56 protein-coding genes and 1 pseudogene (2 of these 57 cut by a window edge) are annotated in these 55,354 nt (G+C 62.4%); 35 read left to right on the top strand and 22 right to left on the bottom strand.

Annotated features, from left to right (window positions below):
• From AC1DZU_RS23340 to tsf, 5 genes are all read left to right on the top strand, one after another.
• Nucleotides 1-769: the 3' portion of a lysophospholipid acyltransferase family protein gene (locus AC1DZU_RS23340; RefSeq protein WP_477288740.1), read on the top strand. It extends 530 nt beyond the left edge of the window; the window shows 769 of its 1,299 coding nt (coding positions 531-1,299); its start codon lies off the left edge, out of view; its stop codon occupies nt 767-769.
• An 82-nt stretch (nt 770-851) separates the two neighbouring features.
• Nucleotides 852-1,130, top strand: a complete 279-nt coding sequence (locus tag AC1DZU_RS23335) for a DUF4031 domain-containing protein (protein WP_477288738.1) — start codon at nt 852-854, stop codon at nt 1,128-1,130.
• Nucleotides 1,127-1,738: a LysE family translocator gene (locus tag AC1DZU_RS23330; RefSeq protein WP_477288736.1), complete on the top strand. Its 612-nt coding sequence runs from the start codon at nt 1,127-1,129 to the stop codon at nt 1,736-1,738. Before AC1DZU_RS23335 ends, AC1DZU_RS23330 begins: the two co-directional genes overlap by 4 nt.
• Before the next feature lie 176 nt (nt 1,739-1,914).
• A complete protein-coding gene (gene rpsB, locus AC1DZU_RS23325) occupies nt 1,915-2,697 on the top strand; it encodes a 30S ribosomal protein S2 (RefSeq protein WP_023777441.1) in 783 nt (260 codons plus the stop codon).
• Between the two features lie 109 nt (nt 2,698-2,806).
• Nucleotides 2,807-3,730, top strand: coding sequence for a translation elongation factor Ts (tsf, locus tag AC1DZU_RS23320; RefSeq protein WP_477288734.1), 924 nt, complete (start codon nt 2,807-2,809; stop codon nt 3,728-3,730).
• A 31-nt stretch (nt 3,731-3,761) separates the two neighbouring features.
• Here tsf and AC1DZU_RS23315 read toward each other — a convergent pair whose 3' ends face one another.
• Nucleotides 3,762-4,682: a LysR family transcriptional regulator gene (locus tag AC1DZU_RS23315; protein ID WP_477288732.1), complete on the bottom strand. Its 921-nt coding sequence runs from the start codon at nt 4,680-4,682 to the stop codon at nt 3,762-3,764.
• A 115-nt stretch (nt 4,683-4,797) separates the two neighbouring features.
• On the opposite strand from AC1DZU_RS23315, the gene AC1DZU_RS23310 reads away from it, so the two are divergent.
• The 13 genes from AC1DZU_RS23310 to lpxB all read left to right on the top strand — a co-directional run bounded on the left by AC1DZU_RS23310 (nt 4,798) and on the right by lpxB (nt 17,755).
• A complete protein-coding gene (locus tag AC1DZU_RS23310; RefSeq protein WP_477288730.1) occupies nt 4,798-5,250 on the top strand; it encodes a nuclear transport factor 2 family protein in 453 nt (150 codons plus the stop codon).
• A 99-nt stretch (nt 5,251-5,349) separates the two neighbouring features.
• Nucleotides 5,350-6,444, top strand: a complete 1,095-nt coding sequence (locus AC1DZU_RS23305; RefSeq protein WP_477288728.1) for an aldo/keto reductase — start codon at nt 5,350-5,352, stop codon at nt 6,442-6,444.
• A gap of 10 nt (nt 6,445-6,454) precedes the next feature.
• Nucleotides 6,455-7,177 (top strand): UMP kinase, encoded by a 723-nt coding sequence (pyrH, locus tag AC1DZU_RS23300; RefSeq protein ID WP_352540565.1) that lies wholly within the window; start codon nt 6,455-6,457, stop codon nt 7,175-7,177.
• A 110-nt stretch (nt 7,178-7,287) separates the two neighbouring features.
• A complete protein-coding gene (gene frr / locus AC1DZU_RS23295; protein ID WP_477288726.1) occupies nt 7,288-7,842 on the top strand; it encodes a ribosome recycling factor in 555 nt (184 codons plus the stop codon).
• A gap of 34 nt (nt 7,843-7,876) precedes the next feature.
• A complete protein-coding gene (locus AC1DZU_RS23290) occupies nt 7,877-8,611 on the top strand; it encodes an isoprenyl transferase (RefSeq protein WP_477288724.1) in 735 nt (244 codons plus the stop codon).
• Nucleotides 8,608-9,423 carry a phosphatidate cytidylyltransferase gene (locus AC1DZU_RS23285; protein ID WP_477288722.1) on the top strand — a complete coding sequence of 272 codons (816 nt, stop codon included), beginning with the start codon at nt 8,608-8,610 and terminating at the stop codon, nt 9,421-9,423. Before AC1DZU_RS23290 ends, AC1DZU_RS23285 begins: the two co-directional genes overlap by 4 nt.
• Before the next feature lie 104 nt (nt 9,424-9,527).
• On the top strand, nt 9,528-10,670 hold the full coding sequence (rseP, locus tag AC1DZU_RS23280) for an RIP metalloprotease RseP (protein WP_184874160.1): 1,143 nt from the start codon (nt 9,528-9,530) through the stop codon (nt 10,668-10,670).
• A gap of 217 nt (nt 10,671-10,887) precedes the next feature.
• The gene (gene bamA / locus AC1DZU_RS23275) at nt 10,888-13,257 is read left to right on the top strand and encodes an outer membrane protein assembly factor BamA (RefSeq protein ID WP_477288720.1); all 2,370 of its coding nucleotides are present in this window, start codon (nt 10,888-10,890) and stop codon (nt 13,255-13,257) included.
• A 75-nt stretch (nt 13,258-13,332) separates the two neighbouring features.
• Nucleotides 13,333-14,391 (top strand): UDP-3-O-(3-hydroxymyristoyl)glucosamine N-acyltransferase, encoded by a 1,059-nt coding sequence (lpxD, locus tag AC1DZU_RS23270; protein ID WP_477288718.1) that lies wholly within the window; start codon nt 13,333-13,335, stop codon nt 14,389-14,391.
• Nucleotides 14,384-14,851 carry a 3-hydroxyacyl-ACP dehydratase FabZ gene (fabZ, locus tag AC1DZU_RS23265; protein WP_095081436.1) on the top strand — a complete coding sequence of 156 codons (468 nt, stop codon included), beginning with the start codon at nt 14,384-14,386 and terminating at the stop codon, nt 14,849-14,851. The genes lpxD and fabZ overlap by 8 nt, the downstream gene beginning before the upstream one ends.
• A gap of 13 nt (nt 14,852-14,864) precedes the next feature.
• Nucleotides 14,865-15,698: an acyl-ACP--UDP-N-acetylglucosamine O-acyltransferase gene (lpxA, locus tag AC1DZU_RS23260; protein WP_477288715.1), complete on the top strand. Its 834-nt coding sequence runs from the start codon at nt 14,865-14,867 to the stop codon at nt 15,696-15,698.
• Nucleotides 15,685-16,587 carry an LpxI family protein gene (locus tag AC1DZU_RS23255; RefSeq protein WP_477288713.1) on the top strand — a complete coding sequence of 301 codons (903 nt, stop codon included), beginning with the start codon at nt 15,685-15,687 and terminating at the stop codon, nt 16,585-16,587. The genes lpxA and AC1DZU_RS23255 overlap by 14 nt, the downstream gene beginning before the upstream one ends.
• Nucleotides 16,580-17,755 (top strand): lipid-A-disaccharide synthase, encoded by a 1,176-nt coding sequence (lpxB, locus tag AC1DZU_RS23250; protein WP_477288711.1) that lies wholly within the window; start codon nt 16,580-16,582, stop codon nt 17,753-17,755. The genes AC1DZU_RS23255 and lpxB overlap by 8 nt, the downstream gene beginning before the upstream one ends.
• A gap of 31 nt (nt 17,756-17,786) precedes the next feature.
• On the opposite strand, the gene gltA is transcribed toward lpxB, so the two are convergent.
• Complete coding sequence (gene gltA / locus AC1DZU_RS23245; protein WP_095081430.1) at nt 17,787-19,115, bottom strand: citrate synthase; 1,329 nt, start codon at nt 19,113-19,115, stop codon at nt 17,787-17,789.
• A gap of 184 nt (nt 19,116-19,299) precedes the next feature.
• Nucleotides 19,300-20,724 carry a glutamate--tRNA ligase gene (gene gltX, locus AC1DZU_RS23240; protein WP_477288709.1) on the bottom strand — a complete coding sequence of 475 codons (1,425 nt, stop codon included), beginning with the start codon at nt 20,722-20,724 and terminating at the stop codon, nt 19,300-19,302.
• Between the two features lie 102 nt (nt 20,725-20,826).
• On the opposite strand from gltX, the gene AC1DZU_RS23235 reads away from it, so the two are divergent.
• The gene (locus AC1DZU_RS23235) at nt 20,827-23,289 is read left to right on the top strand and encodes a ComEC/Rec2 family competence protein (RefSeq protein WP_477288707.1); all 2,463 of its coding nucleotides are present in this window, start codon (nt 20,827-20,829) and stop codon (nt 23,287-23,289) included.
• Here the strand turns inward: AC1DZU_RS23235 and lexA are convergent.
• Together lexA and AC1DZU_RS23225 are read right to left on the bottom strand one after the other, a co-directional pair.
• Nucleotides 23,283-24,020: a transcriptional repressor LexA gene (lexA, locus tag AC1DZU_RS23230; protein ID WP_477288705.1), complete on the bottom strand. Its 738-nt coding sequence runs from the start codon at nt 24,018-24,020 to the stop codon at nt 23,283-23,285. The two genes, AC1DZU_RS23235 and lexA, sit on opposite strands and share 7 nt — an antisense overlap.
• Nucleotides 24,021-24,392: 372 nt before the next feature.
• Nucleotides 24,393-25,130: a GntR family transcriptional regulator gene (locus AC1DZU_RS23225; protein WP_477288703.1), complete on the bottom strand. Its 738-nt coding sequence runs from the start codon at nt 25,128-25,130 to the stop codon at nt 24,393-24,395.
• A gap of 162 nt (nt 25,131-25,292) precedes the next feature.
• Here AC1DZU_RS23225 and kynU point away from each other — a divergent pair, with 162 nt between their 5' ends.
• On the top strand, nt 25,293-26,540 hold the full coding sequence (kynU, locus tag AC1DZU_RS23220; RefSeq protein WP_477288701.1) for a kynureninase: 1,248 nt from the start codon (nt 25,293-25,295) through the stop codon (nt 26,538-26,540).
• Nucleotides 26,541-26,568: 28 nt separating this feature from the next.
• On the opposite strand, the gene kynA is transcribed toward kynU, so the two are convergent.
• Together kynA and AC1DZU_RS23210 are read right to left on the bottom strand one after the other, a co-directional pair.
• Nucleotides 26,569-27,405, bottom strand: a complete 837-nt coding sequence (kynA, locus tag AC1DZU_RS23215) for a tryptophan 2,3-dioxygenase (RefSeq protein ID WP_477288699.1) — start codon at nt 27,403-27,405, stop codon at nt 26,569-26,571.
• A complete protein-coding gene (locus AC1DZU_RS23210; protein ID WP_477288697.1) occupies nt 27,402-29,027 on the bottom strand; it encodes an AMP-binding protein in 1,626 nt (541 codons plus the stop codon). Before AC1DZU_RS23210 ends, kynA begins: the two co-directional genes overlap by 4 nt.
• A gap of 310 nt (nt 29,028-29,337) precedes the next feature.
• On the opposite strand from AC1DZU_RS23210, the gene AC1DZU_RS23205 reads away from it, so the two are divergent.
• Entirely contained in the window at nt 29,338-30,168 is an 831-nt protein-coding gene (locus AC1DZU_RS23205; protein WP_477288695.1) for an alpha/beta hydrolase, read from the top strand.
• Nucleotides 30,169-30,216: 48 nt separating this feature from the next.
• Here the strand turns inward: AC1DZU_RS23205 and AC1DZU_RS23200 are convergent, their stop codons facing one another.
• The 5 genes from AC1DZU_RS23200 to AC1DZU_RS23180 are packed head-to-tail and all read right to left on the bottom strand — an operon-like array spanning nt 30,217 to nt 35,622.
• Complete coding sequence (locus tag AC1DZU_RS23200) at nt 30,217-31,422, bottom strand: molybdopterin molybdotransferase MoeA (RefSeq protein ID WP_477288693.1); 1,206 nt, start codon at nt 31,420-31,422, stop codon at nt 30,217-30,219.
• Entirely contained in the window at nt 31,422-31,904 is a 483-nt protein-coding gene (moaC, locus tag AC1DZU_RS23195; protein ID WP_477288691.1) for a cyclic pyranopterin monophosphate synthase MoaC, read from the bottom strand. Before moaC ends, AC1DZU_RS23200 begins: the two co-directional genes overlap by 1 nt.
• A gap of 2 nt (nt 31,905-31,906) precedes the next feature.
• A complete protein-coding gene (gene trpC / locus AC1DZU_RS23190; protein ID WP_477288689.1) occupies nt 31,907-32,719 on the bottom strand; it encodes an indole-3-glycerol phosphate synthase TrpC in 813 nt (270 codons plus the stop codon).
• A gap of 3 nt (nt 32,720-32,722) precedes the next feature.
• A complete protein-coding gene (gene trpD, locus AC1DZU_RS23185) occupies nt 32,723-33,733 on the bottom strand; it encodes an anthranilate phosphoribosyltransferase (protein WP_477288687.1) in 1,011 nt (336 codons plus the stop codon).
• Nucleotides 33,730-35,622, bottom strand: coding sequence for a SurA N-terminal domain-containing protein (locus AC1DZU_RS23180; protein ID WP_477288685.1), 1,893 nt, complete (start codon nt 35,620-35,622; stop codon nt 33,730-33,732). The genes trpD and AC1DZU_RS23180 overlap by 4 nt, the downstream gene beginning before the upstream one ends.
• A 143-nt stretch (nt 35,623-35,765) precedes the next feature.
• Between AC1DZU_RS23180 and tpiA the strand changes: the two genes are divergently transcribed.
• The 5 genes from tpiA to AC1DZU_RS23155 all read left to right on the top strand — a co-directional run bounded on the left by tpiA (nt 35,766) and on the right by AC1DZU_RS23155 (nt 41,042).
• A complete protein-coding gene (tpiA, locus tag AC1DZU_RS23175; RefSeq protein ID WP_477288683.1) occupies nt 35,766-36,533 on the top strand; it encodes a triose-phosphate isomerase in 768 nt (255 codons plus the stop codon).
• A gap of 148 nt (nt 36,534-36,681) precedes the next feature.
• Nucleotides 36,682-37,158 carry a preprotein translocase subunit SecG gene (gene secG / locus AC1DZU_RS23170; RefSeq protein ID WP_457152008.1) on the top strand — a complete coding sequence of 159 codons (477 nt, stop codon included), beginning with the start codon at nt 36,682-36,684 and terminating at the stop codon, nt 37,156-37,158.
• A gap of 211 nt (nt 37,159-37,369) precedes the next feature.
• Nucleotides 37,370-38,488 carry a L,D-transpeptidase gene (locus AC1DZU_RS23165; RefSeq protein ID WP_477288680.1) on the top strand — a complete coding sequence of 373 codons (1,119 nt, stop codon included), beginning with the start codon at nt 37,370-37,372 and terminating at the stop codon, nt 38,486-38,488.
• 241 nt (nt 38,489-38,729) lie between these two features.
• Nucleotides 38,730-40,367 carry a CTP synthase gene (locus AC1DZU_RS23160; protein ID WP_111546553.1) on the top strand — a complete coding sequence of 546 codons (1,638 nt, stop codon included), beginning with the start codon at nt 38,730-38,732 and terminating at the stop codon, nt 40,365-40,367.
• Between the two features lie 135 nt (nt 40,368-40,502).
• Nucleotides 40,503-41,042 carry a DUF1697 domain-containing protein gene (locus tag AC1DZU_RS23155; RefSeq protein ID WP_477288678.1) on the top strand — a complete coding sequence of 180 codons (540 nt, stop codon included), beginning with the start codon at nt 40,503-40,505 and terminating at the stop codon, nt 41,040-41,042.
• A gap of 38 nt (nt 41,043-41,080) precedes the next feature.
• Here the strand turns inward: AC1DZU_RS23155 and AC1DZU_RS23150 are convergent, their stop codons facing one another.
• The gene (locus tag AC1DZU_RS23150) at nt 41,081-42,538 is read right to left on the bottom strand and encodes an NCS1 family nucleobase:cation symporter-1 (protein WP_477288676.1); all 1,458 of its coding nucleotides are present in this window, start codon (nt 42,536-42,538) and stop codon (nt 41,081-41,083) included.
• Nucleotides 42,539-42,835: 297 nt separating this feature from the next.
• Here AC1DZU_RS23150 and AC1DZU_RS23145 point away from each other — a divergent pair, with 297 nt between their 5' ends.
• A complete protein-coding gene (locus AC1DZU_RS23145; protein WP_477288674.1) occupies nt 42,836-43,138 on the top strand; it encodes a DUF982 domain-containing protein in 303 nt (100 codons plus the stop codon).
• Between the two features lie 124 nt (nt 43,139-43,262).
• On the opposite strand, the gene AC1DZU_RS23140 is transcribed toward AC1DZU_RS23145, so the two are convergent.
• From AC1DZU_RS23140 to AC1DZU_RS23130, 3 genes are all read right to left on the bottom strand, one after another.
• Nucleotides 43,263-43,622, bottom strand: a complete 360-nt coding sequence (locus AC1DZU_RS23140; RefSeq protein WP_477288672.1) for a YybH family protein — start codon at nt 43,620-43,622, stop codon at nt 43,263-43,265.
• Between the two features lie 247 nt (nt 43,623-43,869).
• Entirely contained in the window at nt 43,870-44,679 is an 810-nt protein-coding gene (locus AC1DZU_RS23135; RefSeq protein WP_477288670.1) for an MBL fold metallo-hydrolase, read from the bottom strand.
• A gap of 52 nt (nt 44,680-44,731) precedes the next feature.
• Entirely contained in the window at nt 44,732-45,100 is a 369-nt protein-coding gene (locus AC1DZU_RS23130) for a nuclear transport factor 2 family protein (protein WP_477288668.1), read from the bottom strand.
• A gap of 169 nt (nt 45,101-45,269) precedes the next feature.
• Between AC1DZU_RS23130 and AC1DZU_RS23125 the strand changes: the two genes are divergently transcribed.
• From AC1DZU_RS23125 to dusA, 3 genes and pseudogenes are all read left to right on the top strand, one after another.
• Nucleotides 45,270-46,154, top strand: coding sequence for a LysR substrate-binding domain-containing protein (locus AC1DZU_RS23125; RefSeq protein ID WP_477288666.1), 885 nt, complete (start codon nt 45,270-45,272; stop codon nt 46,152-46,154).
• Between the two features lie 9 nt (nt 46,155-46,163).
• Nucleotides 46,164-46,253: pseudogene (locus AC1DZU_RS23120) on the top strand (aldehyde dehydrogenase family protein); the annotation flags it as partial.
• Nucleotides 46,254-46,355: 102 nt separating this feature from the next.
• Entirely contained in the window at nt 46,356-47,354 is a 999-nt protein-coding gene (gene dusA / locus AC1DZU_RS23115) for a tRNA dihydrouridine(20/20a) synthase DusA (RefSeq protein ID WP_477288664.1), read from the top strand.
• A gap of 16 nt (nt 47,355-47,370) precedes the next feature.
• Here dusA and AC1DZU_RS23110 read toward each other — a convergent pair whose 3' ends face one another.
• A complete protein-coding gene (locus tag AC1DZU_RS23110) occupies nt 47,371-48,075 on the bottom strand; it encodes a TIGR02281 family clan AA aspartic protease (protein WP_477288662.1) in 705 nt (234 codons plus the stop codon).
• Between the two features lie 13 nt (nt 48,076-48,088).
• Nucleotides 48,089-48,322: a DUF1289 domain-containing protein gene (locus tag AC1DZU_RS23105; RefSeq protein WP_477288660.1), complete on the bottom strand. Its 234-nt coding sequence runs from the start codon at nt 48,320-48,322 to the stop codon at nt 48,089-48,091.
• A gap of 199 nt (nt 48,323-48,521) precedes the next feature.
• On the opposite strand from AC1DZU_RS23105, the gene AC1DZU_RS23100 reads away from it, so the two are divergent.
• Nucleotides 48,522-49,520, top strand: coding sequence for a nicotinate-nucleotide--dimethylbenzimidazole phosphoribosyltransferase (locus tag AC1DZU_RS23100; protein ID WP_477289234.1), 999 nt, complete (start codon nt 48,522-48,524; stop codon nt 49,518-49,520).
• 25 nt (nt 49,521-49,545) lie between these two features.
• Here the strand turns inward: AC1DZU_RS23100 and AC1DZU_RS23095 are convergent, their stop codons facing one another.
• The gene (locus AC1DZU_RS23095) at nt 49,546-51,066 is read right to left on the bottom strand and encodes a sensor histidine kinase (RefSeq protein ID WP_477288658.1); all 1,521 of its coding nucleotides are present in this window, start codon (nt 51,064-51,066) and stop codon (nt 49,546-49,548) included.
• Nucleotides 51,067-51,140: 74 nt separating this feature from the next.
• Here AC1DZU_RS23095 and AC1DZU_RS23090 point away from each other — a divergent pair, with 74 nt between their 5' ends.
• From AC1DZU_RS23090 to AC1DZU_RS23075, 4 genes are all read left to right on the top strand, one after another.
• On the top strand, nt 51,141-51,761 hold the full coding sequence (locus tag AC1DZU_RS23090) for a thermonuclease family protein (protein WP_477288656.1): 621 nt from the start codon (nt 51,141-51,143) through the stop codon (nt 51,759-51,761).
• A gap of 51 nt (nt 51,762-51,812) precedes the next feature.
• On the top strand, nt 51,813-52,424 hold the full coding sequence (locus tag AC1DZU_RS23085) for a glutathione S-transferase (RefSeq protein WP_477288654.1): 612 nt from the start codon (nt 51,813-51,815) through the stop codon (nt 52,422-52,424).
• A gap of 41 nt (nt 52,425-52,465) precedes the next feature.
• Nucleotides 52,466-53,089: a uracil-DNA glycosylase family protein gene (locus tag AC1DZU_RS23080; protein ID WP_477288652.1), complete on the top strand. Its 624-nt coding sequence runs from the start codon at nt 52,466-52,468 to the stop codon at nt 53,087-53,089.
• Between the two features lie 109 nt (nt 53,090-53,198).
• Nucleotides 53,199-53,690 (top strand): Lrp/AsnC family transcriptional regulator, encoded by a 492-nt coding sequence (locus AC1DZU_RS23075; protein WP_006205209.1) that lies wholly within the window; start codon nt 53,199-53,201, stop codon nt 53,688-53,690.
• A gap of 14 nt (nt 53,691-53,704) precedes the next feature.
• Here AC1DZU_RS23075 and AC1DZU_RS23070 read toward each other — a convergent pair whose 3' ends face one another.
• The 3 genes in view from AC1DZU_RS23070 to AC1DZU_RS23060 are tightly spaced (at most 46 nt apart) and all read right to left on the bottom strand, a layout consistent with a single transcriptional unit that may run on beyond the window.
• A complete protein-coding gene (locus AC1DZU_RS23070) occupies nt 53,705-54,274 on the bottom strand; it encodes a DUF3299 domain-containing protein (RefSeq protein WP_477288650.1) in 570 nt (189 codons plus the stop codon).
• Nucleotides 54,275-54,320: 46 nt separating this feature from the next.
• The gene (locus tag AC1DZU_RS23065) at nt 54,321-54,902 is read right to left on the bottom strand and encodes an N-acetyltransferase family protein (protein WP_477288648.1); all 582 of its coding nucleotides are present in this window, start codon (nt 54,900-54,902) and stop codon (nt 54,321-54,323) included.
• Nucleotides 54,862-55,354: the 3' portion of a DNA alkylation repair protein gene (locus AC1DZU_RS23060; protein ID WP_477288646.1), read on the bottom strand. The gene runs 212 nt beyond the window's last position; 493 of the gene's 705 nt are visible here — the last part of the coding sequence; its start codon lies beyond the right edge, outside the window — the gene reads right to left on this strand; it ends in the stop codon at nt 54,862-54,864. The genes AC1DZU_RS23065 and AC1DZU_RS23060 overlap by 41 nt, the downstream gene beginning before the upstream one ends.

Raw genomic sequence — 55,354 nt, 5'->3', positions numbered from 1 at the left:
GATGGGGCTTGAGGCACTCAAACGGGGGAGAGCCACGGATCCAGATTCCAAGGTCTGGATCGCGCCGGTCGTCTGGAAACTGGTCTTCACCAGGAATGTCGAAGCGGCGCTGGCGAAGGAATGCACCTATGTCGAGAAAAACCTGAAAATAGAACGCCAAGCGACCGACACGCTGCCGCAGCGCATCCACCATATCTATTCGACGCTGCTGGCCCGCGACGAAGCCGCGTGGAGCCTGTCAACCGAAGAAGGCGCGAGCTATGCCGAGCGCCAGGAGGCGTTGGTTGCCGAACTCAGCCGTCGGCTTGGCCAAGACATTTCTCCCGACACCGCCGTCCCCGACACCACCGAGCTTCTGAGGCTGGCGCGTCGTTGGCAGCGCGAAAATACTGGCGATGCGGACGAGCAAAAGAAGGTCCGCGCGCTCGCCGACACGATTCAGAGGCTGCAACGCGTCGGGTCCTGGGCCTCGGCCAATCCGCGTATCACGCAGGAGGAGATCGCCGAGCACCTGAAGCGGATCCGCAACGACTATTGCCGGAGCGGACTGCGCGACACGATGAACCGGCTCATTCCGCAGCCGGCCGGGCCGCGTTGCGCCTATATCCGGGTACCCGATCCACTTGGCCTGCATCAGCATGCCGGCTCGGTCGACGATGCGGTTGCCGAGTTGCACCGTCGCATGCAGGCCACAGTCGCCAGCACGGTGGCTGAGCTTACGGCCGGTGGCAGCTTCATTTTCTATCCGAATCCATTCTATCGTCACTGACATCCAGGCGGGCCATGTGGCCGATCGTCATTCGGTTGCGAAGAATGGCGGTGCGAAGAATGGAAGGCAGACAGCAAGCTTCATGGCAGTCTATGTCGACGCGGCGATCTGGAACTGGGCCGGCCATCGCTGGTGCCATCTGATGGCCGACAACACCGACGAGTTGCATCGCTTTGCAGCACTACTCGGCGTCAAGCACTCATCCTACCAGGGGCCGCCCAAGACATCGGCGCCGCACTATGACATAACCGGCTTCGAGCGCGACCGCGCGGTGCGGCTCGGCGCTATCGAATGCAGCCGCGAGGAGATCGTCGCGATCTTCCGGCGGGTGCGGGTGCCCAATGGAAAGGCTCGGCGATGACACCAACGGCATTTCTGGCTTATTGCGCCGCGATCACGCTTGCAGCCGCAACACCCGGACCGGCGATGTTCGCGGTCATCACCAACGGCGTGTCGCGCGGGTTTCTTCGTGCGTTCGTGGCCGGGGTTGGCGTCGCCGCGGGCGATGCCGTGCTGGTCACCCTGGCGTTGCTCGGACTGGTGGCGTTGGCCCAGACATTCGAATGGGTTTTCCTCCTGCTGAAATACGCGGGCGCTACCTACCTGGTTTTTCTCGGCATCAGGATGTGGCGAGCCGCGGGCACGCAATCGGATGAACCGCAGGCGTCGCAGGCGAGATTGTCACGGTCGTTTTTCCTCGGTGCATCCATTGCGCTGGGCAATCCGAAGGCGATCCTGTTCCATGCCTCGATCATGCCGCTGATCCTGAACCTCAACACCATGACCCTTGCGGACGGACTGCTGGTGGTCGCGGTCGTCATCAGCGTCAACATCCTCACCATGGGTATTTATGCTGCACTTGCCGGGCGGGCTTCGGGCTGGTTCAGGACGCCGAGACGCATGCGGCTCATGAACAGGTTTGCCGGCAGCGCGATGATCGGCACAGGAGCGCTGATTGCCGCACGCTGAGTGGTGAAACGCCACACGGCTTGCGTTTGTCGCGCATCCCCTCTATATGCGCGCTCATTCCACACACGGACTTTGGTGTCTGCCCGGGAGAAATCCGGCTGAAACCTCCGGTGGCGTTCGAGGACAAAGTCCAAAAATGCCTGTGTCCGTGGAGGCTAACCGGAAAGGAACTAAGAATGGCTCTGCCTGATTTCAGCATGCGCCAGCTTTTGGAAGCTGGCATTCACTTCGGCCACCAGACCCACCGCTGGAACCCGAAAATGGCGCCTTACATCTACGGCGCCCGTAACAACATCCACATCATCGACCTCAGCCAAACGGTGCCTTTGCTGCACCAGGCGCTGAAGCAGGTTTCCGACACCGTCGCCAAGGGCGGCCGCGTGCTGTTCGTCGGCACCAAGCGCCAGGCGTCCGACATTGTCGCCGATGCGGCACAGCGTTCGGCCCAGTACTACGTCAATTCGCGTTGGCTCGGCGGCATGCTGACCAACTGGAAGACGATCTCGAACTCGATCCAGCGCCTGCGCAAGCTCGACGAGATGCTGGCCGGCGAGGCTCAGGGCCTGACCAAGAAGGAGCGCCTCAACCTCGACCGCGAGCGCGAGAAGCTCGACAAGGCGCTGGGCGGCATCAAGGACATGGGCTCGACACCCGACCTGATGTTCGTCATCGACACCAACAAGGAAGCGATCGCTATCCTCGAGGCCAAACGCCTCGGCATCCCGGTCGTCGCCATCATCGACTCGAACTGCGACCCGGACAAGATCGACTTCCCGATCCCCGGCAATGATGACGCGGCCCGCGCCATCCAGCTCTATTGCGACCTGATCGCCAAGGCTGCGATCGACGGCATCGCCCGCCAGCAGGGCGCGCTCGGCGTCGACATCGGTGCTTCGGTCGAAGCTCCGGTCGAACCGGCTCTCGACCCGGCTCCGGCATCGGAAGCCCCCGAAGCTTGACAATCGAAGGCCGGTTGCGGCCTTCATCTTTCTCATATTTTGGCACGCTAAACAGACGCATCATCGAGGTTCGATGGTGCGTCGGTGCATTTAAAACAAAGAGGCGATAATGAGCATTTCGGCTGCACAGGTCAAAGAACTCCGCGACTTGACCGGCGCGGGCATGATGGATTGCAAGGCGGCGTTGAACGAGACCAACGGCAACATGGAAGAAGCCGTTGACTGGCTGCGCAAGAAGGGCATCTCCAAGGCTGACAAGAAGGCCGGCCGCACCGCTGCCGAGGGCCTGATCGGCGTCGATTCCGGCCCACGCGAAGCGGCTGTCGTCGAAGTCAATTCCGAAACCGACTTCGTTGCTCGCAACGCCGCGTTCCAAGAGATCGTTGCCAATGTGGCCAAGGTCGCGCTCGCTTATGGCGGCAAGACCGAGGCGGTTGCCGCGGCCAAGTATCCGGGTTCGGACAAGTCTGTCACCGACGCCATCAAGGACGCCGTCGGCACCATCGGCGAGAACCTGGGCTTCCGCCGTTCGGCCAAGCTGACCGTTCCGCACGGCGCAGTCGCCACCTACGTCCACAACGCGGTTGCCGATGGTCTTGGCAAGCTCGGCGTGCTGGTCGCCATCGAGACCACGGGCAACGAGCATGCCGCCAATGCCTTTGCGCGTCAGGTCGCCATGCATGTTGCCGCCACCAGCCCGATGGCGCTGACCACCGAAGAACTCGATCCGGCGGCAATCGAGCGCGAGAAGGCGATCTTCTCCGACCAGGCGCGCCAGTCGGGCAAGCCGGAAGCGATCATCGAGAAGATGGTCGAGGGCCGTCTGCGCAAGTTCTACGAGGAAGTCGTGCTTCTGAAGCAGGCCTTCGTGCTCAATCCCGACATCACTGTCGAGAAAGCGCTGAAGGATGCCGAGAAGGACATCGGCGCGCCGGCCAAGATCACCGCTTATCTGCGCTTTGCGCTGGGCGAAGGCATCGAGAAGGAAGAGACCGATTTCGCGGCGGAAGTCGCTGCGGCGGTCAAGAAGTAAGCTGCCGCGGCAGCTATCCTTCCGACGAGATTTATCGGCCGGGTGTCCGCAGGGATGCCCGGCCGATTTCTTGTGCGGTGTCGATGAAGGTCCTGAGCTTCGGCGCCATCGACGCCCGACGCGGAAAATAAAGAAACAGTCCCGGCTCATCGATCGCGGCTTCGGGCAGGATTTCGACCAACCGGCCGGCCTGGATGTCGGCTCGGACCAGTGGCTCGAACAGATAGGCCAGCCCGATGCCGGCCAGCGCCATGTCGCGTGCCGACAGCGGATCGGTGACGACGACGCTGCCACGCGTTTCGACGCTGATATCCTTGCCCTGGTCGGAGAGATCCCAGCGGTAGAGCGCGCGCGATCGCAACAGCCGATAGCCGATGCAGTTGTGGTTGGAGAGGGCAGCCAGCGTTCGCGGTTTTCCGTGGCGGCCGACATAGGCGGGTGAGGCGACGATGACCGTTCGGAACGGCTCGGTCAGCCGCACCGTCACCATATCCTCGGCAATCATCTCGCCCAGCCTTATGCCTGCGTCGAAGCCTTCGCCGACAATATCGCTCAGGCGCTCATCGGTGAACACTTCCACAGTCACCTCGGGATAGCGCTCGGCCATTGCCGACAGGATGGGCATCAGGGCGAGCGGCAGCGCCAGGCGCGGCACGTTGATCTTGAGCAGCCCGCTCGCCCTGCCTTTCACCGAGCGAATGCGCTCGATCCTGTCGGCGATGTCTTCCAATGCCGGTTCCGCCGCCGCGACAAGCGCCTCGCCAGCTTCGGTCAAAGCAACGCTGCGCGTGGTGCGGGCAAACAGCGGCTGGCCGATCCGCTCTTCGACAAGGCGTACCGCGTGGCTGACCGCCGAGGGGCTCATGCCGAGCTCCGCGGCGGCCGAGGCAAAGCCGCCGCGCCGCGCCACGGCGACGATGACAGGAAGATGGCTGAGCAGGTCGCGATCCATTCATGCATGATATCGCATAGTCTTTGCAGATAATGCAATCTTATCGACGCCGGCGCGCTGGCTCACATTGTCGCCAACAGATCGGCGGCGGGCCGATGCGCAAAGGAGAAGAGATATGAATGCATTGAAGTACGCTACCTTCGCGGCGGGTACTGCGCTGGCGCCTGTCGATGCCGGCGGCGCCGAACCATCCCGCGAAATGGCGCTCGCCGATGAGCGCGCCGTTATCCGCATCGCCGATGCCATCGATCGCGCCGTCGATGCCCAGGATTGGCGGCTGGCCCGCAGCTACTTCGCCGACCGCGTCACCGTCGACTTCAGCAGCCTGAGCGGACAGCCGTCGGCCACCATCGCCTCGGACGACCTGATCGGAACCTGGGCAGCGAACCTCAGGGGCAGCAAGACCAGCCTGCATCTGCGCACCAACCACCAGGTCGCCATCGACGCCAACGCCGCGACCGTCTCCTCCAACGGCTATGCCTGGAATCGGATGGAGGGCAATGGCGATCCGCTCTGGGAAGTCTGGGGCACCTACGAACACCAACTCGTTCGGGCGCCGGCTGGATAGTGGACGGCTTCACATTCCGCATGACGCATGAACGCGGCAATCCGTGGGTCAAGACGACCCCCGGACAGGATCGGCATTGAACAGGATCGGAACGACATCATGACCATGTCCTACTACACCCTTGGCAACAGCGGACTGCGAGTCACCCGGCTGGCACTTGGGACCATGACCTTCGGCACCGAATGGGGCTGGGGTGCCGACAAGGAGACGGCTCGCGCCCTGGTCGATGCCTATGTCGAGGCAGGTGGGAATTTCTTCGACACCGCCGACGCCTATACCGGCGGCACCTCCGAAACTTGGCTAGGCGAATTCATCGCCGAGCGCGGTCTGCGCGACAAGGCGGTGATCAGCACCAAATTCAGCATGAATCTGGAGCAGGGCAATCCGAATGCCGGCGGTAATGGCCGCAAGAACATCATCCGCGCCGTCGAAAGCTCGCTGAAGCGGCTCGGTACCGACTATATCGATCTCTATATCCTGCATGCCTGGGACAGGCTGACGTCGCCGGAAGAGGTGATGCGGACGCTTGACGATCTGGTGCGCGCCGGAAAGATCCGCCACGTCGGCCTCTCCGACGTCCCCGCCTGGTACGCAAGCAGGGCGCAATCCGTCGCCGAGCAACGCGGCTATGAACCGGTTTCGGCACTGCAGCTCGAATATTCGCTGGCCGAGCGCAACATCGAGCATGAATTCGTGCCGTTCGGCACGCGCTACGGCGCCGGCATCATGGTCTGGAGCCCCCTGGCAAGCGGCCTGCTGAGTGGCAAATATCGTTCGGATACAGCCAGCAAGGCTGGCGGCAGGCTGGAGATCATGCGCGGTTCGAGCAATCCGGGCTTCCAGAAATTCACCGACCGCAACTGGGCAATCGTTTCCGAACTGGAAAAGGTTGCCGGCGAACTTGGCCGCGGAATGGCCCAAATCGCCTTGAACTGGGCGGCGACAAGGGCCGGTGTCGCCTCGGTGATCATCGGTGCGACCAAGCTGGATCAGCTCAAGGACAATCTCGCCGCGCTCGATTTCGAGATTCCGCGGGAACTTCTGGCACGGCTCGACGCGGTCAGTCGGCCAGTCACGCCATTCCCCCGCGTGACATCGCGGCGCCCTTCGTGTATCGGAACACGGCATCGCGCCATGTTTTGGGGCGGCGCCTGCGCGAGGGTGGCCACCCAAAACGCGTCACATGCAAATTGACGAGGACCAGATGACGGTGAAGCCTCTCTACCGACGTGTCTTGTTGAAAGCGTCGGGCGAAGCGTTGATGGGCGAACAGCATTTCGGCATCGACGTTTCGGTGGTGGACCGCATCGCCGCCGACATCGCCGAAGCCCGCGCGCTGGGTATCGAGGTTGGCGTGGTCATCGGCGGCGGCAACATCTTTCGCGGCGTGGCCGTTGCCTCCAAGGGCGGTGACCGCGTCACCGGCGACCACATGGGCATGCTTGCCACGGTCATCAATTCGCTGGCGCTGCGCACGTCATTGAACAAGATCGGTGTCGACGCCGTGGTGCTCTCCGCGATCGCCATGCCCGAACTCTGCGAGAGTTTTTCACAGCGCCAGGCAACCGCCTACATGAATCAGGGCAAGGTGGTGATCTTTGCCGGCGGCACCGGCAATCCGTTCTTCACCACTGATTCGGCGGCTGCACTTCGCGCGGCTGAAATCGGTGCCGACGCGCTGTTCAAGGGCACTCAGGTCGACGGTGTCTACTCGGCCGACCCGAAGAAGGACCCGGATGCGACGCGTTTCGAGCGCATCAGCCATGACGAAGTCATAAAACGCGGCCTCTCCATCATGGATACGGCTGCGATTGCACTTGCGCGCGAAAACAACATTCCGATAATCGTCTATTCGATCCACGAAAAAGGTGGGTTTGGCGATATTCTAAGGGGCGGCGGCCGCTGCACGGTCGTCGCGGACGATTGATCCGGGGGCCTGGTCCCGAAAAGGGGATGCCGGTTTTCGAAAATCAGGCTCGAACACAGGGCCTTGCCCCGAAGCAGTGAACCCGCGCTAGACGGGTCGAGGAGATTAAGATGAGTGGTGAGTACGACGATCTCAAGCGGCGCATGGACGGGGCTATCGCCGCGTTCAAACATGACCTGGCTTCGCTGCGGACGGGTCGCGCCTCCAGCAATCTGCTCGACGCGATCCAGGTGCATGCCTATGGCACGACCATGCCGATCAACCAGGTCGCCAACGTCTCGGTGCCGGAGCCGCGCATGATTTCGGTGTCGGTCTGGGACAAGTCGATGGTCGGCGCAGTCGACCGCGCCATTCGCGAATCCAATCTGGGCTTCAACCCGATCGTCGACGGCACCAATCTCAGGATTCCGCTGCCCGAGCTCAACGAACAGCGCCGCAGGGAACTGGTCAAGATCTCTCATGGCTACGCCGAAAACGCCCGCGTCGCCGCCCGCCACGTGCGCCGCGATGGCATGGACTTCCTGAAGAAGGCGGAAAAGGACGGCGACATCAGCGAGGACGACCAGCGCAAGCGTTCCGACCAGGTCCAGAAACTTACCGACGAAACGATCAGCACCATCGACCACCTGCTTTCCGATAAGGAAGCTGAAATCATGCAGGTTTAGGGTTTTGGCCATCGGCTGACCCGAAAGCGAGAACATGGCAACGCCCGCGCATGTCGCGATCATCATGGACGGAAACGGACGCTGGGCCAAGGCGCGCGGGCTGCCTCGTCTTGCTGGCCATCGTGCCGGCGTCGAGGCGCTGCGCAAGACGGTGCGCGCCGCACCTGGGCTCGGCATCTCGTTCCTGACTGTCTATGCCTTCTCGTCGGAGAACTGGTCGCGGCCGAAGTCCGAGGTCAGCGACCTGATGGGCCTGCTGAAACTGTTCATCCGCCGTGATCTCGCCGATTTGCACCAGAGCGGTGTGCGGGTCAGAATCATCGGCGACAGGGCAGGGCTGCAATCCGACATCAGGGGGCTGCTCGACGAGGCCGAATCGCTGACCGCCGCAAATGAAGCGCTGACGCTGGTGATCGCCTTCAACTATGGCGGACGCGACGAGATCGTGCGCACGGCGCGCAAGCTTGCCGCGGCCGTGGCCCGTGGCGAACTCGACAGCGAGGCGATATCAGCCGAAAGCTTTGCCGGCGCTCTCGACACGCAAGGCATTCCAGACCCGGAACTGGTGATCCGCACCAGTGGTGAACTGCGGCTGTCGAACTTCCTTCTGTGGCAGGCTGCCTATAGCGAGCTCGTCTTCCTGCCTTGCTACTGGCCCGACTTCAGCCGCGAGCATCTTGCCGAGGCCTTGCGCGAATTTGCCAGCCGCGAACGCCGTTTCGGCGGACTTGGCGCGCAGGACGTTGCCTCGCGACCGGCCGCAGGATGAGCAATCTCCAGCTTCGCGTCATTTCGGCAGTCGTGCTTGCCATCATCACCCTTAGCTTGACCTGGTTTGGGGGGCTGCCGTTCCGGTTGTTGTGTGCGGTGATGGCGGCGGTGATCTTCTATGAATGGACACGCATGTCGCGCCCAGCGGAGGCCACGGGCCTGGGTTTCCTGCCTGAAGCGCTGCTGGTTGTTTTGATTGGCGCCCTGATTGCCGGCCTTGCTGCATCGTGGCTGCTGGCGCTTGTCGTGGTCGTGGTTGCCGCAGCGGCGATTGCCGTCTCGGTTCGCAAGACCGGGCAATGGGACGCGGCCGGTCTTGCCTATGCCAGCGTTTCCGGCCTGTCGCTTGCGCTGTTGCGCGATGGTGACCGTTCAGGCCTCGTCGCCATCCTGTTCCTGTTCGCGGTCGTCTGGGCCACCGATATCTTTGCCTATTTCGTTGGCCGCACGGTCGGCGGCCCAAAACTGGCGCCGTCGATCTCTCCCGGCAAGACACGCAGCGGCGCGCTCGGCGGCGCTGTCGGCGGTGTTGTGGCCGGGCTCATCCTGGCCGCGGTTGCCGGCGTCGGCAATCTGGCGTTGCTCGGCCTGGTGGCGCTCGTGCTGTCTATTGTCGCCCAGGCTGGCGACCTGTTTGAATCTTGGATCAAGCGCCGCCACGGTTGCAAGGATTCGGGTGCGCTCATCCCCGGCCACGGCGGCGTCATGGACCGTGTCGACGGGCTTGTCGCGGCGGCTTTCGCCCTATACGTCATCGGCTGGATTTCGGCGACCGCCGATCATCCGGCGCAAGGGCTGTTTCCGGTTTGAGTGGGGTCATTTCAGGGTCCGATGCGCGCCGCGCCTTGGATTCGCCTGGATTGATGCCACAGTCACGGCGCTATCCGCGCCGCGGAAGAATTTGAGGGTTTATCTTGAACGAGATTCTTCACGCGCTTTTCAGCACACAAGGCTTCGTCCTTGGCACGCTCGTGCCGTTCCTCTTTGTGCTGACCGTGGTCGTGTTCGTCCATGAAATGGGCCACTACCTCATCGGGCGCTGGTGTGGCATCGGGGTCAAGGCCTTCTCGATCGGCTTCGGCCCGGAACTTTTCGGCTTCAACGACAGCCACGGCACGCGCTGGAAACTGTGCGCGATACCGCTTGGCGGGTATGTCAAATTCGTCGGCGATATGAACGCGACATCGAGTCAGCCGACTTCGGAAGAGATCGAGACGCTGACCGAGGAGGAGCGCAAGGTCGCTTTTCACACGCAGCCGATCTGGAAGCGCGCGGCGACGGTAGTCGCCGGGCCGCTGTTCAATTTCCTGCTGACGATCGTCGTCTTTACCGTGTTGTTTTCCGCCTATGGCCGTTATGTCGCGGAGCCGATGGTCGCAGAGGTGACGGCTGACAGCCCGGCTGCGAAAGCCGGCATCCTGCCCGGTGACCGATTCGTCAGTGTCGACGGCAGCAAGGTCGAAACCTTTGGTGACGTCCAGCGCCTGGTTTCCGGCCGTGCCGGCGACGCCATCACCTTCGTCATGCTGCGCGACGGCAAGGAGGTCACGGTGACCGCGGCGCCGCGGCTGATGGAACAGGAAGACGCGCTCGGTAACAAGGTCAAGGTCGCCGTGATCGGCGTCGTCAACAACAAGGAACTCGGCCAGCCTCGCCTCGTCACCTACACGCCCGTCGGGGCAGTTGCAGCGGCGGTCGAGGAGACTGGGCATGTCATTCAGCGCACCGGTCAGTTCCTGCAGCGTTTCGTTGTCGGGCGCGAGGATAAGTGTCAGCTGGGCGGCCCGGTGAAGATCGCCGACATGGCCGGCAAGGCAGCGAAACTGGGGTTCGAATGGCTCGTGCAACTGATTGCACTGCTGTCTGTCGGCATCGGGTTTCTGAACCTTTTGCCGATTCCCCCCCTCGACGGCGGCCATCTCTTGTTCTACGGGGTGGAGGCCGTCATTCGCCGTCCGGTGTCGGATCGGATGATGGAAATGGCCTATCGGGCCGGGTTGCTTCTGGTGCTGTGCTTCATGGGTTTCGTTTTCTGGAACGATCTGTTTGGATGCTGAAATCATGAAGAAATTTGGCTTTGGCATGGGCGATGTTGAGACGCCGTTTACCATGCCTGGGGATATGAGTGACGCGAAAGCCACGCCGCGAGGTTAAGTAAATTCAAATTAACCAGAAGCCTTGCGTGTAGGGGAAATCCGGTTAATACGGTAAGAGAAATTACCGCACGTCCGGTTTTCTCGCCGTGGGGACTACGAGAAAAGGTTATTAAGCCCGATGAAGGCAGCATCCAAGTTTCTAAGCGCCGCGTCCGCGGTGACCCTGTCTGCGGCTCTTGTCGTGCCAGGCGCGCTCGCAGTGCAGTTCGTTGCCACATCGGCGGCCGAAGCCGCTGTCGTCAGCAGAGTCGAAGTGAGCGGCAACCAGCGTATCGACGCTGAAACCATCCGCAATTACATCACTATCAAGCCGGGCAAAGCCTTCTCCAGCTCCGATATCGACAGTGCGGTCAAGGCGCTGTTCGGCACCGGCCTGTTCTCGGATGTGCAGATCAACCAGGTCGGCTCGACGCTGGTGGTCAAGGTCTCCGAATACCAAGTCGTGAACCAGGTGCTGTTCCAGAACAACAAGAAGCTCAAGGATAATGCGCTGGCGATGGCGGTGCAGCTGAAGCCGCGCGGAACGTTTTCGCAGGCGACGCTCGATTCCGACGTCGAGGCGGTCAAGGCTGCCTACAGGCGCATCGGTCGCGACGACGTGACCGTGACGACGCAGGTCATGCAGCTTGGCGACAATCGCGTGAACGTCGTCTTCAACATCAGTGAAGGCGATCGCACTCAGATCGCGGCGATCAATTTTGTCGGCAACAGCGCCTATTCCAGCCGCCGCCTGTCGGATGTGATCAATACCAAGCGTTCGTCCTGGGTTTCCTTCATCCTGCGCGACGACGTCTATGACGACGACAAGTTGCGCGCCGACCAGGAGCTGCTGCGCCGCTTCTACTACAATCACGGCTATGCCGATTTCCAGGTCGTGTCCGCTGTCGGCGAACTCGACAGCGCGACGAACAAGTACACGGTCACCATCACCGTCCAGGAGGGCGACCGCTACACGTTCGGTGATGTCAGCGTCGAAAGCACGATCCCGGAAGTCGATTCGAAGTCGCTGGAATCGGTGGTCGAGACACGCAAGGGCGACGTCTACAACGCCAAGGACGTCGAAGACACCATCATCGCTCTGACCGAGAAGGTGGCCGGTTCCGGCTATGCCTTTGCGCAGGTGACGCCGCGCGGCGACCGCAATTTCGAGAACCACACCATTTCGGTGGTCTACACCATCGACCAGGGCACCAAAGCCTATATCGAACGCATCGAGATCCGCGGCAACGACCGCACGCGTGATTATGTCATTCGGCGCGAGTTCGATGTCAGCGAAGGTGACGCCTTCAATCAAGTTCTCATCCAGCGCGCGAAGAAGCGCCTGGAAAACCTTAATTACTTTGAAAAAGTCGATATCTCGACCGTTCCAGGTTCGCAGCCCGACCAAGTCGTGCTGGTGGTTGACGTTGTCGAAAAATCGACCGGCGAATTCTCGGTCGGCGCCGGCTACTCGACCGGTGGCGACACGGCGGGTCCGTCCGTCGAAGGATCGATCACCGAGCGCAACTTCCTCGGACGCGGCCAGTTCATCAAGCTGTCGGCAGGCGGCGGCAAGAATTCGCGCGACTACAGCCTGTCCTTCACCGAACCCTATTTCCTCGGACGGCGCATCGCCGCCGGCTTCGATATCTTCCAACAGACCCGGAATTACGATCACTACGATAGCGAGACCACGGGTGCGACGGTGCGCTTCGGCCTGCCGATCACCAACAGCATCTCGACGCAGTTGGCGTACAACATCGCCCGGGAAAAGTACGAGTACGACTCTGGTTGCGATGACAATGGAGACGGCGTGCTGGGCGACTGCGATGTTTCGCAGGCGATCGTTCAAGGTATCAACGAAAGCCCCTGGATCAAGTCGTCGGTCAGCCTGGGGCTGGTCTACAACACCATCGATGACATGAAGAACCCGCACGAAGGCATCTATGCGACCACGACGGCCGAATTTGCCGGCCTCGGCGGCGATGCCAAGTACGTGAAGCTGACTGGGCGCGGCAGCATCTATCAGACGCTTTCAGAGCAGTTCGATCTGGTTGGCCTCCTTTCGGCTGGCGCAGGTCATGTCGAGGGTTACGGCGGCGACGGCGGTTTGCGTATCTTCGATCAGTTCCAGAGCACCGACCGCATGATCCGTGGTTTCGAATATGGCGGCATTGGCCCGGTGGACAGTGCTACGGGTGACCATCTCGGTGGCACGACGTATTTCAACGCCTCGGCCGAAGCCCAGTTCCCGCTGCCGGTCATTCCGGAGAGCTTCGGGCTGCGCGGCGCCGTGTTCGCGGACGCAGCAACGCTCTATGGCACCAAGATCGAGAATGCGGCTGTCACCCAGACCTCGACTGACCTGAAGCTGCGCGCCTCGGTCGGCCTCGGCTTGATGTGGGCGTCGCCGTTCGGTCCGATCCGTATCGACTATGCGATTCCGGTCAAGAAGGAAGCTACCGACAACGTGCAGGAATTTAACTTCGGCATATCGACCCGCTTCTGATCGGCGGCCAACGATGCTCCCGGATTTTTCAGGTCCGGGAGAAATGTTCCGACCTAGCTGGATATAGCTTCTGGAATGACCGATCCGGTGTTCTTCGCGCCATCACGCCGGTATACGGCGGGCGAAGTCGCGAATCTGACCGGCTCGGTGCTTGTCGATTCCGGCCAATCCCATATCTCGATCGAAGCGCTCGCGCCGGCAAATGAGGGCGGCGAGAACGCGCTTGTTTTCGTCGACGGCAAACGCAATTCCGCGCTGATGCTGTCGCTGCGAGCGGCTGCGGTCCTGTGTCCGGCGGAATTCGCGAGCAAGGCGCCGGCCGGCATTGCGGTTCTCGTTCATCCGCGTCCGCAACAGGCCTTCGCGCTGGTCGGCCGTCTGCTCTTCCCGACGGCCGCGACACCGGGACCAATGACCAGTGAAACTGGTGTCTCGCCGCATGCTCATATCGATCCGACCGCGCATGTCGAGGCAGGTGCTGTCATCGAGGCAGGTGCCGTCATCGGGCCGGGTGCTTCGATCGGCGGCGGCACCGTCATCGCGCCCAACGCGGTCATCGGACAATCCTGCCAGATCGGCCGCGACGGCTACGTCGGTCCAGGCGCCAGTATCCAGTATGCCTTGATCGGAAACCGCGTCATCATCCATGGCGGCGCTAGGATCGGCCAGGATGGTTTTGGCTTCGTCGGCGGCGCTAAGGGACCCGAACGCGTGCCGCAGGTCGGCCGTGTCGTTATCCAGGACGATGTCGAGATCGGCTCCAACACCACCGTCGATCGCGGCGCCATGTCCGATACGATCATCGGCCAGGGCACCAAGATCGACAATCTCGTGCAGATCGCCCATAACGTCCGCATCGGCCGCAATTGCATAATAGCCGGGCTTTCGGGTATTTCGGGTTCCGTGGTCGTCGGTGACAATGTCACCATGGGCGGCGGCGTCGGACTTGCGGATCACCTGACCATCGGGTCTGGGGCCAAGCTCGCCGCCAGAAGTGGGTTTATGAGCAATGTCCCTGCAGGCGAGATCTGGGGTGGTTATCCGGCACAGCCGATGGCGGAAGCCATGCGGGAGATAGCCATGCTGCGCAAGCTCGCCAGGACCCGCAAACAGGGCGAGGGAGGCAATGGCTGATATGATCGCTTCGACGACGCTGGAAGCGGTCGACATTATGGGGCTCATGAAGCTCCTGCCGCACCGCTATCCGTTCCTGATGATCGATCGCATCGTCGACATCGATGGCGACGAGTCCGCCGTCGGCATCAAGAACGTGACCATAAACGAGCCGCATTTTCAGGGCCATTTCCCCGAGCAGCCGGTGATGCCGGGAGTGCTCATCGTAGAGGCGATGGCGCAGACGGCCGGCGCCATCTGCATCCGCAGCCTGCGCACTGAAAAGCCGTCATTGGTCTATTTCCTGACCATCGACAATGCCAAATTCCGCAAACCGGTCGTTCCCGGCGACCAGTTGAGGATCCATGTCAAGAAAATCAAGAAACGCGGCAACCTGCTGAAATTCGCTTGTGAAGCCATGGTCGACGGCGCCAAGGCGGCCGAGGCCGAGATTTCAGCCATGATGGTCACCAGCGACTGACGATCGAATGCTTATGAAAATCAAGACATCCATTCATGCTTCCGCTGTCGTGGAGGAGGGCGCCCAAATCGGTCAAGGCGTGCGCATTGGGCCGTTTTGTCATGTCGGCGCCGATGCGGTGATCGGCGACGGCGTCGAACTGGTCAGCCATGTCTCGGTGATGGGCGCGACCACCATCGGTGCCTCGACCAAGGTCTACCCGATGGCGATACTGGGCGGGCCGCCGCAGAACACCAAGCACAAGGGCGGCCGCACCACTTTGGTCATCGGCACGAACTGCACGATCCGCGAAGGCGTGACCATGCATCTCGGCACCGATTCCAGCCGCGGCGAGACGACGATCGGCGACAATGGCAATTTCCTTGCCTACGCCCACATCGCCCATGATTGCATCGTCGGCGACAATGCGACGTTCGCCAACGGAGCGACGCTGGGCGGGCACTGCGAGGTCGGCAACAACGTCTATATTGGCGGCCTGACGGCGGTTCATCAGTTTGTCCGTGTCGGCGACAATGCCTTTCTGGGCGGCTGCTCCGCGATCGTGGGCGATGTCATTCCCTATGCTATCGCAGTTGGTAACCGCGCCAGTCTGCGCGGCCTCAACATCATTGGCCTGAAGCGTTCCGGCCTGCCGAGGTCCGAAATCCATGTGCTGCGCAAGGCTTACAAGATGATCTTCGATCGCTCTCGCACCGTTGGCGAGAACATCGAATTCGCCAAGGCCGAATTCGCGTCGTCGCCGACCGCCATGAAGATCGTCGATTTCATCACCAGTCGCGGCAAGCGGCATTATGCGGTGCCGTCGCTCAAGGGCGGCGATGGCGACGATGTCGATGACGAAGGCTGAGACCGCGGCAGCGGGTCTCGATCTCCCGTCGGGCGCTAGGGTCGGAATCATCGCCGGCGGCGGCAGCCTGCCGGTCGAAGTCGCGGCCGGTTCGGCGCAACGAGGCTATCCTCCCTTTGTCATCCTGATGGAAGGCGAGGTGGATCGCATGGCCGACCTTTCCCGGTATGAGCATGAAAGCCTAGCTCTGGAAGGTATCGGCTCGCTGATACCCTTGTTGAGGCGGCACCGGATTACCCATCTGGTGCTTGCGGGCGAGATCAAGCGCAGGCCACGATTGCTTGCGCTGCGCCCCAGTCTCAGCCTGCTCGCGGTGATCCCGCTGGTGGTCATGGCGCTGGCGCGCGGTGACGATGGCTTGCTGAAGGTCGTGGCACGAGGCCTCGAAGCACGAGGCATAAAGATCGTCGGCGCCCACGAGATCGTGCCAGACCTCGTCGCCGCCGAGGGTGTCCTGACCAAGGCCTCGCCACGCAAATCGGACTGGCTCGACATCGAGGCAGGCCTTGCAGCGGCAAAGGCGATAGGGGCGCTGGATATTGGCCAGGCGGCGATCGCGGTCGGTGGCCGCACCATTGCGCTCGAAGGCATCGAGGGAACAGCCGGACTGCTCGATCGCGCCAAGCTGTTGCGTGGCCACGGCCGTATCGCGGGCAAAACCCGCGGCGTGCTGGTCAAATGCGCGAAGCCTGGCCAGGAACTGCGCGCGGATCTTCCTTCCATCGGACCGCAGACGATCGAGGCGGTGCATGCGGCGGGGCTTGTCGGCATTGCTGTCGAGGCGGGACGTTCGCTGGTTCTCGAAGGCCCTGAAACCGTCGCGCGCGCCAACGCCCTCGGCCTGTTCGTCATCGGTCTGCCTGCTGCTACGGAGCCGCATCATGCCTGACAGGGCATTGAAGATTGCGATTGTTGCCGGCGAAGAGTCGGGCGATCTGCTTGGCGCCGACATCGTACGTTCGCTCAAGCAGGCTACCGGGCGCGAGGTGCAGATCGTCGGTCTCGGCGGCCGCCATTTGCAGGCGCTGGGACTGGTGTCGCCATTCGATGCCGGCGAGATCGCCCTGATGGGTTTCAGCGCCATCCTGCGCGACCTGCCACGCCTGATGCGGCGGATCAACCTGCTGGCCAAAACCGTTGTGGACGACAAGCCCGATTGCCTCGTCACCATCGACAGTCCTGACTTTTCGTTGCGCGTCGCCAGGAAGGTGCGTGCGGCCAATCCGTCGATCCCGATCATCCACTATGTCTGCCCAAGCGTGTGGGCATGGCGGCCGGGCAGGGCGGTGGCCATGAAGCCCTATGTCGACCATATACTCTGCATCCTGCCGTTCGAGGTGAAGGAGCTCGAACGGCTGGGCGGCCCGCCCGGAACCTATGTCGGCCATCGCCTCACACATGATGCGGGCGTGCTCAGCGCCGCGAAGGCGCAGGAGCTGCCGCGAGACCTTGCTTCTTCCGACCGCGTCAAGACGCTGCTCGTCCTGCCCGGTTCGCGGCGCGGGGAGGTGCGACGGCTGCTGGAGCCGTTCGGCGAGACGGTGTCGATGCTGCATGCGCGCGGGCATCGCCTGCGGCTGCTGCTGCCGACCGTCCCGCATGTCGCCGACCTCGTCAGGGCCTCGGTCACACGGTGGGATGAGAAACCCGAGATCATCCTTGATCCCCAACGCAAATGGCAGGCCTTCGGCAAGGCCGATGCGGCGCTGATCGCGTCGGGGACGGTATCGCTGGAGCTGGCGCTGGCCGGTGTACCGATGGTCTCCTGCTACAGGCTCGATCCCGTCGCGCGCGTCGTGGCGCCTTACCTGTTGTCCGTCTGGTCGGCGCTGTTGCCCAACCTGATCGCAGATCGGGCGCTGGTCCCGGAATTCTATAATGAGTACGTCAAGCCGAACAGTCTGACCCGGCAACTGGAAGCGCTGCTCGCCGACAGCGGGATGCGCGCCTGGCAGAAGCAAGGTTTTGCCGAGATTACCCGGCGCATGGCGACCGACAAGCCGTCCGGCGAGATCGCGGCCGGCATCGTGCTTCGTCACATAAAAAAAGCGCCCTGACGGGCGCCTTTCTCAATCCGGAAAGCCTCGATCAGCGCTTGGCGATCGGCACGTAGTCACGCTCCGGCGCACCGGTATAGAGCTGGCGCGGACGACCGATCTTCTGGCGCGGGTCCTCGATCATCTCCTTCCACTGCGCGATCCAGCCGACGGTGCGGGCGACCGCGAACAGTACGGTGAACATCGTGGTGGGGAAGCCCAGCGCCTTCAGCGTGATGCCGGAATAGAAGTCGACATTCGGGTAGAGTTTCTTCTCAATGAAATAGGGATCGGTCAGCGCGATCTTTTCCAGCTCCATGGCGATATCGAGCAGCGGATCGTCCTTGATGCCGAGCTCGCCCAGCACCTCATGCGCCGTCTTCTGCATGATCTTGGCGCGCGGATCGTAGTTCTTGTAGACGCGGTGGCCAAAGCCCATCAGCCGGAACGGGTCGTTCTTGTCCTTGGCGCGAGCGATGAATTCCGGGATGTGGTCGACATGGCCGATCTCGCCCAGCATGTTGAGCGCCGCTTCATTGGCGCCGCCATGGGCCGGGCCCCACAGGCAAGCGATGCCGGCGGCGATGCAGGCGAACGGGTTGGCACCCGATGAGCCGGCAAGACGCACGGTCGAGGTCGAGGCGTTCTGCTCGTGATCGGCATGCAGGATGAAGATGCGCTCCATGGCGCGCGCCAGCACCGGATTGATCTTGTACTCCTCGCACGGCACGGCGAAGCACATGTGCAGGAAGTTGGCGGCGAAGTTCAGCTCGTTCTTCGGGTAAATGAAGGGCTGGCCGATATGGTATTTGTAGGCCATCGCCGCGATCGTCGGCATCTTGGCGATCAGCCGCATGGAGGCAACCATGCGCTGGTAAGGGTCGGAGATGTCGGTGGAGTCGTGGTAGAAGGCCGACAGCGCGCCAACGACGCCGCACATCACCGCCATCGGGTGCGCGTCGCGACGGAAGCCGGTGAAGAAGCGCGACATCTGCTCGTGCACCATGGTGTGGCGCGTCACGCGGTAATCGAAATCGTCCTTCTGCGCCTTGGTCGGCAATTCGCCATAGAGCAGGAGATAGCAGACCTCGAGGAAGTCGCCGTGTTCGGCCAACTGGTCGATCGGATAGCCGCGGTGCAAGAGGATGCCGGCGTCGCCGTCGATGAAGGTGATCTCCGACTCGCAGCTTGCGGTCGAAGTGAAGCCGGGATCGTAGGTGAAGGCGCCGGTCGTGCTGTAGAGCGAGGCGATGTCGATGACATCAGGCCCGACCGAGCCGCTTCGCACCTTGAACTCGTGCGTCTTGCCGGCGAATTCAAGCGTTGCCGTGGCCTCGTGGGTGTTGCCGCCCAAATCCAGTTTTTTCGCAGCTTCGGTCATTGCAAACTCCTTCTTGTTTCCTCATGCCGGCAAAGGCAAAATTCCGCAGAGCGACACGTCGAAATCACCGCAATGCGCGTATTCGCCACCGCATTCTAGGAGGTGCGTGCCAGATTGGGCCAGGGCCTAATGTTGCACTGCGAAACGCGCCTTTCAATGCCAATCTTCTTGGGCCAGTTCGCTCCTAATCGATTTGATCCGCTATGCGCGCCAGGCTTTCCTCGCGGCCGAGCACGGCAAGCACGTCGAACACACCCGGCGAGGTGCTTTTGCCAGTCAGGGCGGCGCGCAAAGGCTGGGCCACGGCGCCAAGCTTATGGCCGCCGGCCTGCGCATAGTCGCGCACCGCCGCCTCCGCCGCAGTGGCCGTCCAGTCACCTGAAAGCGCGTTCAAAGCTTCGTGAGCGCCGCGCAGGATCTTGCGCGCGTCTTCGTTGAGCAGAAGTGCCGCCTTGTCGTCGATCGGCAGCGGCCGGGTGGCAAAAAGGAAGGCGGCGCCGTCGACAAGCTCGACCAGTGTCTTGGCGCGCTCCTTCAGGCCCGGCAGCGCGGCCAGCAGTTGCGCCTTGTTCCTGTCGTCGAGGCGCGCGGCCATCGCTGGACCACCCTCGAGATAAGGCAGGGTGGCGATGAAGATGTCGAACAGCTCGGCATCGCTCATGCGGCGCATATGGACGCCGTTCAGCGCCTCCAGTTTGGCGAAGTCGAAGCGGGCGGCGCCCTTGTTGACATCGCCGATGTCGAACCAGGAGATCATGTCCTTGATCGACATGATCTCGTCGTCGCCATGGCTCCAGCCAAGGCGCGCCAGGTAGTTCAGCAACGCCTCCGGCAGGTAGCCCATGGCGCGATAGGCCTCGACGCCGAGCGCGCCGTGCCGCTTCGACAGTTTGGCGCCATCGGCGCCGTGGATCAGCGGGATATGCGACATAGACGGCACGTCCCAGCCCATGGCGTCGTAGATCACCGTCTGGCGGGCCGCGTTGGTCAAATGGTCGTCGCCACGAATGATGTGGGTGACGCCCATGTCGTGGTCGTCGACGACGACGGCATGCATGTAGGTCGGGTTGCCGTCCGAACGCAGGATGATGAAGTCGTCGAGATCCTTGTTGGGGAAGCGCACCTCGCCCTGGACATGGTCGTGCACCACCGTCTCGCCCGCGGTCGGCGCCTTGATGCGGATGGCGCCCTTGGCGCCTGCGGGCGCCTCGGAGGGGTCCCGGTCACGCCAGCGGCCATCATAGCGGGGCGGCAGCCCCTTGGCGCGTGCTGCCTCGCGCATCGCCTCCAGCTCGGCCGGCGTCTCGTAGCTGTAGTAGGCCTTGCCCATGCGCACGAGCTCCTCGGCCACCTCGCGATGACGCGGCGCGCGCTCGAACTGCGAGACGGCCTCGCCATCCCAGGAGAGGCCGAGCCAGGAAAGCCCGTCGAGAATGGCTGCGGTCGCGGCATCGTTGGAGCGCTCGCGATCGGTGTCCTCGATGCGCAGCAGCATCTTGCCGTCCGTGTGCTTTGCGTACAGCCAGTTGAACAGCGCCGTGCGCGCGCCGCCTATGTGCAGGTAACCGGTGGGCGAGGGGGCAAAACGGGTGACGACCTTGTCGGACATGAAACTCTCGGAAACCATCTGAAGCGGGGTGTGGTTGCGCGGACTTTCGCGCATTGCGCGTTCATGTAGCATAGGGTGTCGAGGGCGCAAGGGGCAGACCCGATGGCTGGACGGGGCTGGGGCTCGGATCAGGGCGAGGACGCCGCTATTGGCGTCAGCGAACGGTCCCTGTTTGCGATGCCACTGCCGACTACGTTGCCACCGCCATCACCCATCTTGCCGGACCCCGGCAACCCGCCGTTGCAAGCGGATGTCTCCGCCCCCGTCCCTGTTGCCGAAGCCGGCAGGATCGTGCGCGTGCGCCGGCAAATCGGCCGGATATCACTGCCTCGGCTGCGCCACAGCGTGGCCACGGCAGGAAGCCTGGAGCTTGACCGAGGCGTAGCCTTCCTGCTGGTGCCGGTCTGTCTGGCGATCGGAGCGATCGGCTATTTTTCGCTGACGGTGGAACCAGATTTTGCAAAGCCTGTTGCGGTCGTCGTTCTGACGGGGCTCTGCGCGTTCGTCTCGCGTTCCTGGCCGAAAACCCATCTGTGTTTCATGGCTGTGCTGCTGTGCACGCTCGGCCTGCTCGCCGGCAAGGTCGAGACATGGCGGGCTGGAACGCAGATGCTGGGTTCGGAAATCTCGACCCAAGTGACCGGCCGCGTCGTCTCGCTTGACCGAATGGAGACCGGCCGCATCCGGCTGACCATCGACGTGACGTCGACAGCCAGGCCGAAATTGCGCTATGCCCCGGAGCGGGTTCGGCTTTCGGCACGAAAGACCCCGGCAGAGATAACCGCAGGCTCCCTGGTCACCGGCTACGCCAAGCTGTTACCGCCCACCGGCCCGGTGCGGCCGGACAGCTACGACTTCTCCTTCGACAGCTATTTCGCCGGCATCGGCGGCAGCGGGTTTTTCCTCGGCAATCCGAAGCTTGTCGCCGGCAATGACGACGACATGCCGCCTTCGGCCCGCCTTGCCTCGGAGATAGAAAATGCCCGTGAAGCCATCGCCGACCATATCAGGGGCAGTGTCGGTGGCGCCGAAGGCGAGATCGCCGCGGCGCTGATCGTCGGCGTGCGCGCCGGCATTCCCGACGAGATCAACGAAGCGATGCGGCGCACCGGCATCTACCACGTCATCTCCATTTCAGGACTGCACATGGCGCTGGTCGCAGGCACCATCATGATGCTGATGCGCAGCGCCTTTGCCCTGTTTCCGGACTTTTCCGCGCGCCGGCCCGTCAAGAAATACGCCGCGGCCGCGGCCCTTTTCTCGATCGCCGCCTATCTCGTCATCTCAGGCGTCGTCGTTGCCGCAGAGCGCAGCTTCATCATGCTGGCGGTGATGCTAATTGCGGTGCTGTTCGATCGGGCGGCGCTGACCATGCGCAACCTGGCGATCTCGGCGATCGCGGTCATTTTGGTGTCGCCGCATGAAGTGGTCGGCCCAAGTTTCCAGATGTCATTCGCGGCGACCGCGGCGCTGGTCGGTGCCTATGCCGGCTGGTCGGATCATCGTGCGGCGAAAACGAAACCGCCGCCGCCACGGCGATCTCTGCCTGGCTTTCTCACCAGAAAATTCCTGTTGGCGATGGGCGGCCTTGCCATGACCTCCATCATTGCCGGCAGCGCCACGGCGCTTTTTGCCATCTGGCATTTTCAGCGGGTGTCGCCGCTCAGCCTGTTCGCCAATCTCGCCATTATGCCAATCGTCTCGCTGGTTGTGATGCCTTTCGCCGTCCTCAGTGCGCTGGCGATGCCCTTTGGCGCCGATGGTCCCTTTCTTTACGTGATGGGCAAAGGCCTGACGGTGATGATCGCCATGTCCGGATGGATTTCCGAGCGCTCGCCGGTGGACGCGGTCGGGTTGATTTCGCAGCAGTCTGTCCTGCTGGTGGCGATTGCCTTGGTCATCGCGACGATGGCGACGACATGGCTGCGGCTCGCAGCCCTTCCGTTCGCGCTTGCCGGCCTGTTGACCGTCTCGGACACGCGCGCCCCGGACGTGCTGATCTCGGAGGACGCCAGGCTGGTTGCGCTGCCGATCGGGGGTGGCGAACTCGCCGTCAGCCGGGCACGCCCGAACGAATTCACGGTCGACAACTGGAAACGCGCGCTGACATCCGAAACCATCGTCATGCCGGAGGTGTTCAGCAAAGGAGACGGGCAATTCGAGATAGCCGATGCCGCCGAGTTGCCGTCGGGCGCGCCTTTCTATTGCACATCAGGCATTTGTCTCGCCAAGCATCCGTCTGGTGCGATCATCGCGCATGTCGAAGACCGAAAGGACGCCTGGATGGCCTGCGGCTTCGCCGACCTGATCGTCATCAATGACGCCACGGCCTATGACCCCTGTCACAATCCGCTGGTGCTCGTCATCACCAAACGACAACTGGCCCGCAAGGGTAGCGCGGCCGTCTTCTTCGATCGCCAATCGGCGACCACGCCTGCGACGATCAGCTTCGCGGTGGACGGGTCATACCGGCCCTGGCACACGCAGCGCAAGTTTTCGCGCGAGGCGAGGGGCCTGCCACCCTACCGCAAACCCGAAAAGCCGGTCGCAAGCTCGGCTCAGTAGCGTCTGATCAGCCCGACGAGCTTGCCTTGCACCTTGACCCTGTCCGGTCCGAAAATGCGGGTTTCATAGGCCGGGTTGGCGGCTTCGAGAGCAATCGAGGCACCCTTGCGGCGGAACCGCTTCAGCGTCGCTTCCTCTTCATCCACCAGCGCCACGATGATCTCACCCGGGCTGGCTGTATCGGCGTTGCGGATGATGACGGTATCGCCGTCGAAGATGCCGGCATCGATCATCGAGTCGCCCTTGACCTCAAGGGCATAGTGTTCGCCGCCCATGATCATGTCCGGCGGCACCGAGATCGAATGCGTCTGGTGCTGGATGGCGTCGATCGGCACACCGGCCGCGATGCGTCCCATGACCGGGATCGACACGGCGGAGACCACGTCGTCGTCATTGCCGGCCGAAGGCATCCGTGAAGACGCAGGCTTGAGTTGCCGGCCAAGGCCGCCTTGACCGAGGCTGCCCTGGATGACGCTTGGCGAGAACTTCTTTGCCGCATTGAGGCCTGGCGCGATCGAATCCGGCAGCCGCAGCACTTCCAACGCGCGCGCCCGATTGGGCAGGCGGCGAATGAAGCCGCGCTCCTCCAGCGCCGTGATCAGCCGGTGTATGCCGGATTTGGAGGCAAGGTCGAGTGCTTCCTTCATCTCGTCGAAGGATGGCGGAATGCCGCTTTCCTTGAGCCGTTCATGAATGAACATCAGGAGTTCGTGTTGTTTGCGCGTCAGCATGGCAGCCCCCAGGTTACCCAAAACCAGAATCGGAAAAACAAACCCAGAACAAACACTATCTGTTCCAGTTGTGTTCCGCAACCGTTTAAAGTTTAATGAACTTGTTAAGGTGGCTGAAATTATTTGGCGCCCCGGCAGTGGGTCGCGATCGACGCTTGCCTGCCAACGCCGAGCGCTTGGTTGGATTGAAATTGCTATGGTTAATGACCTGTGGCCCACCCTGTGTCGGGCTTGGCCTCGGCCAACGCTGGAGCTCGACAAGAGGGCTTGGTTCACTTCACCGGTCGTGGCTCCCCGTGAACGAAAGGGAGCCAAAATGCCAACTTTGGCGGAGGAATTGGCCATATCGGCCTTGCCTTGTTCGTCGTCGCATTACCGTTTGTTTGAGCTGCCGTCGCCGGCGTGGACATAGACATGCAGCGTGTAGCCGATGTGGGCAACCATCAGGGTTTTCGCGCGCTCGATGTTGCGATCCAGCGCCGCCTCCATGAGCGCGGTATGATCTTTGATCGCGACGGCCTGGCGCAGCGCCTCCATGGCCTCTTCGTAGCCATGCTGGAGACCGGCGGCCGCACGCAAGGTTGGCGCCAGGCCAAGAAAGCGGTGATGGCGACGCAACTGATCCGCGATCGTGGAGTGGAAGGTCAGCAGCCAGGGGGATGTTGCCGCGCTGAGCAATGCCGCGTGGAAAGCCTCGTGCTTTTCATCCCATTCGTCGACCACGTTGTCGGACGGGTCGTCGACCGCGGTCCTGCTGCGCGACAGCCGATAGTGGGCAGCGACGACGGCGTCCTCCCATTCACGGCCGCCTTTCTCGATCGATTCCTGGAGCAGAGGCAGTTCAACCACCAATCTGGCGCGTGACAGATCTTCCAGCTCGTTGCGCGAGACCGGAGCGACGGCAAAGCCGCGATTGCTGATGGCGGTCACCAGGCGCTCGGCCTCCAATCGCGAGAGCGCCTCGCGCAGCGGTGTCCAGCCGATGCCGTAGCTGTTGCGCAACGCGCTAAGCTTGAGCGGTGCGCCGGGCTTCAGACGGGTGGTGAGGATATCGCGGCGCAGCAGCTTGTAGGCTGCTTCTGTCTTCGAGAAGTGCTCGTCGTCCAGCATTGCCGACCATCCGTACCAATTGGCCGGGTGATTATATATGAAATCCTTCCATTGCGTAAATTATATATAATGTTTGACAACACCCAAGGGACTGCCCATGATCGCCAAATGTTTCACCTGATATGTTCATCTGAGCACGCCCATGCGCGGGGATAGTCGACCATGAATGCAACTCCCGATCTCGCTGCAATCGAGGCGATGGACGCCGCGGACCCGCTACGCGCCATGCGCGATCGTTTCGTCTTGCCGCAAGGGGTGATCTACCTCGACGGCAATTCGCTTGGTGCGGCTTCACCCACCGTCTTCGACGAACTGAACAAGGCCGCGACACAGGAATGGGCGCAGGACCTCATCCGTGCCTGGAACACCGCCGGCTGGTTCGACATGCCGGTCGAGCTTGGCGACCAACTCGGACGCCTGATCGGCGCCGCGGCTGGCCAGACTGTGGTCTGCGATACGACGTCGATCAACATCTACAAGGTGCTACATGCGGCGCTCGCAATGCGGCCGGATCGGTCAGTCATCGTGGCCGAGGGCGACAGCTTCCCAACCGATCTCTATATGGCCGAGGGCGTAGCTTCGACGCGGCCCGGTACGATCCTGCGGCTCGAGGGCGTCGATGCGCCTGATATCGAGGACCTGATCGACGAGCGCGTCGCCGTTATCCTGGTCAACCACGTCAACTACAAATCCGGCCAGTTGCGCGACATGGCGGCGCTGACGCGCAGGGCCCATCAGGCCGGTGCGCTGATCGTCTGGGATCTCTGCCACACCGCCGGTGCGCTGCCAGTCGAACTCGACGGCGCCAATGCCGATTTCGCCATCGGCTGCACCTACAAGTACCTCAATGGCGGCCCGGGTTCGCCAGCCTTCATCTATGCTGCAAAGCGGCATCATGGTGATGTCTATCAGCCGCTCAGCGGCTGGTGGGGGCATGCGCGGCCGTTCGCCTTCGAACAGGGCTATGCCGCCGGCATCGGCATCCGCCGGTTCTTGTGCGGCACGCAGCCGGTGTTGTCGATGCGGGCGCTCAAGGGCGCCCTGGACCTCTGGAACGACGTCGACATGGCGGCGGTGCGCCAAAAGAGCATCGCGCTGACCGATCTGTTCATCCAGATGGTCGAAGCAAGGTGTGGCGCCTACGGGCTCGAGCTTGAAAGTCCGCGCAACGGCAACGAGCGCGGCAGTCAGGTGTCATTCATCCACCCCAGCGGCTACCAGGTGATGCGGGCCTTGATCGAGCGCGGCGTGATCGGCGATTTCCGCGCGCCTTCGACCATCCGCTTCGGTTTCACGCCGCTCTATGTCGGCTACAAGGATGTCTGGCAGGCGGTCGAGGTGCTGGAAGACATCTTGCGCACGGGTGCCTGGCAGGATGCGCGCTTCGCGGTCAAGACCGCGGTCACGTGAGTGTACGTCGCCCAAAAGCAAAGACAGATCAGAGCCGGGTGCGAACTGTCCAGAGTTCCGGAAACAGGACGACCTCGAGCATCTTTTTCAGGTAGGACGCCCCCGATGTGCCACCGGTGCCGCGCTTCAGGCCGATGATGCGTTCGACCGTGGTCACGTGGTTGAAGCGCCAGCGGCGGAAATAATCCTCGAAGTCGACCAGTTTTTCAGCCAGTTCGTAGAACATCCAGTAGCGCTGCGGGTCGCGATAGACTGTCTGCCAGGCAACCAGGACTTCTTCATTCTCGGTGCGCGTCTCGCGCCAGTCGGCACGGTTGGCGTCGGCACCGATGTCGAATCCGTTGCGGGCGAGCAGCAGCAGCGCTTCGTCGTAGAGCGACGGCTCGGCCAGGATCGCCTCAAGCTTCCCGCTGAGGTCCGGCCGGTGCTTGTGCGGGCCGAGCATGGCGAGGTTGCGGTTGCCGGCCATGAACTCGATGGCGCGATACTGCCAGGACTGGAAACCCGAGGACTGGCCGAGAGCGTCGCGGAACTCGGTGTATTCGCTCGGTGTCATCGTCCGCAGCACGTCCCAAGCGTTGTTCAACTGCTCGAAGATGCGGGCGACGCGCGACAGCATCTTGAAGCTCGGCTCGAGGCGGTCGGCGCGGATCGAGCGGATCGCGGCACCGATCTCGTGCAGGGCAAGCTTCATCCAGAGCTCGGAGGTCTGATGCTGGATGATGAACAGCATCTCGTCATGCGCCGACGACAGCGGCGTCTGGGCTTCTAGCACTTTCTCCAGGTGCAGATAGTCGCTGTAGGACATGCGCTCCTTGAACGACATCTGTGCGCCTTCGGACGCCGGATCGTATGGCTCGCTCAACTGATTTTCTCCGTGCGCAGCCGGAAGCGCTGGATTTTGCCGGTCTGCGTCTTGGGCAACGCAGCAATGAACTTCACCGATCGCGGATACTTGTAGGGCGCGATCGTCGCTTTGACATGGTCCTGCAGGCGCTTGATGGTCATCGCGTCGGGTGCCACACCTTGCACCAGCACGACATGCGCCTCGACGATCTGGCCGCGTTCGGCATCCTCAGCACCGATGACAGCGCATTCAGCAACATCCGGATGCGCCAGCAGCGCGGCCTCGACCTCGGGGCCGGCGATGTTGTAGCCGGCGCTGACGATCATGTCGTCGGAGCGCGCGGCGAAATGGAAGAAGCCGTTTTCGTCCTGCGTGAAGGTGTCGCCGGTGAGGTTCCAGCCGTCGCGAACGTACTCCTTCTGCCTGTCGTCAGCCATGTAGCGGCAGCCGGTCGGGCCGCGCACCGCCAGCCTGCCGGTCGCGCCGCGCGGCACCTCGTGCATCTCGTCATCGACAATGCGCGCCTCGTAGCCGCCAACCGGCTTGCCGGTCGACGCAGGCTTCATGTCGTCGAAGCGGTTGGAGATGAAGATGTGCAGCATTTCGGTGGCGCCGATGCCGTCGAGGATCGGCTTGCCGGTCTTTTGCGTCCACTCCTCGAAGACTGGAGCGGGCAAGGTCTCGCCGGCCGAAACGGCAACGCGCAGCGATGACAGGTCGGCACCCTCATCCATGGCCTTCAGCATGGCGCGATAGGCGGTTGGCGCGGTGAAGGAGATGGTCGCTTTGTAGGTTTCGATGATGTGTATCATGTTGGGTGGCGTCGCCTGTTCGAGCAGCGTCGCCGCCGCACCGAAGCGCAGGGGAAAGATGGCGAGGCCGCCAAGACCAAAGGTGAAAGCCAATGGCGGCGAGCCCACAAAGATGTCGTCCGGCGTCACCTGGAGGATTTCGCGGGCATAGGCGTCGGCGATGATCAGGAGGTCGCGGTGGAAATGCATCGTAGCCTTCGGCACGCCTGTCGTGCCCGAGGTGAAGCCAAGCAGCGCGACGTCGTCGCGGCCAGTGTTGACGGCGCTAAAAACGACCGACTTGTCGAGGGCCGCCCGATCAAGTTCGGCATCATGATTGGCGGTGCCGTCGAAGCAGATGACCTGCTTGAGGAACGCGCTGTCCTTGGCGCAAGCGGTCATCTCGTCCATCAACCTGGTGTCGCAAAGCGCGATCGTGATTTCCGCCTTGTCGACGATCTTGGCGAGCTCACCGGCGCGCAGCATCGGCATGGTGTTGACGACCACGGCTCCGACCTTGGTGGCGGCCAGCCAGCAGGCGACCATGGCGGGGTTGTTGGCCGAGCGGATCAGCACCCGGTTACCCGGCTTGACGCCGTAGTTCTCGACCAGCGCGTGGGCCAGCCTGTTCGTCCAGTCGGACAGTTCCTTGTAGGTGCGGCGGCGGCCATTGCCGATCAGGGCGGTGTGGTCACCCAGGCCCTTCTCGACCAGCCTGTCGGTGAGTTCGACGCCGGCGTTGAGATGTTCGGGATAGTCGAAACCGTCGAGCAGGAAGTCCGGACATTGCTCCGGCGGCGGCAGGTGATCGCGCGTGAACGTGTCGATATGCGCTGAAGGCCCAAGCATGTCGCCGCTATCCTGTCTGCTGCCTGGCCAGCGCGCGAGCCGCCTGGCCTGGTTGGGTGGATCTGAAGGTCCTGCTTTTGAGGAGGTTTTCGTGCTGCCAGTCGCACCTTGCTCGACACGACCCGAAAGGGCGTACATTGCAGGTTTGGGCAACACAGCAGACCTCCCATTGTCGGCTGTTCTTGACGGTAAGATCGCACCAGTCGAAATTTGTTTCAAGCCTAAAATGTTTTTGTTCTGGAGCATTGACGCATGGCGTGGCGGTGGCCATTGCTAGCGCAGAAACGATCCCGTTTGGGGGAGGGTACCGATGCCTAGACATCGCATTGCCGATTGGGACAACGCCTATGCCAACAGCGCGAACATCGCCGGCAGCGACCGCTGGCCGGCCGCGTGGGTGGAGCCGGCGCAAGCGTTTCGTGACGCGCTTTCGGCAGAGGGCCGGGCACGGCTCGACATCGCCTATGGCGGCGGACGGCGCAATCGCCTCGATCTCTTCTTGCCCAGTGCCACGCCCAAGGGATTGGTGGTGTTCATCCATGGCGGCTACTGGATGGCGTTCGACAAGAGTTTCTGGTCGCATCTCGCCAATGGTGCGGTCAGCAGCGGCTTTGCCGTGGCGATGCCCTCCTACACGCTCTGCCCCGAAATCCGCATCGCCGGCATCGTCCAGGAGATCGGCGAGGCGATCGGCAAGGCGGCAGGACTGGTCGACGGGCCGCTGATGTTGACGGGCCATTCGGCCGGCGGACATCTCGCCAGCCGCATGGTTACGGCGACAACGCCGCTGGCGGCCGATGTGGCGCGGCGCATACGCCACGTCGTTTCGATTTCAGGCCTCCACGACCTGCGCCCGATCATGCGCACCGAGATGAACGCGACACTGGCAATCGACGAGCAGGAGGCGCTTGCCGAAAGCCCGGCGCTGTTGCGTCCCATGGATGGTGCCCGCATCACCTGTTGGGCCGGTGGTGGTGAACGCGCGGAGTTCCTTCGCCAGAACGCCTTGCTTGCCAATATCTGGACCGGCCTCGATGCCACGACCTCTACCGTGGTCGAGCCCGACCGGCACCATTACAGCATCGTCGACGGCCTTGCCGATCCGGCGCATCCACTGACCCGGACCTTGATCTCGGAATAGCGCCGAGTCCGTTTTCGGCTTGTCGTCAATGGCTTGTTTGGCGAATCTTCAGCGTAACATCAGCACGCTGCAGGCTTCGCCAGCGTCCGCTGCGGGGGCAAACGGTGCCCGCACGATCAGCCCGTTGGCATCAGCCAGCATTCTTAGCATCGAAGAATCCTGTATGCCGAACGGCGTCGCCATCAGCGCGCCGTTGTCGTCCCGGACCACCGCCCGCACATAGTCCTGGCGCAAATCATTGGCCGGCATTGCCGAGTCCAATCGCGCCGGACGAATGTCCTGGCGGTGCTCGCGGCCACCGAGTCGCGCCAGCAGCGGCTTCAGGAACAGCTGCGAGCAGACCAGGCTTGCCACCGGATTGCCGGGCAGGCCGATGCATCTGATGTGGCCGAGGCGGCCGAACATCAGCGGCTTGCCGGGGCGCATGGCGATCTTCCAGAAGCCGAGCGTCATGCCTTCGCCGGTCAGCACGTCGTGGATCAGATCATGGTCGCCGACCGAGGCACCACCCAGCGTAACGATGACGTCCGCGCCGGCCGCGACCGCTTTCTGCACCAGCGCGGCGATGGCCTCCTTGCGGTCGGCGGCAATGCCGAGATCGAGCGCACGAGCGCCGACCGACTGCGCCGCCGCGGCGACACCATAGGCATTGGACGAGATGATCTGGTCCGGCCCGAGTTCGCTGCCGGGCGGCAACAATTCGTCGCCGGTGGCGATGATGGCGACCAGCGGCCGTTTCACCACGTTGACCCGTGGATGGTTGGCCGACGCCGTCAGCGACAATGCCGCCGGATCGAGCACGCGGCCTTTTTCCAGCAGGATATCGCCTTTCGAGAAGTCGAGGCCGACGCGGCGGATGTTGCGCCATTCCGCCGTCGGCTCGGTTACTTCGACGTCGCCACCACCGAGGTCGCGGACATTCTCCTGAATGACGATGGTGTCGGCGCCTTGGGGTAGCGGCGCACCGGTGAAGATACGCACGGCTTGTGCCTTGCCGACCGTGCCGTCAAAGCCACGCCCGGCAGGCGCCATGCCGATCACGGAAAGTCTCGACGGCACCGACGCCACATCCACGGCGCGCACCGCGTAGCCATCCATGGCGGAAGCGTTGAAAGGTGGCTGGGTGCGGAGCGCTGCGACCGGTTCGGCCAGCACGCGATCAACAGCCTCGAACAGCGGAACGCTTTCGCCCGCCAAAGGTGCTGCACCCTCAAGCAAGCGTTCGAGCGCCTCGGCGACCGGAACCAGCGCCATCAGGCGTCCACTTTGTAGTCGCCCGACTTGCCGCCGGTCTTTTCGACCAGTCGGATGCCGGAAATGATCATGGCGCGATCCACCGCCTTGGCCATGTCGTAGATGGTGAGGCAGGCCACCGAAGCGGCGGTCAACGCTTCCATCTCGACGCCCGTCTTGCCGGTGACACGCGCCAGCGCGGTGACCTTCAGTCCGGGCAAGGCATGGTCGGGCTCGATGTCGACGGAAACCTTCGTCAGGAGCAGCGGATGGCAGAGCGGGATCAATTCATGCGCTTTCTTCGCCGCCATGATGCCGGCGATGCGCGCAGTGCCAAGCACATCGCCCTTCTTGGCGTTGCCTTCGAGAATCATGGTCAGCGTCTCGGGCTGCATCGCGACAAAACCCTCGGCGATTGCGGTACGCGTCGTCTCCGCCTTGTCGCCGACATCGACCATGTTGGCCTCGCCCTGCGCGCCGAGATGGGTGAGGGCAGCCGTCATCGTCAGATGGCCTCGACCGGTGCCTTGCCCGTCAGAAGAAGGCGCGTCGCCGTGGTGACGTCCTGTTGCCGCATCAGGCTTTCGCCGACAAGGAAGGTGCCGATGTCGCTCTTTTGCAGCCTGAGGCAATCGTCATGCGAGAAAATGCCGCTCTCGCTGACCAGCAGGCGGTCGGCTGGCACCATCGACGCCAGCCGCTCCGAGGTTTCGAGGCTGGTCTCGAATGTTCTGAGATTGCGGTTGTTGATGCCGATCAGCCGCGACGACAGTTTTAGCGCGCGCTGCGTCTCGGCTTCGTCATGCACTTCGACCAGCGCATCCATGCCGAGTTCAAACGCCGTCGATTCGAGATCGCTGGCCAATGCGTCGTCGACGCTGGCCATGATGATCAGGATGGCGTCCGCGCCCCMGGCGCGGGCTTCGTAGACCTGATACGGATCGAACAGAAAATCCTTGCGCAGCGCGGGCAGAGCGACGGCGGCCCGCGCCCTGGTGAGAAATTCGGGCGCACCCTGGAAAGACGGCGCGTCGGTCAGCACCGAAAGACAGGCGCCGCCGCCTTTCGCATAGGCCTGCGCCAATGCCGGCGGGTCGAAATCGGCGCGGATCAGGCCCTTGGAGGGACTTGCCTTCTTGATCTCGGCGATCAGCGCGAAGGCGCCGGATTTGCGCTTGGTCTCGAGCGCGGCAAGAAAGCCGCGCGGTGCGTCCGCGTCCTTCGCTCGCGCCTTGATCTCGGCCAAAGGCACGCGTGCCTTTGCCGTTGCGATCTCGTCGCGCTTGTAGGCCTCGATCTTGCGAAGAATGTCAGACACGCTCTACCCGTTCGAAATCTCGATCAGCCGGTCAAGCACTTGCAGCGCCCGGCCGCTGTCGATGGCTTGCGCGGCGAGCGCGATGCCGTCGCCAAGTGTCGTCGCCTTGCCGGCGACCACAAGTCCGGCGCCGGCATTCATCAGCACAGTATCGCGATAGGCGCCGGCAGCGCCACTCAGCATATCGCGCAATGCGTCGGCGTTGTAGGCTGCGTCGCCACCACGCAATTCATCCTTGGTGTGACGCGCCAGCCCGACCGCTTCGGGGGTCAGCGTGAAGCTGCGGATCTCGCCGCCGATCAGTTCGGCGACATGGGTCTCCCCGGTGGTCGTGATCTCGTCATAGCCGTCGCCATGGGCAACCCAGGCATGCTCGGCACCCAGCGCTTTCAGCGTCTCGGCCACCGGCAAGATCCATTCCGGCAGGAATACACCGACCATCTGCCGCTTGACGCCAGCCGGATTGGAGAGGGGCCCAAGCAGGTTGAAGATGGTGCGGGTGCCGAGTTCGACGCGGGTCGGGCCGACATGCTTCATCGCCGGATGGTGTGCGGGCGCGAACATGAAGCCGACGCCCGTCTCATGGATGCAACGGCCGATGAATTCGGGCGATATGTCGATCTTGACCCCGAGCGCGACCAGCACGTCGGCGGCCCCGGTCAGCGACGATAGCCCGCGATTGCCGTGCTTGGCAACCGGCACGCCGCTGCCGGCGATAACAAACGCCGACCCCGTCGAGATGTTGACGCTGTGGGAATTGTCACCGCCGGTGCCGACGATATCGATGGCGCCGGCCGGCGCGTCGACGCGCAGCATCTTGGCGCGCATGGTGGCGACGGCGCCGGAAATCTCGCTCACCGTCTCGCCGCGCACGCGCAGCGCCATCAGGAAGCCGCCGATCTGGCCGGGTGTTGCGTCGCCCGACATGATGATGTCGAAGGCCTCGCGCGCTTCCTCGAAGGAAAGCGCGCTTCCGGTCGCGACCTTGGCGATATGGGTTTTCAGCGCGCTCATCTTGTCGAGGCTTGGGCGACGGCGGCCTGGTCGATGCGAACGTCGAATTGCGTCTGCAACTGCGCCACCAACTGGTCGAGCAGATCGTCCGACATGCCGGAGGTGAAGGATTTCTGTGCGTCGTCAGGCACGGAGCTGGCGTCAGCTCCGGCGGGCTCGAATACTTCCGCGACCTTGTACAGGATCTGTCCGTCGCCGGTGGGCGAGGGGATCAGCCCGGTGCCGCCTTCGCCGACGCCGAACATTGCTGCGGCGCCCTCCTTGCCGAAGTCGACATCGTCGGCCTCGCGCTTGACGCCGCGCTTGGTCTGCTTTTCCAGCTTCAGTTCGCCGGCGATGACGTCGAGCGTTGCGCCGGCCTTGAGCCGCTTTTCGAGTTCGCCTGCCTTGGCGGTGAGGCGCTTGGTTGTTTCGGCCGCGGTCCAGTCGGCGACGACTTTCTGGCGAGCCTCGTCCAGCGTGCGGTCGCGAGCCGGTGTGATGGAAGCCACCTCATAGAAAACGAAGCCGTTATCCGCCGTGGTCAAGGCGTCGTTTTCCGTGTTGGGTTCAGCGTCGAAGACAGCCTTGATCAATTCCGGCGATTGCGGCAGGTCCTTGACGATGCTTGCGTCAGGTCTCAGGCCGCTGCGATCGATGGCGTCGATGGTGACGATCTTCAGCTTCAACTTGGTGGCGGCGTCGGCCAGCGAGCCGCCAGCGGCGCGGGTGTCTTCGTAATTGTCACGCACGTCCAGGAGGATGCGACTTGCCTCGCCCAGCGCCAGATCCTTGCGGATCTGGTCGGACACTTCGGCCAGCGGCTTCACCACCTGGGGCTTGATTTCGGTGACGCGCAGCAGCACCGGACCGAAGGCTCCCTGCACGACCTGGCTGACTTCATTCGCATTGAGTGCGAAGGCCGCGTCGGCGACCGCCTTGTCGGCGATCTTGTCCTTGGCCAGCGTGCCCAGCAACGTATCGGCCGGGGTCTTGCCTTCCGCCGTGACAAGCTTGTCGAAGGTGGCGCCGGCCTTGAGCGAATCGAGCGCGGCCTTGGCCGCGTCAGGTGTCTTGAACACAAGCTGCTCGATGGTGCGCAGCTCCGGCGTCGTGTAGCGCGCCTTGTTCTTGTTGTAGTCGTCGCTGACCTGTTGGTCGGTGACGGCGGTCGTATCCATGATGTCGACCGGTTCGAGGCGGACATAGGAGAATTTGCGGTATTCTGGTGCCGCGTACGCCTTCTTGTTGGCGTCGAAATAGGCCGAGAGCACGCTGTCGGACGGCGCCCCGATCGGCTCGACCAGTGCCTTGGGCAGCGTCAAATAATCGATGGTGCGGTCTTCGCCGCGGTAGAGCGCGACCGCCTTGAAGAAAGTATCAGGCGCCTTGAGGCCATCCGAGACCGCCTCGACGATCTGCTGGCGCACCGCCACCTGGGCACGGTTCTTCAGATAATCCGCAGGCCGCATGCCAATCTGCTGCAACATATATTCGAAGGTTCGCCTGTCGAACTGGCCGCCAGGACCCTTGAAGGCTGGATCTTCGCGCGTCAGCTCGGCCAGCCGGTCCTTGGAGAGGCCGAGGCCCAGCTTGCGGGCCTGTTCGTCGAGAACGGCTCCCGAGACGAGCTGCGCCAGTACCTGGTTGTCGATACCGAGCGCCTTTGCCTGTTCGTGGGTGAGACGCTGGCCGAATTGCTGCGACATGACGGCGAGTTGGCGGTCATAGGCGAGACGGTATTCGTTGATCGACACCTTGGTGCCGCCGGCGAAAATAACCGAATCGTGGCCGGCGAAACCGCCCATCAGCCGTCCGGAAATGCCCCAGACCAAAAAGCTGAGCACCAGCAACACTAGTAGACCCTTCGCGACCCAGGTACCCGCCGCGCTTCTCAATACACCAAGCATCGTTACTTCCGATTTATGCGCATTTTCGCATGCGCCGAGTCTGAAACAAGCGCAATAGCGCCCTTCCGGTCCACTGTCGATTGCTTTGTGGCCTGATTTTGGTAGTGAGGGCCAGAGCCTGATATCGCCCGGAGAAGCAACCCATGACGCCAGGAATTCGCCCGCTCGTCGCCGGCAACTGGAAAATGAACGGCACCAGTGCCTCGCTCAACGAGCTCAGGATGATCGGCAACGGTTTCATGAGTGGGCTCGATGCGGAGACCGAAGCGCTGGTTTGCGTTCCCGCAACCCTGCTTGCCCACGCAGCCGAGATTCTGTCACGCACTCCGGTCCACGCCGGCGGCGAGGATTGCCACACCAAGGAAAGCGGCGCCTACACCGGCTGCATCTCGGCGGAAATGCTGAAGGATGCCGGCGCGAGCCATGTCATCGTCGGCCATTCCGAGTGCCGCGAGCAACGCGGTGAGGATGACGCGACGGTCCAGGCCAAGGCTTCAGCCGCCTGGCGCGCCGGGCTTGTGGCCATCATTTGCATTGGCGAGACGCAGCAGCAGCGTGAAGCGGGCGCCACGCTCGATGTGCTGTCGCGGCAGGTCGCCGGCTCGGTACCGCCAAGCGCCACCCCGTCCAACACCGTCATTGCCTATGAGCCAGTGTGGGCGATCGGCACCGGCCTGACGCCGACCGCGACCGATGTGGCCGAAGCACACGCACATATCCGCGAAAAACTGTCGGAAAAGCTCGACGGCGTTGCAGCCAAGATGCGCATTCTCTATGGCGGCTCGGTCAAGCCCTCCAACGCGGTCGAACTGCTCGGCGTCAGGAATGTCGACGGCGCGCTGGTCGGCGGCGCCAGCCTGAAAGCGGCGGACTTCCTTGCCATCGCCGAGGCTTATCGCAGCATCGCCTAGGGGTGGACGGCGCCGGAAATCGTTGCAAAGGGAGCGTTGCTTCCCATATTCCGGCCACGGGCTTGGAAATGCCATCAAAGCATTGTATTGAGCCGCCTCCAATTCACCGGTCGGTCCGCGACCGGGCAAGGCCTTGCCAGGATAAACTATGGAAACCGTACTGATCGTCATCCATCTCATGGTCGTGCTCGCCCTTGTCGGCGTGGTGCTGCTGCAGCGCTCCGAAGGCGGCGGCCTCGGCATCGGCGGCGGATCCGGCTTCATGACCGCGCGCGGTGCGGCCAATGCGCTGACGCGTGCGACGGCGATCCTGGCGGCCGCCTTCTTCGCCACGTCGCTGACACTGTCGATCGTCGCCCGCTACGGCGAGAAGCCGATCGACATCCTCGACCGCGTGCCCGCGACATCTGACGGCGCCGGCAAGGGTGTGCTCAACCAATTGCCAGGCACGACCACTCCGGCGCCCGCCGGCAACACCGCGCCGAAGCCGCCGTCCGGCAACGATGCCGCGGCAACGCCTCCGGCGACTGCCCCGGCCATGGCGCCCGCCGCCGGCTCGACTCAGCCCGCGACCAACGGTACCACGCCCGCTGCACCGGCGACCCCGCAGGTCCCGAACCAGTAGTCTCCAGCGCCTGAAGCCGCGATCTGTTGTCGTTTGAACACAGTCGCGGCAAATGCAGCACGATCACGAAGAATCGAGTGCTTGCAATGTGGCGTTACCCTTGAGGCGTCCGCGCTTATTCGACTATAGATTGCGCGCGGCATTTCCGGCGCCCTTGGGGGGCGCTGAGCGACGCCGTGGGCAACAAGCATAGAACGATCGGATCTTCGCCATGCAGCTTCGCAGCTTCATTTTCATGGGACTCTGCGCCGTACTCGGCATGAGTTCACCGGCTTTCGCCGGCATGCCGGCCAATATGGCCGCAAATCAATCGGCTGACACAACCAGTGCCATCAACGTCGCCGTCAAGAGTGATGCGGCGCAATTGAAGCTTCTCAAGAAGAAGAAAAGCCCGACACCGGACGATCTCGCCCAGATCAAGAAGATTGAGGCCAAGATCGTTGCCGATAAGGAAGCAGCCAAGGCCAAAGCACTCGAAGCCAGGAAGCTGGCGATGCGCGAAGCGGCGAAGGCCAAGGCCGAGGCGGAACGGCAGGCGTTCCTCACCAAAAGGGGCAAGACCGCTTCGACAACCGAAGTGGCCGACGCCAAGCCTGCCAAGAAGACGGTCAACATCATCGAGCCGATTGCGCCGATCGAACCGATCCAGTCGGCTGAGTCACTCCCCGCCGAAGCGATGAATGTCGCTTTGACCGGAAACAATGGCGAGTTGCGCAGCGAAGTCATCGGCAAGAAGCAGTCGAGCGGTGGCCTGTTCGCCGGCCTCTTCGGCGGCAGCTCCTCGTCTTCGATCTCATATCTCCCCGAGACACGTGCGCTGGACCAGGCTCTCGCCAAGAAGGAAGCCAAGAAGCAGTTCAAGGTGAAGCCGGAGTTCGTGCCGCAGGACGTGGAATTCACCGGCTACGATGCCGGCACCATCGTCATCGACACCAGCGCTCGCCGCCTCTACCTCGTCGAATCGTCTTCCACCGCTCGCCGCTACGCCATTGCGGTCGGCCGCGAAGGCTTGCAGTTCAAGGGCACCGTCGCGGTCGGCGACAAGCAGGAATGGCCGCGTTGGATCCCGACGCTGGACATGCAGAAGCGCGAGCCGAAGCACTATGGCCAGTACAAGGACGGCATGCCCGGCGGTGGCCAGAACCCGCTCGGCGCCCGCGCCATCTATCTCTATGACGGCAAGAAGGACACGCATCTGCGCATCCACGGCACCATCGCGCCGCAGTCGATCGGAACGAGCGCCTCCAACGGCTGCTTCCGCATGATCAACGAGCACGTCATGGACCTTTACAGCCGCGTCAGGGTAGGCACCAAGGTCGTCATCATCTGACGCCTGCATCCATCATGCCGAAGGGCCGGCCTTTGCCGGCCCTTTTGTTTTGACTTGCCCCTAAGCGCGTTGCGTTGAAACGGATTCAATCGACGCGCTTTAGTTCTTTGTTTTGTGCATGTCGTTGTCCCAAAAACTGCTTCGCGCTTTGGGCGACATGCATAGGGGTATCGCGCCTTCTTGGGAAAAAACCTTTGCGGCGGTTTTTTCTCTGGCGGAATCAATCCGGCCGCGTTAAGCGATGACTCCCATGGCGCGATATGTATTCATCACAGGCGGCGTGGTTTCCTCACTTGGAAAAGGCATTGCCGCAGCGGCCCTTGGGGCTCTCTTGCAGGCGCGAGGCTATCGCGCACGCATCAAAAAACTCGACCCTTACCTCAATGTCGATCCAGGCACGATGTCGCCGTACCAGCATGGCGAGGTTTTCGTCACCGATGATGGTGCGGAGACCGATCTCGATCTTGGCCACTATGAGCGCTTCACAGGCCGCTCGGCCAACCAACAGGACAACATCACCACCGGCCGCATCTACAAGAACATCATCGAGCGCGAGCGACGCGGCGACTATCTCGGTGCCACCGTGCAGGTCATTCCGCACGTTACCGATGAGATCAAGAATTTCGTCCTCAACGGCAATGATGACTATGATTTCGTGCTGTGCGAGATCGGCGGCACGGTCGGCGATATCGAGGCGATGCCGTTCCTCGAGGCGATCCGTCAGCTTGGCAATGACCTGCCGCGCAACAACGCCGTCTACGTGCATCTGACGCTGATGCCCTACATCCCGACGGCGGGTGAGCTGAAAACCAAACCGACCCAGCATTCGGTCAAGGAACTGCGCGGCATCGGAATCGCGCCCGACATTCTGCTGGTTCGCGCCGACCGCGCCATTCCGAAGGAGGAGCGCAGAAAACTGTCACTGTTCTGCAATGTGCGCGAAAGTGCTGTGATCCAGGCGCTCGACGTGCCGCATATCTACGACGTGCCGATGGCCTATCACAAGGAAGGGCTTGATTCGGAAGTGCTGGCCGCGTTTGGCATCGATCCGGCGCCGAAGCCGCGCATGGAGCCTTGGCAGGCGGTGTCGAACCGCATCCACAATCCGGAAGGCGAGGTCACCATCGCCGTGGTCGGCAAATACACCGGCCTCAAGGATGCCTACAAATCGTTGATCGAGGCGCTTTCGCATGGCGGCCTGGCCAACCACGTCAAGGTCAAGCTCGACTGGATCGAATCGGAGATCTTCGAAAAGGAAGATCCGACGCCCTGGCTGGAAAAGGTGCACGGCATCCTGGTTCCCGGCGGCTTTGGCGAGCGTGGCTCCGAAGGCAAGATCCTGGCGGCGAAGTTCGCGCGTGAACGCAAGGTGCCGTATTTCGGCATCTGCTTCGGCATGCAGATGGCCTGCATCGAAGCCGCGCGGTCGCTGGCCGGCGTGGAGCATGCCTCATCGACCGAATTCGGCCCAACCGACGAACCGGTGGTCGGGCTGATGACCGAATGGCTGAAAGGCAACATGCTGGAGAAGCGCCGGGAAACCGGTGATCTCGGCGGCACGATGCGGCTCGGCGCCTATCAGGCCGATCTCGCCAAGGGCTCCAAGATCGCCGAGATCTATGGCGATACGCAGATTTCCGAGCGCCATCGCCACCGCTACGAGGTCAATGTCGATTACAAGGAGCGGCTCGAGGATTGCGGCCTGGTGTTTGCCGGCATGTCGCCCGATGGCGTGTTGCCGGAGACGGTCGAATATCCCGACCATCCCTGGTTCATCGGCGTGCAGTATCATCCGGAACTGAAAAGCCGGCCGCTCGACCCACATCCGCTGTTCGCCAGCTTCATCGAGGCGGCAGTGGAACAGAGCCGGCTGGTGTAACGATTACTGGCTGGCTAGAGCATGATGCCGGAAAGTGTGAAGCGGTTTTCGGACGACATCATGCCCTATCTCTTTGATTTAGAGCCGGATTCAGATTTCCGGTCGATTCGACCAGAAATCATCCGGCTCTAGGCGATGCAGACCTATGTCGCGCTCCTCTACAGCATCATCCTGGGCGAGGGACGGCGGGTCGTCATGGCCGACCTCAAGGCGATGGCGGAAGACCTCGGTCTGAAGAATGTTCGCACCTTGGTTGCGACCGGCAACCTGGTCTTCGAGACGTCGGCAACGGCGATCGCTGATCTGGAGCAACGGCTGGAAGCAGCCTTCGAAAAGACCTTCGGCCGGCATGTCGATATCATCGTGCGCGGTGCGGAGGGCTGGCGGACGCTTGCCGCGGGCAATCCATTCCCGAGTGAGTCCGCCGAAGCCGGCGACCAGGTGGCGGTGCGCGTGATGCGCAAACCTGCGCCAGTGGATGCTGTAGCGGCGCTCCAGGCCTATGCCGCCGCGGACGAGAAGGTGCTGTCGGTTGGCGGCGACATCTGGGTTGTCTTTTCGCGTGAGAGGCCCAGTTCGCGTCTACTGGCGGCAACGAGCCACAAACGTCTGGGTATCGGCACGTCGCGCAACTGGAACACGGTGCGCAAACTGGCCGAGATGGTCGGCGCATAGGATCCGGGGCGGCTTTGCGCCGCCCCGAAGGATACCTGTCAGGCCTTCGCGGTCTTGGCGCCAGCGCCCAAAGCCGCTGAGCGCAGCACGTAGTAGATGATGCCGGCGATGCCAACGCCGAAGAACCAGCCATAGACACCCCACCAGGACGGCAGCCAGTTGGTGAAGTTGGGCAGGATCGACGAGAAGATGGCGCCGATGCCGGCGGCGATGAAGGCATTGACGTGCCAGCCGCCCTGGAAGCGGAACTCGCCGTCCTCGCGATAGAGCGCTTCGACGTCGACCTCACCTTTGCGGACCAGATAGTAGTCGACCATCATCACCCCGAAAATCGGTCCCATCGTCGCGCCGATGATGTTGACGAAGGAGGCGGCACTGCCTTCCCACGGCGCGAAGGGGTAGAGCACCAGCGCGATCAACGCCGCGATATAGCCGCCCTTCTTGAAGTCGATCTGCCTGGGAAAGACGTTCGAGAAGTCGAAAGCCGGCGACACGAAGTTGGCGACGACGTTGATGCCAAGCGTCGCCACGGCGAAGGTCAGGGCCGCAAGGGCTGCCAGGAACCAGCTGTCGAATTTCGCCGAGATCTGGTCGGGGTGCAGCAGCACCTCGTGATAGACGTCGTAGGCGGCAATGGTGGTGACGCCGGCGACAAGCGAGAACAGGATGAGGTTGACCGGCAGGCCCCAGATGTTGCCCTTGCGCAGCGCCGCCTGATCGGGCGCATAGCGGGCGAAATCGCAGAAGTTGAGATAGAGCGCCGAAAAATAGGTCACCCAGATCGCGGCCACCGCAAACAGCGCGGTCCACGAGCCCGGCGTTCCCGGCACGCCCGCATCCTTGGTCTTCTCCAACAACACGTCCATCGGGATGTCGCTGGTGAAGGCGAAGGTTCCGGATTTGACGCACAGGTAAATCGCCAGGATCAGCATCATCACCCAGACCGCCGGACCCGCCCAATCCTGGAAGCGGCGCACCGTCTCCATGCCGCGCTGGATGATCAGAAGCTGCAGCGCCCAGATAACGACGAAGCAGATCACTTCCAGGCCGGAATGACCGAGGAAATGCGAGTTGGCGTTGAAATCGGCGAACCATTGCGAGCGGATCAAGAGTGCCACGATGGCGCCGGAGGCTGCCGACGTCTGCGCGCCATACCAGAAGCAGGCGACGATGGCGCGCACCAGCGCCGGTATATTGGCGCCCCAGATGCCGAACGAGGCGCGGGCGAGCACGGGATAGGGCACGCCAGTCTTCACGCCGGCATAACCGACCATGTTCATCAGCGCGTAGATGATCAGCGAACCGATGCCGATGGCGATTATGAAGTTGACGAAGCCGCCACAGAACAGGAACAGGCTGGCAGCCAGGTAGTAGCCCCAGAGGCTGTGAACGTCCGACGTCCAGACGTTGAAGATCGAGAATGGTCCCCAGTTTCGAATTTTGGCCGGAGCCAGATCCTCGTTGTACAGATCAGGTGAAGCACCCTGTATTGTCATTGCAATGTTCCCCTTTTGCAGCACGCGCCCTCACGCGTTGGCCGCACGCAGGGTAAGCCTGACGTCGGGGAACGGACAAGCAACCTATTTGCCGACTTTGGCCTTAAAGATATTCAATGAGAACTGCGATTATCGAAGGGGCGCGATGGTGGGCCGTTTTGCGTTTGCCGGTCGAATGATTCGAAATTCGGCATAGCGCGATTTTTTATGATTCCGCTTCTTTACACGGAACCAAACCGTGGATGGTACGTTTCATAGGGTTCGATCGCGTGCATCGCGGTCAACCGGGAGGAAATAATGGATTATCTGCACTTCTTTTCGCCTGTGCGGATTTCGCGCGGGCAGGGGTATCCTGCTGAAGAAATCGATAGTGTTGCCGAGGCCATGGTGTTCTTGAGGAAATGGCCGACAGGACGGCGCGGTCCAGTCTATCAGTGCGCGCTCAATTGCTGCTCGGCCGCCCTGTCGGGCCAGATGTCGCCAGAGGAAGCAAGGAAAGCGTTCACAGGCTTTGCCCGCATCACGCGCCTTCTCGACGATGACATGGCGTTGCCGGCAGCCAGCGAAAGCATGGCAAAGGTGTACGCGCTGCGGCGGTAAGCGCCTGTTGTCTTGACGGTCATGCGAGGGTCTCGCGCCGTGACGGCGCGGGGCTAGGTTAAGATGTGCTCCAAAAAATGACTGGTCGAAAGCTCCTCCGGATCAGGCGCTTGCCTCGGGTGGCTCAGGTGACGGAATAACGATCGATCACCCATAACCAGCTGCCATCGCCTTGCCTCCGGGCAACCTCGCTGGTTACGTCGCCGTCGGGAAGTCGGGTCGAGGTCAGGGCAAGGTCGCCGCAAACGAGCGCCGGCCGCTGCTCGCCCACGGCAAACTTCCGTCCGGACGCGACGATCTCGGCATAGTAGTTGTGGATGGCCTCCTTGCCGCGCAGCAAATTTCCCCCGCCACGGTCGATCACGGCATCGGGTTCGAACAGAGCCGTCATGCCGTCGACGTCGCCCGCGTGCTGCCGCGAAACCAGCAACGGCTCCAGTTGCTGGGGATCGTAGACACGTTCTCTGTCGGCTGTGTCGTCCATGCTGACCTCCGCACGTCATCTAGTCGGAATCATATCGCAAAAGCTCTAGGCGTGTCGGACCGGGACTAGCGTAAGCAGGATGCACCCGTAGCTCAGCTGGACAAAACGCTACCCTCGATTCGAACGTGTGGCCTCCACCTTGCGTGTCGGGTGCGCCACTTCGGTATGAAACTGGGATCCTCGACGCGCTGCGCGAGCGCATGCAAATGGTCTCGCCAGTACATTCCATCTTCGTTCTGCAACTGGGCTATACGGCCGAGATAAACGCATATCCATGCCCCTCCTTGACTATTATGCCGATGCCTGGTCGTCCCAGGTGAGCGCCAGCCAGCCAAGTATGTGCCCCCGTTGCGTCTTGGAGCAGCTTGATCCGGCTAGCCCTCGCCATGGGCTCGTCAGCGTCATAGGCCCAAGTAAGCTCGGGATAGGCAAACTGTGCAGCAGGAACGTGGATCAGGTCGCCGCAGAACAAGATATCGTCCTCGCCAGTGCTGAGGAGATAGCCCATATGGCCCGGAGCATGCCCGGGTATCGCCACCGCCAGCAAATGTTCGTCCAGCCTGTCTCCTCCACCAATTGGGGCCAGGAGTGGCCGAAAATCCGCTAGTCGTGGCTCGGCGAGGAAATCCTCAACGGCGTCCTCCCCGATCACGATCTTGCTCAAGTTCCTGAATGCTCGCCGCCCGTCAGGCGTAAGAAGACCGTTGATGTGGTCGCCATGGGCATGGGTGAGGGCGATCATCGTGATGGATGATGTGTCGATGCCTGCCTCGAACATGGCCTCCTCGAGGTGGCCCATGGACGGGTCCCAGCTTCCCCCCGCCCCACAATCTATCAAGATGCGGTCGATGCCGGAGCGATCGATCAAGAAGCAGTTGACCGAAAGTCGAACGAGCGCCTCTTCTCGCTGAGGCGATACTGTCTGCGTACATATCTTGTCGTTCGGATCTCTGAGCAATTGGGCCGGCAGGTCGACATATCCGTCGGAGAGCGACCAAACCTTCGATGATCCCGAAGCACAGGCCATGGTGTTGGCGCTTTGAGACAGAAATTTCACGGGTAACCTGCCAAGCGGGGTGATCCAATTTTCTATTACGGGACTGAAGCCGTTACGTTTTCGAAGTCACCACCTTCTGAACGATCTTCCAGGTTCCGTTGACCTTCAAGCATGACAGGAGGTCCGTGAAGTGGCGTGGCGGCACCCGCAATCTTACCTTCAGAAGCGCGAGGTCTCTTTCGACGTCAATTGATAGGATCTCGTCGGCACGCTTCACGCCCTGTTGTTTTGGAGCTTTCGTGTTGCGGACGACGGCAAGCCACATCGCAACCGGCGTTACGTCCACGTCGCCGTCGTCGGCGACCTTCGTCACGGAGCTCGAGGGATGAAATATGGATGCAAATTTGTCAGCATCCATTTCATAAGCTGCGTCAAAATAGGTCTGCGCCAGGGTGCGCAAGCCGCGAACATCGGTATCCATGGATCACCTCGTTGTTACGTCCAACCATTTCCATACACGCGGCAATTACGCGACCAGCACCAGGCAAGCCGGTGACGAGTCGACTTTCTGTCGGTCAAACCTAGGACGGAGGCGCTTATGAGACTAGGTATGTTGGACAGGATGGAGTCATGAGCGAGATTCATAAATCATGGGAAATGAGCTGAATGAACTCGCGGCGTTTGCAGTCGTCGCCAGCGAGCGAAGCTTTACGCATGCTGCAGCGAAGCTGGGCGTCTCCCAGTCCGCCCTGAGCCACACGATCCGGAGACTTGAGCAGCGTCTCGAGCTCCAGCTTCTTGCCCGGACGACCAAGAGTGTAGCGCCAACCGCAGCGGGCGCAGCTCTTTTGAAGGAGCTGTCTCCGGCGCTTGAGCAAATTACTCGTGCGCTCGACAAAGCCCGAAGCGTTCGCCACCGACCTGCGGGACGCCTTAGAATTGTAATGTCGCGGTCGGCTGCGACGATGGTATTGTTGCCGAGGCTCACAGCATTCGCCGAGGCTTACCCTGAGGTCGTTCTTGACGTTGTCACTGTCACTGGTCCCGTGGACATCGTCGCGGGCGAGTTTGATGCCGGTATTCAACTTGGCGAATATGTTCAAAAGGACATGATCGCGGTGCGCGTCTCGCAGGAGTTGCGTTTGGCGGTGGTGGGATCGCCCGGCTATTTTGCGTCACGAAGCATTCCTCGGAAGCCCAAGGATCTAAATGATCATCGATGTCTAAACCTGCGTCTTCCGAACGGTCCGTATCGGTGGCAGTTCGAGCAGGGACGCAAGGCGATCACAATCGGTGTGAACGGCCCGCTCGTAATCGACGATACCAACCTGGTGATTCAGGCGGCGCTCACCGGAGCCGGCCTTGGGCTCGCATATGAAGAGCAGGTTGCGGAGCATGTTGTTGAGCACCGCCTCATTCGAGTGCTGGAGAACTGGACGCCCCCTATTCCCGGCTTCTTTATGTATTACCCCAGTCGCCAGCATCAGCCTGCTGCACTAACTGCGCTGGTAAACACGCTGCGATGCACTAAATAGCCGTCGCGCGGCGGCATCAAGCAGTCAGGATCCGGCCGGGGAGGTTCTAAATATGGCATCGATGATTACCTGGAGCTGAAATCCGCGTGTATTGGTGGCCCCCTCGACGGAAGGCGGTGCCGACTGCCTATGATTGAATGGGAAAATTCGATAAATTCGTGTGCACTTGGCAGGGTCTAGCGATTTAATGTTAAAGGAAAAATGCTGAAAAATCAGGAATTTAGAATAGCCGTTGCGCCGATGATGGATTGGACGGATCGGCATTGCCGGTTCTTCCATCGCCAGCTGACCAGCCGTGCGCTGCTTTACACCGAGATGGTGGTGGCCGACGCGGTTATCCATGGCGCGCGCGAGCGGCTGCTCGGCTTCGATGCGGTGGAGCATCCGGTCGCCTTGCAGCTCGGTGGCTCGGATCCCGGAAAACTTGCCGAGGCGGCGCGCGTCGGCGAAGCCTTTGGCTATGACGAGATCAACCTCAATGTCGGCTGCCCATCCGACCGCGTTCAATCGGGCGCCTTCGGCGCCTGCCTGATGAAAGTGCCTGACCTTGTCGCCGACTGCGTCGCCGCGATGAAAGCGGCGGTGGCGATTCCCGTCACCGTCAAATGCCGCATCGGCGTCGACGAGCAGGACCCCGAGCCGGCGCTCGATACGCTGGCGGACGGTGTTTTCGAAGCCGGCGCCGACGCGCTGTGGGTGCATGCGCGCAAGGCGTGGCTGGAAGGGCTGAGCCCCAAGGAAAACCGGGACATCCCGCCGCTCGACTACAGCCGCGTCTATTGTCTGAAGGCCAGAAAACGAAACGAATTCATTGGCATCAACGGCGGCATTCAGTCGATCGAGGAGGCGCGGGCGCATCTCGACCATGTCGATGCCGCCATGCTTGGCCGCGCCGCCTACCACACGCCCGGCATCCTGGTCGGCGTCGACGCCGCCTTCTACGGCGTCAAGTCCGGCGCGTTCGATTTCGCCGCGCTGATCGATGCCATGGCAGAGTACGCGACCCACCATATCGAACAGGGCGGGCGGCTTGGCCATGTCACCCGCCATATGGTCGGACTGTTCCATGGCTTGCCCGGCGCGCGCCGCTACCGCCAGATCCTGTCCACCGATGCGACCCGGCCCGGTGCCGGACCGGACGTGCTGAAGACGGCCTTCGCATCCGTCGAGTTCGGTGGAGCTGCGGCCGAAGCGGCGTAACGTGTTCGGGTCGGGGTCAATCCCTGAGGATCATGCGGTCGCCGCGCACATCGAAGCCCGACAACGAGCCGATGAAGTTCATGCCAAGCAGGCTCTGGCTGAGCATGCCGGGTGCTGCGATCATCACCGGCATGTCCTTGCGCACGATGCCGCCGATCGCCAGCTGATCGGTCTTGACGGCCGCGGCGCGCGCCATGCCGTTGGCGGTTGAGACCGGTATGGTGTAGTTGAGCGCCGCTGGATTGAAACCGGATGCCTGGGCGTCCTCGGACGTCAACACGGTGCTGGTCGCGCCGGTATCGACCACGGCCCGCACTGGATTGCCGTTGACCAGGATGCGGGCTTCGAAATGGCCATTGTCCGCCTTGTCGAGTGTCACCGTGGCGTGGCCGTCCTCGACGCCCAGAGCCAGCGGGCTGCCGGGAACAAGGCCTGCGGTGACCCGACTGGCGACATCCTGCAGTTCGTAACGATACTGGTAGCCGGCGATCAGCGCGAGCGCGATGGCCGCCCAGGCGCCGAGGTTGCGGGCCATGGCACCCAGGGGCCTGCCTGAGCGAAGCAGGCCGGCACCGATCAGCGCGCCGAAGGCGCCAAGCCAGATCAGGCGGCCAAAATCATAGTTCTCGACGCCAAGCGTGCTGCCGCCGGAATCGTTGAGCATAAGCAGGACTGCTCCCACCCCGATTGCGGCAATCAATATCCAGAACAGCCGGTTCATCTGTGTGGTCGCCTCATGAAAGCAGGTCGCGTTCGCGCGTCATGCGAGCGCGGCGCGTTTCCCGCCGCGGCCGACGCTCGACCGTTTCCAGCCGGGCAGGCAATTCAGCCATGACGGAGCGGCGTGTTTCGGGCGTCATTGCGATCCAGGCGCCGATTTCCTCGCGCGTGCGGCCGCAACCGAAACAGAAGCCGGTTTTCATGTCGATCGAACAGACCAGGATGCAAGGGGATTCGATGACCGTCATGTCTTTCTCTTGAGGGCTTCCATCCGGAATCCCTTGTTCCATCTCCACATGGTGCAACCGCAAAGCCAATGCAAGCCCTCGCAATAGCGCCCTTCGCGGCCACCTTTGCGGCAAAAGCGTGAGCACGATCCAAGAGGTTGTGCCAACCGCGCAAGGCGGCTATGCCGCTCACCAACTCCAGGGAATGATTGCCGACGACATGACCAGCGCGCTGCCTTTCGACGATTTTCGCAACCTGTTGGCCAACTTGCCGGCGGCCGACACGACAGCCGGGACCCGTGTGCGCAAGCTGTTTGCCAAGGCCGACAGGCCCAGCAATTCGCTTGGCCGCATCGAGGACATCGCCGCCTGGCTGGCCGCCTGGAGCGGGCGGGCTCCACCCGCCGTGACAAGGCCTTTGATGGCGATCTTCGCCGGCAACCATGGCGTCACCCGGCATGGCATCTCGCCACGGCCGGTGGCGGCGACGGCCAACGCGGTCGAGCTTTGTGCCGCCGGAGGTGCTGCCATCAACCAGATCTGCATTGCCTATGATCTCGGGCTGAAGGTTTTCGATCTTGCCCTGCACATCCCGACCGCCGACATCACAGAGGATGCCGCATTGGACGAGCGCGGTTGCGCCGCCACCATGGCCTTCGGCATGGAAGCGATCGCCGGCGGCACCGACCTGCTTTGCCTCGGCGATCTCGGCGTCGGCAACTCCACTGTCGCTGCTGCCCTGTTTGCGGCGCTGTTCGGGGGCAAGGGCGCCGACTGGGTCGGGCCGGGATCCGGCGCCGGTGCGGCGATGCAGGCACGCAAGGCTGAAGTGGTCGAGGCGGCACTGGCCTTTCACGGCGGCCATCTCGGCGACCCGTTAGAGGCGCTGCGCCGGGTCGGTGGCCGTGAGTTCGCGGCGATCGCCGGCGCCATCCTCGCCGCACGGATGCAGAAGATACCGGTGCTGCTCGACGGATTTGCGGCAACGGCCGCTGCCGCAGTGCTGCATGCCGCCAACCCCACGGCACTCGACCACTGCCTTCTAGCCAGCCTGTCGCCAGACCCCGCGCATGCCAGGGCCGCCGAGCGCCTCGGTCTTCGCCCGTTGCTCGATCTGGGCATCGGCCATGGTGAGGGGGCAGGGGCCGCTCTTGCCGCAGGCCTGGTCAAGGCAGCGGCGCTGACCAGTTCAGGCATGGCGGCGGCCGTTCGGGGCTAGACGCCACACACACGAGCGAAGTCTGCTATCGCCGCCGCGCCGCCACAGCCGCGGTCGGCAGCGCCGGCAGTTCTTCCATCACCCGGCTCAGCGGGAAGATGGCGATCGCCTCGGTGCCTTCGCGCAGCTTGGAATGAAGTTCGAACTCGCCGCCATGCATGGCGAGCAGGCCTTGCACGATCGGCAGGCCGAGCCCGGTGCCTTGCTCGGCGCTCTTGATCGCGATCGAGCCCTGGCCGAAGGCCGAGAGCACCACCGGGATTTCGTCTTCGGGGATGCCGGGACCATTGTCCTTGACCGAAATGTACTGTCCGCCACCCGCCGTCCAGCCGACGCGAACGCGGATTTCACCGCCGGTGGCGGTGAACTTGATGGCATTCGACAGAAGGTTGAGCGTGATCTGCCGCACCGCCCGCTCGTCGGCGAACAGGCGCAGCAACTCATGCTCGAAATCCTGGACAATGCGGATGTCCTTGTTACGCGCCCTCAATTCCATCATGTGACAGCAATCCTCGACGATGTTGAGCAGCATCACCGGCTCCTCGTTGAGCTGGTAGCGGCCGGCCTCGATGCGCGACAGGTCGAGGATCTCGTTGATCAGGTCGAGCAGGTGCTGGCCGGACTCGTGCACGTCATGGGCGTAGTCGCGATAGGTCGGGTTGCTCATCGGTCCGAGCACCTCGTTCGACATCACCTCGGAAAAGCCAAGAATGGCGTTGAGCGGTGTGCGCAGTTCGTGGCTCATCGAAGCGAGGAACCGCGACTTCGCCAGATTGGCGTCTTCCGCCCGCCGCCGCGCTTCGTCGGACATCGATTTCGCCGTCTCCAGTTCGGCGACCAGCGCATCCTTTTCGGAGCGGAACGACAACAGCATCAGGGACGCGCGGTTGAGATGACGGGCGACATAGGCGAAGAAGGGCAACGACACGACCAGCAGCCCCGCCATGATCGCCCCGACCGGCATCCACAGCTTGACGCCGGCATAGGCATAGAGCGCCACCGGAACCGCAAAGGTCGCTAGCAAGGCGCCTCCCAGGGAGGAGGTCATGACAGCGGTGGCCGCCATGGCGACCAGCAGCACCACCGCTTTGACGACCTGGAACTGGTCGGGCAGGCAAGTGCTGCAGCCAAGCCAGACGAACCACCCCCAGCCGAGCCCGCAAAGGAAGTGGCCGATCAGCAATTCTCTTTGTGTTTGCAAGGGGTTGAGCTCGGAAGCTTCAGTGCGCTCAATGCGCCGCGCCAAGAAGGTGACGATGGTGTAGCAGGCGAGCGTGAACAGGGCCCAAAGGCCGATCTCATTGCCGACGCCGGCAAACCGGCCGGCTGCCGCGATCGCCAGGACGAGCAGCGGGATGGCTATGGCGCCGCTTGTCATCGCGCGGGCGTGGAGCTTCAGGAGTTCGCGATCAAAATCCGGATTGCCGGCCTGCTGCGAAAGACGGTCGCGCGTCTTGCGCACCGCGCGCGCGACATCGCTGTTGCGATGAGGTTTCCGGCGGTCCACAATGAACTTGTCCGCTGTGTTCGAGCGTTGCAAGGGCATGAAACTTCAATTTATGCGAGCAGCGGTTTCCAAGTGTTAAGCTACGTTCGAATGATTAACCAACCGTTTGCCATATGAGCCGTTCGTGGGGCACGAGGCCGCGCCGGCGATACGCTGCGCCACCCCCAAGCTTGTGGCGCCGTCTTATGGATTACGGGCTTACCGTCATCATTCTCGGGTTGCTGATCCTCCTGGCGGCTCGTCTCGACCGGGTGGAGACACGCAAGGCGGAGGGTGTGGCAATCGTCAACGATGGCGATTCGATCACGCTTGGCGCCGAGCGCATCCGCATGCGCGGCATCGATGCGCCGGAGTATACGCAGACCTGCCGCAGGAATGGCGCCGACTATCCCTGCGGCACGCTGGCGCGCCAGGCGCTGGTGCGACTGATCGCCGGCAAGCCCGTCTCCTGTACCGGCTGGCAGCGGGACCGCTACGGCCGGTTGCTTGGCAACTGCACCGCCGGCGGCAAGGATCTCAACCGCGCGCAGGTGGAGGCGGGCTGGGCGGTTGCGTTTGGCGGCTTCGAGAGCGAGGAGGCGAAGGCCCGTGCGGCAAGGGTCGGCGTCTGGGCGGGTACGTTCGACCGGCCGCAGGACTGGCGCGACAGCCATCACGGCGAAGTCGTCGAGAGAAAGCACGGCACGCTGGCGTCGATCGGCGATGCCGCGCGTGAGATTTTTCGGTTCTGGTAAAGCCCGTAAGGGGCTGAACTCTATGGTTGTTGGGAAACCGGGAGGACGGGAATGAAGTTGTTCGACGGTGGCCGCGCACCCAATCCGAGGCGGGTCCGCGTTTTCCTGGCCGAGAAGGGCATTACTGTTCCGCTGGTGCCCATCGACATGGGCGCGCTGGAGCACAGGAAGCCGTCGGTCAGTTCGCGTAACCCTTTGCAACGTCTGCCGGTGCTTGAACTCGACGACGGCACGATCCTCACCGAATCCGTCGCCATCTGCCGCTATTTCGAGGAGTTGCAGCCCGAACCAGCCCTGTTCGGGCGTGGCGCGCTCGGCAAGGCGCAAGTCGAGATGTGGCAGAGACGGATGGAATTCAACCTGCTCAGTTGCGTCGCCCAGGCCTTCCGTCACATCCATCCGGCGATGAAGGAATGGGAAATTCCGCAGATTCCCGAATGGGGCGAGGCCAACAAGCCCAAGGCCGTAGAGTTCCTCAGGCTGTTGGACGATGAGCTGGGCAGCCGGGAGTTCATCGCCGGTGACAGCTATTCGATAGCCGACATCACCGGCCTGATCGCTGTCGACTTCATGAAGCCGGCACGCATCAAGGTGCCGGACGAATGCGCCAATGTGCTGCGCTGGCATCAGGCAGTTTCCAGCCGGCCTAGCGCCGCCGCCTGACCATGATCCCGAAAAGTGGAAGCCGGTTTTCGGACGAGATCATGGTCAACGAGGATGCGCTCGAAAGCTTCGCCGAGACGGTTCGCGCTTGCCGCATCTGCGTCGAAAATCCGATCGGCAAGCCATTGCCTCACGAACCGCGACCGGTGTTGCGACCATCGTCCAGCGCACGCATCCTGATCGCCAGCCAGGCGCCGGGAACCAAGGTGCATATCACAGGCATGCCGTTCACCGACGCCTCCGGCGACCGCCTGCGCAACTGGCTCGGGGTCACAAGCGAGGAATTCTACGACATCGAGAAGTTCGCCATCGTGCCGATGGGCTTTTGCTTTCCCGGCCAGGATGCAAAGGGTGGAGACTTGCCGCCAAGGCGCGAATGCGCGCCGGCATGGCGCGCGCCCTTGATGGCCTTGATGCCCCGGATCGACCTGGTGCTGACCATCGGCATCTACGCGCAGTTCTGGCACATGGGTGCCACCCGCCGGCCCTCGCTGACGGAAACGGTGATGGACTGGCGTGCCATCTGGAACGCGCCCGGCAGTCGGAAAGTGCTGCCGCTGCCGCATCCGTCGTGGCGCAACACCGGCTGGCTGAAGAAGAATCCGTGGTTTGAAATGGATTTGCTGCCATTCCTGAGATCGGAAATCCGCTATCGTCTCGATTGACCTTTCAGCAAGAAATCACTCGCTTTTCGCCCAATCGGCAGAATTTCTTTCTTGTGAAAGGTCCTGATAAGGCGGAATATAGCCAATCTATTCCCCCGGAGAGAAAAAGATGGACCGCCTCGATAGAAAAATTCTCCGCCTTTTGCAGGAGGACGCGACACTCGCGGTCGCCGACGTTGCCAAGAAAGTCGGGCTGTCGACGACACCTTGCTGGCGGCGCATCCAGAAGCTCGAGGAAGAGGGCGTCATCAAGCGGCGCGTCGCCATCCTCGACCATGAAAAGGTCAATGTGCGCGTCACCGTCTTCGTGTCGATCCGCACCAATTCGCACAGCCATGAATGGCTGCGGCGGTTTTCCGAGGTCATCCAGGAATTTCCCGAAGTGGTCGAGTTCTACCGCATGAGCGGAGATGTCGACTATCTCTTGCGCGTCGTGGTGCCCGACATCGCTGCCTACGATGCCTTCTACAAACGGCTGATCGCCAAGATCGAGATCCGCGACGTGTCGTCGTCCTTCGCCATGGAGCAGATCAAGTACACGACCGAAATCCCGCTTGACTACATGGTGCTGGACAAGGAATCGGGCGCCAACGCCGCTTGAGCTGACCGGACTTCTCAGTTCTTTTTCTTGTTGAGGAAACTCCAGGGCGAGTTCGCCGGCAGCGTGATCGTGTCCGGCACGCTGTCGACGCTCACCACATCGGCCTTGCGCACGGCGTAACCGGACTGGATGACGCTGACGCCATCGAGAATGAACAGCTGGCTTTTTTCCATATCCGACTTTAGCGCGCCGGTAACCGAGACCGGCTGGTAAGCTTCCGACATCTTGTAAGGGTGGGCCGGCGTGACCAGCACGATCTGGTTGGGCGGCGGTGTCGGCATGTGGCTGCAGGCGCCCGTCCACGGCACCAGCAGGAACTGATAGACAAGGTCGCCGTCGCGATCGACGGGCAATGCATAGCCTGCCAACTGGATAGTCTTGTCCTGCAGATTCAGGGACAGCGTCTCGCCATGGTCGGGCAATTTTGCCGCGATCATCGGCAGCCCGACGTTTTCGGCTGCGGTCTGCGTCGCCGGGCGCAGATCCCTCCAGAATATGTGTGCGGTCTCGGCCGAAGCGCTGGCGGCGGCCACGCACACAAACAACGCTGCGAGCGCTATGGATGATCTGATATCGTTGCTCATTGGCCGCTTCCTTTGGACCCGAGTAGAGACGCCGCTGCCAATGGCGTCAACGCTCGAGCCGCATCACATGTCTGCGAGAACCGGCCATGCCGATCTCGTGGAACCCGCGCGCCGCAAACATGTCGCGAAAGCCCATGAAGCTGTAGCTCGGCGACGCCTGATCGACCGGATAAGCCTCGATCGTTCCGGCCCCCTTGGCGAAGGCGTGATCGATGGCCGCGTCGAGCAGCGCGGATGCCAGGCCACTTCCGCGCAAAGCCCTTGGCACGTAGAAACAAACGATCGACCAAATATCGGTCTGGCTGTCGTCCTGTTGGCGTGAAAGCTTGCGATAGGTCTGGCGTGGCGCGACCGAGCACCAACCGACGCTCTTGCCGTCAATGAGGGCGAGGATGCCGACCGGCGTGCCGGCGTCGACAAGCGCCATCATGGCCCGCTTTTTCTCGTCGCTCTCGACTTGCTCGCGGCTGGGCAGATAGCGCCAAGCCATGCACCAGCAATATTTCGGTGCGCCCGGCTGTTCGAACAGGGTTTCGAAATCCGCGCGTGTCGAGCGCGTCACTTCCGTAAAGCGGATTTCAGGTCCGTCAGCCTTTCCTGGCGGCGAGGCGCTCGAGCGTCCTGGCATCCGATAGTTCCTTCACAGCATCCTTGCCGATCCAGCGCGCGGTCTTGTCGGTCGATTGCGCGAGCCTTTCGGCGACGGCAAGTGCAGCACCGTGCATATCCATCGATCGCTTGCCGATCGAACGAAGGGCCCAGTTGACGCCCTTCTTCACAAAGTTGCGGCCGTCGGAGGCATGCGCTTCGATGATCCGCAGGAAGGCGAGAAAGGTCGCCTCCGGCTCTTTCTTCCGATGGACGACGGACCAGGCCATCATGGCAAAAGCCGTGCGTCGAACGAACTCCCGGTCATCCGCCGCGAACTCGCCGATCAGTTCTTTCCAGGCGTCCGTGTCGACGAAGAGATCAGAGACACCATCGACGATATCCCAGGAGTCGAAACTCGACGCCCATTGCCTTGCATCCGCGGCAGAAAACCGCTTCGGGTCGGCCGTGACGGAAGCGATGAACTGCGCC

The organism is Mesorhizobium sp. P2_A12 (genome assembly GCF_056405075.1).
The sequence above is the reverse complement of the archived record's forward strand: the minus strand, read 5'-3'. Positions and strand labels throughout refer to the sequence as shown.

Bases quoted from the DNA above. Each gene is read 5' to 3' on its own strand.
- AC1DZU_RS23075 (WP_006205209.1), top strand. From the start codon at position 53,199: ATGGACCGCCTCGATAGAAAAATTCTCCGCCTTTTGCAGGAGGACGCG.
- lpxD (WP_477288718.1), top strand. From the start codon at position 13,333: ATGACCGATCCGGTGTTCTTCGCGCCATCACGCCGGTATACGGCGGGC.
- lexA (WP_477288705.1), bottom strand. From the start codon at position 24,020: ATGCTGACGCGCAAACAACACGAACTCCTGATGTTCATTCATGAACGG.
- lpxA (WP_477288715.1), top strand. From the start codon at position 14,865: ATGAAAATCAAGACATCCATTCATGCTTCCGCTGTCGTGGAGGAGGGC.
- AC1DZU_RS23150 (WP_477288676.1), bottom strand. From the start codon at position 42,538: ATGACAATACAGGGTGCTTCACCTGATCTGTACAACGAGGATCTGGCT.
- AC1DZU_RS23225 (WP_477288703.1), bottom strand. From the start codon at position 25,130: ATGCTGGACGACGAGCACTTCTCGAAGACAGAAGCAGCCTACAAGCTG.
- AC1DZU_RS23100 (WP_477289234.1), top strand. From the start codon at position 48,522: ATGACCAGCGCGCTGCCTTTCGACGATTTTCGCAACCTGTTGGCCAAC.
- AC1DZU_RS23315 (WP_477288732.1), bottom strand. From the start codon at position 4,682: ATGGATCGCGACCTGCTCAGCCATCTTCCTGTCATCGTCGCCGTGGCG.
- AC1DZU_RS23090 (WP_477288656.1), top strand. From the start codon at position 51,141: ATGAGCCGTTCGTGGGGCACGAGGCCGCGCCGGCGATACGCTGCGCCA.
- kynU (WP_477288701.1), top strand. From the start codon at position 25,293: ATGAATGCAACTCCCGATCTCGCTGCAATCGAGGCGATGGACGCCGCG.
- AC1DZU_RS23205 (WP_477288695.1), top strand. From the start codon at position 29,338: ATGCCTAGACATCGCATTGCCGATTGGGACAACGCCTATGCCAACAGC.
- gltA (WP_095081430.1), bottom strand. From the start codon at position 19,115: ATGACCGAAGCTGCGAAAAAACTGGATTTGGGCGGCAACACCCACGAG.
- pyrH (WP_352540565.1), top strand. From the start codon at position 6,455: ATGACGGTGAAGCCTCTCTACCGACGTGTCTTGTTGAAAGCGTCGGGC.
- AC1DZU_RS23180 (WP_477288685.1), bottom strand. From the start codon at position 35,622: ATGCTTGGTGTATTGAGAAGCGCGGCGGGTACCTGGGTCGCGAAGGGT.
- trpD (WP_477288687.1), bottom strand. From the start codon at position 33,733: ATGAGCGCGCTGAAAACCCATATCGCCAAGGTCGCGACCGGAAGCGCG.
- AC1DZU_RS23335 (WP_477288738.1), top strand. From the start codon at position 852: ATGGCAGTCTATGTCGACGCGGCGATCTGGAACTGGGCCGGCCATCGC.
- AC1DZU_RS23210 (WP_477288697.1), bottom strand. From the start codon at position 29,027: ATGCTTGGGCCTTCAGCGCATATCGACACGTTCACGCGCGATCACCTG.
- AC1DZU_RS23155 (WP_477288678.1), top strand. From the start codon at position 40,503: ATGCAGACCTATGTCGCGCTCCTCTACAGCATCATCCTGGGCGAGGGA.
- AC1DZU_RS23330 (WP_477288736.1), top strand. From the start codon at position 1,127: ATGACACCAACGGCATTTCTGGCTTATTGCGCCGCGATCACGCTTGCA.
- AC1DZU_RS23125 (WP_477288666.1), top strand. From the start codon at position 45,270: ATGGGAAATGAGCTGAATGAACTCGCGGCGTTTGCAGTCGTCGCCAGC.
- tsf (WP_477288734.1), top strand. From the start codon at position 2,807: ATGAGCATTTCGGCTGCACAGGTCAAAGAACTCCGCGACTTGACCGGC.
- AC1DZU_RS23305 (WP_477288728.1), top strand. From the start codon at position 5,350: ATGACCATGTCCTACTACACCCTTGGCAACAGCGGACTGCGAGTCACC.
- fabZ (WP_095081436.1), top strand. From the start codon at position 14,384: ATGGCTGATATGATCGCTTCGACGACGCTGGAAGCGGTCGACATTATG.
- AC1DZU_RS23080 (WP_477288652.1), top strand. From the start codon at position 52,466: ATGGTCAACGAGGATGCGCTCGAAAGCTTCGCCGAGACGGTTCGCGCT.
- AC1DZU_RS23290 (WP_477288724.1), top strand. From the start codon at position 7,877: ATGGCAACGCCCGCGCATGTCGCGATCATCATGGACGGAAACGGACGC.
- tpiA (WP_477288683.1), top strand. From the start codon at position 35,766: ATGACGCCAGGAATTCGCCCGCTCGTCGCCGGCAACTGGAAAATGAAC.
- AC1DZU_RS23070 (WP_477288650.1), bottom strand. From the start codon at position 54,274: ATGAGCAACGATATCAGATCATCCATAGCGCTCGCAGCGTTGTTTGTG.
- AC1DZU_RS23165 (WP_477288680.1), top strand. From the start codon at position 37,370: ATGCAGCTTCGCAGCTTCATTTTCATGGGACTCTGCGCCGTACTCGGC.
- AC1DZU_RS23145 (WP_477288674.1), top strand. From the start codon at position 42,836: ATGGATTATCTGCACTTCTTTTCGCCTGTGCGGATTTCGCGCGGGCAG.
- AC1DZU_RS23285 (WP_477288722.1), top strand. From the start codon at position 8,608: ATGAGCAATCTCCAGCTTCGCGTCATTTCGGCAGTCGTGCTTGCCATC.
- AC1DZU_RS23065 (WP_477288648.1), bottom strand. From the start codon at position 54,902: ATGCCAGGACGCTCGAGCGCCTCGCCGCCAGGAAAGGCTGACGGACCT.
- AC1DZU_RS23095 (WP_477288658.1), bottom strand. From the start codon at position 51,066: ATGCCCTTGCAACGCTCGAACACAGCGGACAAGTTCATTGTGGACCGC.
- AC1DZU_RS23255 (WP_477288713.1), top strand. From the start codon at position 15,685: ATGACGAAGGCTGAGACCGCGGCAGCGGGTCTCGATCTCCCGTCGGGC.
- AC1DZU_RS23200 (WP_477288693.1), bottom strand. From the start codon at position 31,422: ATGGCGCTGGTTCCGGTCGCCGAGGCGCTCGAACGCTTGCTTGAGGGT.
- AC1DZU_RS23310 (WP_477288730.1), top strand. From the start codon at position 4,798: ATGAATGCATTGAAGTACGCTACCTTCGCGGCGGGTACTGCGCTGGCG.
- AC1DZU_RS23140 (WP_477288672.1), bottom strand. From the start codon at position 43,622: ATGGACGACACAGCCGACAGAGAACGTGTCTACGATCCCCAGCAACTG.
- AC1DZU_RS23105 (WP_477288660.1), bottom strand. From the start codon at position 48,322: ATGACGGTCATCGAATCCCCTTGCATCCTGGTCTGTTCGATCGACATG.
- dusA (WP_477288664.1), top strand. From the start codon at position 46,356: ATGCTGAAAAATCAGGAATTTAGAATAGCCGTTGCGCCGATGATGGAT.
- AC1DZU_RS23110 (WP_477288662.1), bottom strand. From the start codon at position 48,075: ATGAACCGGCTGTTCTGGATATTGATTGCCGCAATCGGGGTGGGAGCA.
- frr (WP_477288726.1), top strand. From the start codon at position 7,288: ATGAGTGGTGAGTACGACGATCTCAAGCGGCGCATGGACGGGGCTATC.
- lpxB (WP_477288711.1), top strand. From the start codon at position 16,580: ATGCCTGACAGGGCATTGAAGATTGCGATTGTTGCCGGCGAAGAGTCG.
- AC1DZU_RS23235 (WP_477288707.1), top strand. From the start codon at position 20,827: ATGGCTGGACGGGGCTGGGGCTCGGATCAGGGCGAGGACGCCGCTATT.
- AC1DZU_RS23130 (WP_477288668.1), bottom strand. From the start codon at position 45,100: ATGGATACCGATGTTCGCGGCTTGCGCACCCTGGCGCAGACCTATTTT.
- gltX (WP_477288709.1), bottom strand. From the start codon at position 20,724: ATGTCCGACAAGGTCGTCACCCGTTTTGCCCCCTCGCCCACCGGTTAC.
- rpsB (WP_023777441.1), top strand. From the start codon at position 1,915: ATGGCTCTGCCTGATTTCAGCATGCGCCAGCTTTTGGAAGCTGGCATT.
- moaC (WP_477288691.1), bottom strand. From the start codon at position 31,904: ATGACGGCTGCCCTCACCCATCTCGGCGCGCAGGGCGAGGCCAACATG.
- AC1DZU_RS23160 (WP_111546553.1), top strand. From the start codon at position 38,730: ATGACTCCCATGGCGCGATATGTATTCATCACAGGCGGCGTGGTTTCC.
- secG (WP_457152008.1), top strand. From the start codon at position 36,682: ATGGAAACCGTACTGATCGTCATCCATCTCATGGTCGTGCTCGCCCTT.
- bamA (WP_477288720.1), top strand. From the start codon at position 10,888: ATGAAGGCAGCATCCAAGTTTCTAAGCGCCGCGTCCGCGGTGACCCTG.
- AC1DZU_RS23085 (WP_477288654.1), top strand. From the start codon at position 51,813: ATGAAGTTGTTCGACGGTGGCCGCGCACCCAATCCGAGGCGGGTCCGC.